The 56,169-nt window shown below is 62.1% G+C and carries 53 protein-coding genes, 1 tRNA gene and 2 pseudogenes (2 of these 56 cut by a window edge); 23 read left to right on the top strand and 33 right to left on the bottom strand.

Annotation, left to right across the window (positions count from 1 at the left end):
• The 3 genes in view from kce to AC0L3I_RS22435 are tightly spaced (at most 2 nt apart) and all read right to left on the bottom strand, a layout consistent with a single transcriptional unit that may run on beyond the window.
• Positions 1-705 carry the 5' portion of a 3,5-dioxohexanoate:acetyl-CoA acetone transferase gene (gene kce, locus AC0L3I_RS22445; protein ID WP_473528251.1) on the bottom strand. Its footprint begins 225 nt before the window's first position, so the window shows 705 of its 930 coding nt (coding positions 1-705); its start codon is at positions 703-705; its stop codon lies beyond the left edge, outside the window.
• 2 nt (positions 706-707) lie between these two features.
• Entirely contained in the window at positions 708-2,087 is a 1,380-nt protein-coding gene (locus AC0L3I_RS22440) for an aminotransferase family protein (RefSeq protein WP_473528250.1), read from the bottom strand.
• A gap of 1 nt (position 2,088) precedes the next feature.
• Entirely contained in the window at positions 2,089-3,729 is a 1,641-nt protein-coding gene (locus tag AC0L3I_RS22435) for a N,N-dimethylformamidase beta subunit family domain-containing protein (protein ID WP_473528249.1), read from the bottom strand.
• A gap of 157 nt (positions 3,730-3,886) precedes the next feature.
• On the opposite strand from AC0L3I_RS22435, the gene AC0L3I_RS22430 reads away from it, so the two are divergent.
• From AC0L3I_RS22430 to AC0L3I_RS22400, 7 genes and pseudogenes are all read left to right on the top strand, one after another.
• A complete protein-coding gene (locus AC0L3I_RS22430; protein WP_095490758.1) occupies positions 3,887-4,135 on the top strand; it encodes a ParB N-terminal domain-containing protein in 249 nt (82 codons plus the stop codon).
• 137 nt (positions 4,136-4,272) lie between these two features.
• Positions 4,273-4,758 (top strand): SRPBCC family protein, encoded by a 486-nt coding sequence (locus AC0L3I_RS22425; protein ID WP_473528248.1) that lies wholly within the window; start codon positions 4,273-4,275, stop codon positions 4,756-4,758.
• 29 nt (positions 4,759-4,787) lie between these two features.
• Positions 4,788-5,741, top strand: coding sequence for an alpha/beta fold hydrolase (locus AC0L3I_RS22420; protein WP_473528247.1), 954 nt, complete (start codon positions 4,788-4,790; stop codon positions 5,739-5,741).
• Between the two features lie 246 nt (positions 5,742-5,987).
• A pseudogene (locus AC0L3I_RS22415) lies at positions 5,988-6,370 on the top strand (GFA family protein).
• A gap of 167 nt (positions 6,371-6,537) precedes the next feature.
• Complete coding sequence (locus tag AC0L3I_RS22410) at positions 6,538-6,768, top strand: hypothetical protein (protein WP_473487944.1); 231 nt, start codon at positions 6,538-6,540, stop codon at positions 6,766-6,768.
• A gap of 220 nt (positions 6,769-6,988) precedes the next feature.
• On the top strand, positions 6,989-8,002 hold the full coding sequence (locus tag AC0L3I_RS22405) for a glycoside hydrolase family 25 protein (RefSeq protein WP_473487945.1): 1,014 nt from the start codon (positions 6,989-6,991) through the stop codon (positions 8,000-8,002).
• 204 nt (positions 8,003-8,206) lie between these two features.
• Positions 8,207-10,405 carry an esterase-like activity of phytase family protein gene (locus AC0L3I_RS22400; RefSeq protein ID WP_473528246.1) on the top strand — a complete coding sequence of 733 codons (2,199 nt, stop codon included), beginning with the start codon at positions 8,207-8,209 and terminating at the stop codon, positions 10,403-10,405.
• 322 nt (positions 10,406-10,727) lie between these two features.
• Here AC0L3I_RS22400 and AC0L3I_RS22395 read toward each other — a convergent pair whose 3' ends face one another.
• The 14 genes from AC0L3I_RS22395 to AC0L3I_RS22330 all read right to left on the bottom strand — a co-directional run bounded on the left by AC0L3I_RS22395 (position 10,728) and on the right by AC0L3I_RS22330 (position 25,598).
• A complete protein-coding gene (locus AC0L3I_RS22395) occupies positions 10,728-10,937 on the bottom strand; it encodes a type II toxin-antitoxin system HicB family antitoxin (protein ID WP_473487947.1) in 210 nt (69 codons plus the stop codon).
• Positions 10,938-10,941: 4 nt separating this feature from the next.
• The gene (locus AC0L3I_RS22390; RefSeq protein ID WP_245265364.1) at positions 10,942-11,019 is read right to left on the bottom strand and encodes a type II toxin-antitoxin system HicA family toxin; all 78 of its coding nucleotides are present in this window, start codon (positions 11,017-11,019) and stop codon (positions 10,942-10,944) included.
• Positions 11,020-11,149: 130 nt separating this feature from the next.
• Positions 11,150-14,917 carry a vitamin B12-dependent ribonucleotide reductase gene (locus tag AC0L3I_RS22385; protein ID WP_473528245.1) on the bottom strand — a complete coding sequence of 1,256 codons (3,768 nt, stop codon included), beginning with the start codon at positions 14,915-14,917 and terminating at the stop codon, positions 11,150-11,152.
• 707 nt (positions 14,918-15,624) lie between these two features.
• Positions 15,625-16,113, bottom strand: a complete 489-nt coding sequence (locus AC0L3I_RS22380) for an NUDIX hydrolase (protein WP_473528244.1) — start codon at positions 16,111-16,113, stop codon at positions 15,625-15,627.
• Between the two features lie 196 nt (positions 16,114-16,309).
• Complete coding sequence (gpt, locus tag AC0L3I_RS22375) at positions 16,310-16,810, bottom strand: xanthine phosphoribosyltransferase (protein ID WP_023798205.1); 501 nt, start codon at positions 16,808-16,810, stop codon at positions 16,310-16,312.
• 133 nt (positions 16,811-16,943) lie between these two features.
• Positions 16,944-17,777: a universal stress protein gene (locus AC0L3I_RS22370; RefSeq protein WP_473487950.1), complete on the bottom strand. Its 834-nt coding sequence runs from the start codon at positions 17,775-17,777 to the stop codon at positions 16,944-16,946.
• Positions 17,778-17,979: 202 nt separating this feature from the next.
• Positions 17,980-18,723 carry a competence/damage-inducible protein A gene (locus AC0L3I_RS22365; RefSeq protein ID WP_473487951.1) on the bottom strand — a complete coding sequence of 248 codons (744 nt, stop codon included), beginning with the start codon at positions 18,721-18,723 and terminating at the stop codon, positions 17,980-17,982.
• 403 nt (positions 18,724-19,126) lie between these two features.
• On the bottom strand, positions 19,127-20,020 hold the full coding sequence (locus tag AC0L3I_RS22360) for a carbohydrate ABC transporter permease (RefSeq protein ID WP_473528243.1): 894 nt from the start codon (positions 20,018-20,020) through the stop codon (positions 19,127-19,129).
• A 1-nt stretch (position 20,021) separates the two neighbouring features.
• The gene (locus tag AC0L3I_RS22355; RefSeq protein WP_374120408.1) at positions 20,022-20,873 is read right to left on the bottom strand and encodes a carbohydrate ABC transporter permease; all 852 of its coding nucleotides are present in this window, start codon (positions 20,871-20,873) and stop codon (positions 20,022-20,024) included.
• 205 nt (positions 20,874-21,078) lie between these two features.
• Positions 21,079-22,404 (bottom strand): ABC transporter substrate-binding protein, encoded by a 1,326-nt coding sequence (locus tag AC0L3I_RS22350; RefSeq protein WP_123149946.1) that lies wholly within the window; start codon positions 22,402-22,404, stop codon positions 21,079-21,081.
• A 36-nt stretch (positions 22,405-22,440) separates the two neighbouring features.
• The gene (locus tag AC0L3I_RS22345; RefSeq protein ID WP_192360645.1) at positions 22,441-23,529 is read right to left on the bottom strand and encodes an ABC transporter ATP-binding protein; all 1,089 of its coding nucleotides are present in this window, start codon (positions 23,527-23,529) and stop codon (positions 22,441-22,443) included.
• 290 nt (positions 23,530-23,819) lie between these two features.
• Positions 23,820-24,059, bottom strand: coding sequence for a DUF2188 domain-containing protein (locus tag AC0L3I_RS22340; RefSeq protein ID WP_077371423.1), 240 nt, complete (start codon positions 24,057-24,059; stop codon positions 23,820-23,822).
• A 31-nt stretch (positions 24,060-24,090) separates the two neighbouring features.
• Complete coding sequence (locus AC0L3I_RS22335; protein WP_473528274.1) at positions 24,091-24,399, bottom strand: DUF982 domain-containing protein; 309 nt, start codon at positions 24,397-24,399, stop codon at positions 24,091-24,093.
• Positions 24,400-24,494: 95 nt separating this feature from the next.
• Positions 24,495-25,598 (bottom strand): NADH:flavin oxidoreductase/NADH oxidase, encoded by a 1,104-nt coding sequence (locus AC0L3I_RS22330; protein ID WP_473528242.1) that lies wholly within the window; start codon positions 25,596-25,598, stop codon positions 24,495-24,497.
• A 305-nt stretch (positions 25,599-25,903) separates the two neighbouring features.
• Here AC0L3I_RS22330 and AC0L3I_RS22325 point away from each other — a divergent pair, with 305 nt between their 5' ends.
• The 3 genes from AC0L3I_RS22325 to AC0L3I_RS22315 all read left to right on the top strand — a co-directional run bounded on the left by AC0L3I_RS22325 (position 25,904) and on the right by AC0L3I_RS22315 (position 27,563).
• Positions 25,904-26,482: an NUDIX domain-containing protein gene (locus AC0L3I_RS22325; RefSeq protein WP_473487953.1), complete on the top strand. Its 579-nt coding sequence runs from the start codon at positions 25,904-25,906 to the stop codon at positions 26,480-26,482.
• A gap of 558 nt (positions 26,483-27,040) precedes the next feature.
• On the top strand, positions 27,041-27,250 hold the full coding sequence (locus tag AC0L3I_RS22320) for a hypothetical protein (RefSeq protein ID WP_473487954.1): 210 nt from the start codon (positions 27,041-27,043) through the stop codon (positions 27,248-27,250).
• 22 nt (positions 27,251-27,272) lie between these two features.
• A complete protein-coding gene (locus AC0L3I_RS22315; RefSeq protein WP_473487955.1) occupies positions 27,273-27,563 on the top strand; it encodes a hypothetical protein in 291 nt (96 codons plus the stop codon).
• 989 nt (positions 27,564-28,552) lie between these two features.
• On the opposite strand, the gene AC0L3I_RS22310 is transcribed toward AC0L3I_RS22315, so the two are convergent.
• The 4 genes and pseudogenes from AC0L3I_RS22310 to AC0L3I_RS22295 all read right to left on the bottom strand — a co-directional run bounded on the left by AC0L3I_RS22310 (position 28,553) and on the right by AC0L3I_RS22295 (position 30,575).
• Positions 28,553-28,753, bottom strand: a complete 201-nt coding sequence (locus tag AC0L3I_RS22310; protein ID WP_473487956.1) for a DUF2905 domain-containing protein — start codon at positions 28,751-28,753, stop codon at positions 28,553-28,555.
• Between the two features lie 248 nt (positions 28,754-29,001).
• Positions 29,002-29,424 (bottom strand): CBS domain-containing protein, encoded by a 423-nt coding sequence (locus AC0L3I_RS22305; RefSeq protein WP_135934866.1) that lies wholly within the window; start codon positions 29,422-29,424, stop codon positions 29,002-29,004.
• 569 nt (positions 29,425-29,993) lie between these two features.
• Positions 29,994-30,079: transfer RNA gene (locus AC0L3I_RS22300), tRNA-Leu, on the bottom strand.
• Positions 30,080-30,321: 242 nt separating this feature from the next.
• Positions 30,322-30,575: pseudogene (locus AC0L3I_RS22295) on the bottom strand (GIY-YIG nuclease family protein).
• Positions 30,576-31,160: 585 nt separating this feature from the next.
• Here AC0L3I_RS22295 and AC0L3I_RS22290 point away from each other — a divergent pair.
• The 3 genes from AC0L3I_RS22290 to ade all read left to right on the top strand — a co-directional run bounded on the left by AC0L3I_RS22290 (position 31,161) and on the right by ade (position 34,217).
• Positions 31,161-31,424, top strand: a complete 264-nt coding sequence (locus AC0L3I_RS22290; protein ID WP_473487957.1) for a hypothetical protein — start codon at positions 31,161-31,163, stop codon at positions 31,422-31,424.
• Between the two features lie 142 nt (positions 31,425-31,566).
• Complete coding sequence (locus tag AC0L3I_RS22285) at positions 31,567-32,019, top strand: cupin domain-containing protein (protein ID WP_473528241.1); 453 nt, start codon at positions 31,567-31,569, stop codon at positions 32,017-32,019.
• 386 nt (positions 32,020-32,405) lie between these two features.
• A complete protein-coding gene (ade, locus tag AC0L3I_RS22280) occupies positions 32,406-34,217 on the top strand; it encodes an adenine deaminase (protein ID WP_473487959.1) in 1,812 nt (603 codons plus the stop codon).
• 27 nt (positions 34,218-34,244) lie between these two features.
• Here the strand turns inward: ade and AC0L3I_RS22275 are convergent, their stop codons facing one another.
• Positions 34,245-35,411, bottom strand: coding sequence for an alpha/beta hydrolase (locus tag AC0L3I_RS22275; RefSeq protein ID WP_473528240.1), 1,167 nt, complete (start codon positions 35,409-35,411; stop codon positions 34,245-34,247).
• Between the two features lie 146 nt (positions 35,412-35,557).
• Complete coding sequence (locus tag AC0L3I_RS22270) at positions 35,558-36,625, bottom strand: alpha/beta hydrolase (RefSeq protein WP_473487960.1); 1,068 nt, start codon at positions 36,623-36,625, stop codon at positions 35,558-35,560.
• A 514-nt stretch (positions 36,626-37,139) separates the two neighbouring features.
• Between AC0L3I_RS22270 and ilvA the strand changes: the two genes are divergently transcribed.
• A complete protein-coding gene (gene ilvA, locus AC0L3I_RS22265) occupies positions 37,140-38,396 on the top strand; it encodes a threonine ammonia-lyase IlvA (RefSeq protein ID WP_473528239.1) in 1,257 nt (418 codons plus the stop codon).
• Positions 38,397-38,406: 10 nt separating this feature from the next.
• Positions 38,407-38,961: a DUF1697 domain-containing protein gene (locus AC0L3I_RS22260; protein ID WP_473528238.1), complete on the top strand. Its 555-nt coding sequence runs from the start codon at positions 38,407-38,409 to the stop codon at positions 38,959-38,961.
• A gap of 11 nt (positions 38,962-38,972) precedes the next feature.
• Here the strand turns inward: AC0L3I_RS22260 and AC0L3I_RS22255 are convergent, their stop codons facing one another.
• A complete protein-coding gene (locus AC0L3I_RS22255) occupies positions 38,973-39,266 on the bottom strand; it encodes a DUF2218 domain-containing protein (RefSeq protein WP_473528237.1) in 294 nt (97 codons plus the stop codon).
• 27 nt (positions 39,267-39,293) lie between these two features.
• Positions 39,294-39,734: a lactoylglutathione lyase gene (gene gloA / locus AC0L3I_RS22250; protein WP_473528236.1), complete on the bottom strand. Its 441-nt coding sequence runs from the start codon at positions 39,732-39,734 to the stop codon at positions 39,294-39,296.
• Between the two features lie 239 nt (positions 39,735-39,973).
• Between gloA and AC0L3I_RS22245 the strand changes: the two genes are divergently transcribed.
• From AC0L3I_RS22245 to AC0L3I_RS22235, 3 genes are all read left to right on the top strand, one after another.
• Positions 39,974-40,546, top strand: coding sequence for a cold shock domain-containing protein (locus tag AC0L3I_RS22245; RefSeq protein WP_206072734.1), 573 nt, complete (start codon positions 39,974-39,976; stop codon positions 40,544-40,546).
• Positions 40,547-40,657: 111 nt separating this feature from the next.
• Entirely contained in the window at positions 40,658-41,170 is a 513-nt protein-coding gene (locus tag AC0L3I_RS22240; protein WP_473528235.1) for a DUF192 domain-containing protein, read from the top strand.
• A 20-nt stretch (positions 41,171-41,190) separates the two neighbouring features.
• A complete protein-coding gene (locus AC0L3I_RS22235) occupies positions 41,191-41,958 on the top strand; it encodes an alpha/beta fold hydrolase (RefSeq protein WP_473528234.1) in 768 nt (255 codons plus the stop codon).
• Between the two features lie 171 nt (positions 41,959-42,129).
• Here the strand turns inward: AC0L3I_RS22235 and AC0L3I_RS22230 are convergent, their stop codons facing one another.
• On the bottom strand, positions 42,130-42,729 hold the full coding sequence (locus tag AC0L3I_RS22230) for an HD domain-containing protein (RefSeq protein ID WP_473528233.1): 600 nt from the start codon (positions 42,727-42,729) through the stop codon (positions 42,130-42,132).
• A 248-nt stretch (positions 42,730-42,977) separates the two neighbouring features.
• On the opposite strand from AC0L3I_RS22230, the gene cysE reads away from it, so the two are divergent.
• Entirely contained in the window at positions 42,978-43,826 is an 849-nt protein-coding gene (gene cysE, locus AC0L3I_RS22225; RefSeq protein WP_455848054.1) for a serine O-acetyltransferase, read from the top strand.
• A gap of 151 nt (positions 43,827-43,977) precedes the next feature.
• Positions 43,978-44,181 carry a DUF3126 family protein gene (locus tag AC0L3I_RS22220; protein WP_013531334.1) on the top strand — a complete coding sequence of 68 codons (204 nt, stop codon included), beginning with the start codon at positions 43,978-43,980 and terminating at the stop codon, positions 44,179-44,181.
• 114 nt (positions 44,182-44,295) lie between these two features.
• Here the strand turns inward: AC0L3I_RS22220 and AC0L3I_RS22215 are convergent, their stop codons facing one another.
• Positions 44,296-45,027 carry a hypothetical protein gene (locus AC0L3I_RS22215; protein WP_473528232.1) on the bottom strand — a complete coding sequence of 244 codons (732 nt, stop codon included), beginning with the start codon at positions 45,025-45,027 and terminating at the stop codon, positions 44,296-44,298.
• 161 nt (positions 45,028-45,188) lie between these two features.
• Between AC0L3I_RS22215 and AC0L3I_RS22210 the strand changes: the two genes are divergently transcribed.
• Both AC0L3I_RS22210 and AC0L3I_RS22205 read left to right on the top strand, forming a co-directional pair.
• Positions 45,189-45,533 (top strand): DUF6949 family protein, encoded by a 345-nt coding sequence (locus AC0L3I_RS22210; RefSeq protein WP_473528231.1) that lies wholly within the window; start codon positions 45,189-45,191, stop codon positions 45,531-45,533.
• Between the two features lie 19 nt (positions 45,534-45,552).
• A complete protein-coding gene (locus tag AC0L3I_RS22205; protein WP_473528230.1) occupies positions 45,553-46,080 on the top strand; it encodes a gamma carbonic anhydrase family protein in 528 nt (175 codons plus the stop codon).
• A 54-nt stretch (positions 46,081-46,134) separates the two neighbouring features.
• Here the strand turns inward: AC0L3I_RS22205 and AC0L3I_RS22200 are convergent, their stop codons facing one another.
• Both AC0L3I_RS22200 and AC0L3I_RS22195 read right to left on the bottom strand, forming a co-directional pair.
• A complete protein-coding gene (locus AC0L3I_RS22200; protein ID WP_473528229.1) occupies positions 46,135-46,695 on the bottom strand; it encodes an ankyrin repeat domain-containing protein in 561 nt (186 codons plus the stop codon).
• Between the two features lie 121 nt (positions 46,696-46,816).
• Positions 46,817-47,059 (bottom strand): YjiS-like domain-containing protein, encoded by a 243-nt coding sequence (locus tag AC0L3I_RS22195; RefSeq protein ID WP_473528228.1) that lies wholly within the window; start codon positions 47,057-47,059, stop codon positions 46,817-46,819.
• A 12-nt stretch (positions 47,060-47,071) separates the two neighbouring features.
• Here AC0L3I_RS22195 and AC0L3I_RS22190 point away from each other — a divergent pair, with 12 nt between their 5' ends.
• Positions 47,072-48,769, top strand: a complete 1,698-nt coding sequence (locus tag AC0L3I_RS22190) for a BTAD domain-containing putative transcriptional regulator (protein ID WP_473528273.1) — start codon at positions 47,072-47,074, stop codon at positions 48,767-48,769.
• Between the two features lie 137 nt (positions 48,770-48,906).
• Here AC0L3I_RS22190 and AC0L3I_RS22185 read toward each other — a convergent pair whose 3' ends face one another.
• The 4 genes from AC0L3I_RS22185 to AC0L3I_RS22170 all read right to left on the bottom strand — a co-directional run.
• A complete protein-coding gene (locus tag AC0L3I_RS22185) occupies positions 48,907-53,598 on the bottom strand; it encodes an alpha/beta fold hydrolase (protein WP_473528227.1) in 4,692 nt (1,563 codons plus the stop codon).
• Between the two features lie 397 nt (positions 53,599-53,995).
• Positions 53,996-54,442 carry a MaoC family dehydratase gene (locus AC0L3I_RS22180; protein ID WP_135937614.1) on the bottom strand — a complete coding sequence of 149 codons (447 nt, stop codon included), beginning with the start codon at positions 54,440-54,442 and terminating at the stop codon, positions 53,996-53,998.
• 23 nt (positions 54,443-54,465) lie between these two features.
• A complete protein-coding gene (locus tag AC0L3I_RS22175) occupies positions 54,466-55,677 on the bottom strand; it encodes an NAD(P)/FAD-dependent oxidoreductase (protein WP_473528226.1) in 1,212 nt (403 codons plus the stop codon).
• 10 nt (positions 55,678-55,687) lie between these two features.
• Positions 55,688-56,169 carry the 3' portion of a flavin-containing monooxygenase gene (locus AC0L3I_RS22170; protein WP_473528225.1) on the bottom strand. 751 nt of this gene lie beyond the right edge of the window, so only the last 482 of its 1,233 coding nucleotides appear in the window; its start codon lies off the right edge, out of view; its stop codon occupies positions 55,688-55,690.

Below are 56,169 nucleotides of genomic sequence, written 5' to 3'. Positions count from 1 at the left end.
GGCGGCCAGCACCGAAAACTGGTAACTGTCGCCGAACAGTTTGTCGGCGATGCGCTTCATATGGACCAGATTGTCGGGATCGGCGCCGATACCGCCGAGAATGCCGAACACGAACTGGATGAACATCGGTCCCGACACCAGCCCCCGGTCGCGAAAATGCGCCAGTGAGTAGAGGTGGCCGACATCGTAGCATTCAAATTCGAAGCGTGTGCCGCAGCCCTTTCCAAGTCTTTCGAGCACGGTCTCCATATCGGCAAATGTGTTTTTGAAGATCGTGTCGCGTGTCGCTTCCAGCAGTTTCGGCTCCCACTCGTACTGCCATTGCCTTGGCCGGTCGAGCATCGGGAACAGCGCGAAATTCATCGAGCCCATATTGAGCGAGCACATTTCGGGCTCGGCCCTGAGCGGTGCGGCCAGCCGCTGGTCGAGCGTCATCAGCGATGAGCCGCCGGTGGTGATGTTGATCACCGCGTCAGTCGCCTGCTTGATGCGCGGCAGGAACTGCATGAACACATCAGGATCGGCGGTCGGCCGCCCATCCCCGGGATCACGGGCGTGAAGATGCAGGATCGAGGCGCCGGCTTCGGCGGCCGCGATCGCTTCTTCGGCGATCTGGTCCGGCGTCACTGGCAGGTGCGGCGACATCGACGGCGTGTGCACCGACCCGGTGACGGCGCAGGTGATGATGACTTTTCGTGGCGCCATTTTCAGCTTTCGACCGGCAGGTCGAGCTCGCCGGCCAGCACCTGCAGCGAGTCGCCGATGATGGCGACGATCTCGCCGATCTGCTCGGCAGTGACAATCATCGGCGGCGCCACCATGAAATTGTCGCCGTCGACGCCGCCCTTGACCTTTCGCCCATAGATGATCAGGCCACGTTCATAGGCGAGGTCGAGCAGACGCTGGGTGGCCTTCTTCGCCGGTGCGATCGGCTTCAGCGTATCGGGTTCGGCGACCATCTCGGCACCTAGCAGCAGGCCCTTGCCGCGCACGTCGGCGATAAACGGAAACCGCTTGGCCAATCCCTTCAACTCGGCCATCAAAATATCGCCCATGTCAGCCGCGTTGGCGATCAGGTCCAGACGATCCATCTCGCCGAGCACGGCGAGCCCGGCGGCGCAGGCGAGCGGATTGCCGGCGTAGGTATGGCCATGCTGGAAGCCGCCGGAGGCGAGCAGCGGCTGCACCAGCCGCATCGGTGCGGCCAACGCGCCAAGCGGCGCATAGCCTGAGCCTAGCCCCTTCGACAGCGCGACGATGTCAGGCTTGCAGTTCCAGTGGTCGCCGCCGAGGAACTTTCCGGTGCGGCCCGCACCGCTCATCACTTCGTCATGGATGAGCAGGATGCCGTAGCGATCGCAGATTTCGCGGATGCGCGGGTAGTAGCTGTCCGGCGCCACCAGCGCCGCTGTGGCAGCACCGCCGACCGGCTCCATGATGAAGGCGAGGACGCTTTCCGGTCCCTCGGCGAGGATTTTCTCCTCCAGCATGTCGGCGTAGCGAATGCCGCGCTGTTCCATCGAGAGATTGTCACGGTCGCGCCAGGCGGCCGGCGCCGGCACGGTCGGCATGACCTGCATCATAGGCGCAAAAGTTTCGGCCAGCGCATCGTCGCCGGTGACGGACAGCGAACCAAGCGTGCCGCCATGATAGGAGGGAAAGCGGGTGATCACCTTCCAGCGCCTGGGCTGGCATGTCGCCACTGCCCACTGCCGGGCAAGCTTAATGCAGGATTCCGTCGCTTCCGAGCCGCCCGAGACGAAAAAGATGCGGTCCATGCCTTCGGGGAGTTTGGCGGCTAATGCCCGCGCCAGTTCCTCGGCCGGCTCGTTCTCGAAATGCAGCCGGTAGGCGAAGGTGGCGCGGTCCATCTGCCGCTTCATCGCATCGAGCACGTTGCGGTTGGAATGACCGATATTGGCGACCATCGGTCCGCTCGATCCGTCGATGAAGCGACGGCCATCCTGTGTCCAGATGTAGATACCTTCGGCGCGATCGACCAGCGGCCTGCGCAAACTGGACAGATAGAACAGATGCGACGGCGGGCGCGTCTCGGTGTCCGGGGCAGGGGTCTGGGACTTCAGCATGTCAGGATTTTCCGAGATAGCGGTCGAGTACATTCTTGGTGACGCGCTCGACCATCGCGTCCTGCCTTAGCAGGCCGGCGACCCATTCGCAGCTTCCGGCGTGGAACACCTCGCCCTTGCCGCGCGGGAAATTGACGATCATGCCGTTGCCGCGCTTGACCTTTTCGAGATTGGCTTCGCTCGCCTCGCCGAACAGCGTTTCGGCGGTGAAGCGTCCGTCCTCGTCGCCGAGAAACTGGTCTTCGAACGCGATGTCGGCGCTCTCCTCGACTTGGGCAGCCATGCCGACCGCGAGAATTTGCAGCCCGTCCGGTGCGCCGCTGTCGGGGGTGGGGTAAGGCAGGCCGCCACGGATTTCGTGATCGAGCCCATCGACCTCATAGCCATAGACATGGCTGTCGGCGCCGAGCAGGTCGCCGTAGTAGATGCCTGTGCCGGCAAACGCCCAATGCTCCGGCCGGTAGACCGGATAGCCGCGCACGCCGCGCGGCGCGCAACCGCCCCAGCCGGCGTAAAGGCCCCTGGTCGCATTGAGCCCGAAGGTCATGGCACCCGGCCGGCCGATTTCCGGCGCTTCCCAGGAATTCGTGGCGCGGCTCACGTCGCCGCCCCGATAGGCCGGATCCTCGTCGCGGGCGCGGTATTTGTAGCAGATCTGGCGGCGGCCCTCGTCCTCCAGCCTGGTCTGCCACATGAAATTGCCGGCAAAGCGCGCCGCATGGCCGCCGCGTTCGACATGGGCATCGACAGCGTCGCGCATCTCCCAGGTCCAATATTCGTCATGGCCGACGAACACGACGCAGTCATAGCCGTCGAGGATTTCGGGCGAGAAATGCAATTCGTGCTGGCTGGCAAGGTCGACGGCATAGCCGGCGCGTTCGGCAAAACGAAAGAAGTGGCTGTCATAGCTTGCCCAGCCGGACGAGGCGTATTTCTTCGAATGGCCGGTGGCGAAAGCCCATTCCATATGCGGATAGCGCGGCGCGGTCTTCGGCGGCACGGCGACCTCGAGCGGCACGCGCGGCGCCTCTTTCGGCAGAACAACAAAGCCGCGGCACCATGGCCGCTGCGTCGACACCATTGGGGCATACTGATCGCGGTTCGGGCCGGTGATGCCTTCGTAATGATTGGAGCCGCCCCAAGTGTTGTAGGCAAGCCAGGTGCCGGTGGCGGCAACCTGCAGCACACGACCGCGTTTCTTGCCGGGCTGCGGGGTAACCATAAAAAGATGGTAGCAGCGGATCGGCTTGCCGTCGCGGCCATCCGCCGTCAGCGTGGCGCGGTAGGCTCCGGACGGCCAGTCGTCGCCGACGCGGAATTCAAACGATGCGTCCCAGCCGCAGCCCACGACCGAACATTGGTCGGGTGTATCCTGCCAGCGCGCCGCGATCCCGGCCGTCTCGAACATTTTCGTTTCGGTGCCGCCGTCGCGGACGATCGCCACGCTGAAGCTGGAGGCTGTCGAACTGACATGCAGCGCCACTGTCTCGCCCCGGCTGTATGAAAAACGGTCGCTGTAGCACCAGATCTCGCCGCGTTCGCCATCCATGCCCGGCCACTCCCAGTAGTGGCCGCGCACGGCTTGCCGGCGCTGGTGGGGCGTCAGTCCGAAATCGGGGAATTCGGTAGGAAGCTTGGTCATGAACGCCTGTGAAGGGTCGAACGCGTCATTTCGACCATCTGCCGGGCAAGCGTCAATTGGAAACGATCGGGCCAGCGATAGCTGACAGCCGGCCTTGGCCTTGCCTGCCAAACAGATTATCTCACAAAGGGCGGCCTTTTCCGCCACGGGAGCCGACATGCTGAGAGTGCAAAAGGTTAAGGTGGACGACATCTATGTGCCGACCGCGCGCAGGAAGACACTGCATCCCGAGACCGTCCGGCATCTGGCCGAGGACATTCTGGAAAACGGCATGAAGACGCCGATCCAGGTGCGCCACGACGGCAAGCGCCATATCCTGGTCGAAGGCCTGCACCGGCTGGAAGCGGCGAAGTGGCTCGGCGAGACCGAGATCGACGCCTATCTGGTGCAAGCCAAGCGCCACTAAGCTCTCATTCGGCGTCCGCCGGAATCGGCCAGGCGAAGTTTTTCGCGAGACCCTGTCGGGCTGCGCGTTGCCCACTCGTCCTTGAGACGGAAACGGGCATTCAAGCCAACTCTTTAGCAGCAAGTGAGGAGACCACCATGACGACCAAGCTCGATATCGCCCCCAGCTCCGACCGTGAACTGGTTCTTGCCCGCATCATCGATGCGCCGCGCGAGAACGTCTATCGCTGCTGGACCGAGCCGAAACTCGTAACGCAATGGTTCGCGCCAAAGCCGTGGACGACGCCGCGCGCCGAGATGGACGTTCGCACCGGCGGCTCCAGCCTGATCGTCATGGCCGGTCCCGACGGCAACGAGTTCGCGAACCCCGGCGTCTTCCTCGAAGTCGTGCCAGGCAAGAAGCTCGTCTTCACCGATGCCTATACCAAGGCGTGGGAGCCTTCCGAAAAGCCATTTATGACCGGCGTGGTGACACTCGAGGACGAGGGCACGGGCAAGACCCGCTACATCGTACGGGTCGGCCATTGGAGCGTCGCCGACCGCGAACAGCACGAAAAAATGGGCTTTCACGAGGGCTGGAGCCAATGTGCCGACCAGCTCGAAGAAGTCGCTAAGCGGCTTTGATCCACCGGCAAGAAGGGGAGGAGGCCGACATGTCCAGATCGATATTTTTCGCCATTTTCGTCTCGGCCGCAGCGTTCTTCGCTGCGCCGAGCTCCACCAAAGCCGAGGAGGCAAAGCCCGCCATGACCGAAACGAAAGCAATGCCGAAGCCGGCGAAATCCGGCCTGCTGCCGATCAACGGCCTGAACTACTATTATGCCGTCTACGGCAAGGGCGAGCCGCTGCTTCTGCTGCATGGTGGTCTGGGCACGACCGACATGTTCGCGCCGATCCTGCCGAAGTTTGCCGAAAACCGTACCGTCATCGGCGTCGACCTGCACGGCCACGGCCGCACCGCGCTCGGCGACCGGCCGCTCAGCCTGGAGGCTATGGGCGACGACATGGCGGCTATCGTCAAGGCGCTCGGCTACGAGCAGGTCGATGTCATGGGTTATTCGCTGGGCGGCGGCGTCGCCTTCCGCATGGCCGTCCAGCATCCCGAAACCGTGCGCCGGCTGGTCCTGGTGTCGGCGGGCTGTGCCTCGGACGGCTTCTATGCCGAGATGCGAACCCAGCAGGCGCAGGTCGGCGCGGCGATGGCCGACATGATGAAGGACACGCCGATGTACAAATCCTATGTGGCGGTGGCGCCGCATCCGCAGGATTTTCCGAAGCTGCTCGACCAGCTGGGCGCCTATATGCGCAAGGACTACGACTACTCCGCCGATGTGCCGAAGCTGAAGATGCCGGTCATGCTGGCGTTCGGCGATAGCGATATGTACCGGCCAGAGCACGAGATCAAGTTCTATCAGATGCTCGGCGGCGGACTGAAGGACGCCGGCTGGATGCGCGAGAACCTGTCGCAGAACCGCCTGGCCATCCTGCCGAACCGCACCCATTACGACGTGTTCTTCGCGCCGGAACTGGTGGCCGCCGCGCTGCCCTTCCTCAATGGCGAGACCAAGGTGAAGACCTGGGACGAGATCGTCAGCGAAACGAACTAACCGCCTGAAAACTGCCTGCCGGCCGTCTCCGGAGATGGCCGGCGACGCTTGTTTCACGTCACGCCTGACCAGAACAGCAGAGCGGCTGCTGAAACCGCACCGCAAGTCCCGCCGGCCGCATCACGCCAACAGATGGCGCCATCAAAGCTTTTCAATTGACGCTGCTATACCGGCAGCTACCTTGCCGCCAATCTTCAGAATGAGGGATGCAGATAATGAGGGGTGCAGATAATGAGGGGTGCAGATATGGCCGGGTATCAGGGTGGCTGCCTGTGCGGGGCGGTGCGCTATCGCACTGATGCTGCACCGATCAACGAGCGCGTCTGCCATTGCCGGCTTTGCCAGAAGGCGTTGGGCGCGGCCTTCAACGCCCGCGTGCTGTTCCGCATCGACGACGTGACGACAGAAGGACCGGTGGCGCTGGTGAATTCCTCGCCCGATCTCAAGCGCGGCTTTTGCCCGGGCTGCGGCACGACGTTGTTTTCCCGGCGCGACTCCGCCGGCATCATCGGCGTCACCTCCGGCTCGCTTGACGACCACAGATGCATATGTGGACCGCCTCGAAGCAGCCCTGGGTACAGCTCGACGACGGACTGCCGCAATATGAAGGCGCCCCACCCCCGAACTGAAGCACAGGCGAACTGAAGCACAGGCGAACCGAAGCACAGGCGAACTGAAGCACAGGGAGTGCCCAATTTTTTTCATCCGGGACACGAGATAGCCGGCAAAGCGTCATTGGCGAGCCATCATTGCCGCCTATCTATTACGTGCGGGTCGGCAGTCGAGGAGGCGACGGATGAAGGACAGAATCAACACCCTGGATGAGCTTTTGAGCGATCCGATGGTCAAGCTCGTGATGGAGCGCGACCGCGTGCAGCCGGCCGAGCTTCGCTCGCTGCTTGAAGAAAAGGTTCGCCGGGATGATGCGCCGGTCAATCCCGTCACCGATCGCCCCGACACCGACCGCTTCGTACCGCCCGCTCACATGGTAGCCGAGAGCTGCCATAAGCTATGGCTGTGCGGCTAGGCAGCGGGCCTGCAGGCATCGGCGATCCTTCGCGCCCTCTCTGTCCTGCCGGCGTTCCAAGCAATCACCGCTGCGGCGATGAAGCCATGTATTCTGCTTGCCCTCTCGTCCTAACAATTTGATTCAAACTTTGTTGGTAATTTCTCGTTAGTAATCTGGACTGGTTTGTCCGGCGGCGTTGTCTTGCCCTCGGTCTGTTGTGTTCTGCGTACAGGTCCAGATGCGGTTTTCAGGCGTCGTCATCTTTGTGCTCGCGTCTCTGTGCCTTGCCGGCTGCACATCCACGTCCGGCGTCGACGCGTTGCAAGTGCCGTCCAGCGAGACGACCAGTTCGGTTGTGCGGCCGCCCGCGCCGGTAGCGTCGGTCGGTGCGGCCGATGCGGCACCCGACTTCGCGCAGGAAGAGGCGGGGCAGACTGTGGCTATGGCCACTCCAGAGCCTGTGGAAAGCATCGAACCACCCGCCGAGCCGATTGCCCTGGTGGCGCCGACGCGGCTGGCACAGGCAGCACCGATGCTCGCCGAGCCGGTCCAGCGCTATCGTTTTCGTGACGCCAAGCCGATCAATTTCGGCAGGGCCTCGCCCAGACACCTCGCCGTTCACGGCGTCGACGTCTCGCGCTGGCAGGGCAACGTGAACTGGGGCAAGCTGCGCGCGCAGGGCGCGAACTTCGCCTACATCAAGGCGACCGACGGCGGCGATCATCTCGACCCGATGTTCAGGAAGAACTGGCGCAATGCCGACGCCGCCGGCCTCAAGCGCGGCGCCTATCACTTCTTCTACTGGTGCCGCACGGCAGGCGAGCAGGCCGACTGGTTCATCCGCAACGTGCCGAGGGTCGAGGGCGCCTTGCCGCCGGTGATCGATGTCGAGTGGAACGGCGAATCCAGCTGCAAGCGGCGGCCGTCGCGGCAGAAGGTGCTGGAGAAGATGCAGGTCTTCATGGACAAGCTCGAGCGCCACTACGGCCAGCGGCCGATCATCTACACCGCGCCCGATTTCTACCGCGACAATCTGCGTGGCGCATTTCTGGACTATCCATTCTGGCTGCGCGCGGTGGCACAGCACCCGGCAAAGGTCTATCCCGGCCGCAAATGGGTGTTCTGGCAGTATTCCGGCTCCGGCCTGTCGCACGGGGTGAGGGGCCGCATCGACCTCAACGTGTTCCACGGCGACGAGGAAGCCTGGCGGAACTGGGTTGGTGGGCGGCAGATGGTGGCCGAGGCGGAGTAGGGCGTCCTTCCGGGGCTGGAGCTTCTTGCTGTTCGCGCCTGTGGGGGCTGATCGCGGCGCAGAAAGCCGCCATTTGCAGGCCAGCATGAGGTGAATATCGACGGACCCTGACCGCCTGTCGCGGAAGTGTCATCGATCCGTCATCGCTTTGAAATGTGGTTCCCGCAAATCAGGTGGCTTCCATTCGAACAGGAGACGCCACCCGTGCCCCGCCATTCCGCGCTTTTCGTCCTGACGGCAGCGCTTGCTGCCTCCGTTTCGCTGCCGGCCCATGCCGACATGATGTTCAACCGGGTCGCGAGCTTCGCGGTCGCCGGAAACCTCCCGGCGGACGTCGAGAAGACCACGCCGACTTCGTCCGAGATCATCACGGCGAGCGAAGACGGCATGACGCTGGTTTATTCCGATAGCCCGCTCGGTGCGGTCGGCTTCATCGACATCGCCGATCCCAAGGCGCCCAAGGCCGGCGGCATCGCCAAGATCGACGGCGAGCCGACCTCGGTTGTGGTCATCGGCGGCAAGGTGCTGGCCGGCGTCAACACGTCTCAGAGCAAAGCCAAGCCTTCGGGCAACCTCACCGTCATCGATCTTGCCTCCAAGGCGATCGAAGGCACCTGCGACCTCGGCGGCCAGCCGGACTCACTGGCGTTCAGCAAGGACGGCAAGTTTCTGGCCATCGCCATCGAGAACGAGCGCGACGAGGATCTGAACGACGGAGAGATTCCGCAGATGCCGGCGGGCGACCTCAAGATCTTCACGCTTGCCGAAGGCCACCCTGATTGCGCGACAATGAAGACCGTCAACCTGGCGGGCATTGTCGAAGTCGCGGCGGAAGATCCGGAGCCGGAATTCGTCGCCTTCAACGAGGCCGGCGAGATAGTGGTCACGCTGCAGGAAAACAACCACATCGCCATCGTCAACGCCGAAACCGGTGCGATCGTCACGCACTTCTCCGCAGGCTCCGTCACGCTGGACAAGATCGACACCAAGAAGAACGGCGCCTTGTCCTTCGATGGCAAAATGGAAAACGTCGCGCGCGAACCCGACGCCGTGAAATGGCTCGACAATGACCGTCTCGTCGTCGCCAACGAAGGCGACTACAAGGGCGGCTCGCGCGGCTTCACGATCTTCAGCAAGAAGGGCGAGGTTCTCTACGAATCCGGTCCGTCCTTCGAGTACGAGGTCGCCAATGCCGGCCATTATCCCGACGACCGCAACAAGAAGGGCGTCGAGCCGGAAGGTCTCGAGACCGGCACGTTCGGCGAGGACAGACTGATTTTCGTCGCTTCGGAGCGTGGCTCCGTTGTCGGCGTCTACAAGGACACGGGTGCGGAGCCTCGGTTTGTGCAGATCTTGCCGTCCGGCATCGGCCCGGAAGGCCTGGTGGCGATTCCGTCGCGCAATCTCCTGGTCACCGCCAACGAGGCCGACCTGGTCGAGGACGGGCTCGCCCGCTCGCACGTGATGGTCTACGAGTGCTCCGAGGGTCCCGCCACTTACCCGATGATCACGGCAAAGCTCACGGCAGACGGCACGCCGCTGGGCTGGGGTGCGCTTTCGGCGCTCGCGGCAGGCGACACCGCCGGCAAGCTCTTCGCAGCCTCGGACTCGTTCTACGCCAACGCGCCGTCGATCTTCGAGGTCGATGCCACGCAGACGCCGGCGCTGATCACCGGCAAGACCATCGTCACGCGTGGCGGCCATCCTGCACAGAAGCTCGATATCGAAGGCATTGTCGCCGACGGTGAAGGCGGCTTCTGGCTGGCCAATGAAGGCGATCCGGCAAAGCTCGTCCCGCACGCCATCCTGCGCGTCGACGGCAAGGGCGAGATCAAGCAGGAAATCGGCTTCCCGACAGAATTGCTCGCTCATCAGAGCCGCTTCGGCCTCGAAGGCATCACCACCATTGGCGAGGGCGACGACCTGACGCTGGTGATGGCGGTGCAGCGCGAATGGGCCGACGATCCGAAGGGCCAGGTCAAGCTTTTGGCCTACAAGCCGCAGGCCAAGGAATGGTCGGCAGTGCGCTATCCGCTCGAAGCGACCGAAGCTGGCTGGATGGGGCTGTCGGAGATCACCGCGCATGACGGCAAGCTCTACATCCTCGAACGCGACAACCAGATTGGCGACCTGGCCAAGGTGAAGCGCATCTATTCGGTGGCGCTCGACGCCTTCAAACCGGCCAAGCTCGGTGGCGAACTGCCGTTGGTCGAAAAGACGCTGGTGCGCGACATCGTCGGCGACCTGAAATCAGCCACCAACGGCTATGTCATCGACAAGGTCGAAGGTTTCACCATCGACAAGAACGGCGATATCTTCGTCGCCACCGACAATGACGGCGTCGACGATTCTTCCGGCGAAACGCTGTTTTTACGCTTGGGCAACATCAGCGCCGTGAACTGAGGGTGTTATATGGAGCGTCCCCCTCATCCGTCCGCTTCACGGCCACCTTCTCCCCGCTGGGGAGAAGAGGCTGGCATCAACGCTGGCGAACTCCTCTCCCCTTGGGGAGAGGTCGGATTGCCCCGAATTGCCCTTCGCAATTTGGTTGGCAATCCGGGTGAGGGGGCACTTCCGCGAAGCCGGGCGTGGCACGGTCGCTTAGCCAGCGCGCGACGTCTTCCCTGACGGGACATAGACAGGTCTTCGCTGCGGCTGGTTTCGTCGGTGGCATCCGCGGCCGTTTCCACAAGACCCAAGCCGCAGCACATCGGTTGCGGCGTAGCTAGGGCACCTCTACATATTCCGCCAGGCTGACCCCTTTGGGCACATCCAGCCCATCGGCATGCAAGCCTTCGATATGAAAGCGTATTGCGTCGCGAATTTCGGTTTCCACGTCAGGAACCGACGCGCCGGTCGCGATGCAGCCGGGCAGGTCCGGCACGTACGCGGAAAAATTGTTTCCGGCTTTTTCGATCACCACCGCGTAGCGCATGTCATCACTCCTTTAAACCGGACTGCTTGAGGATGCTATTCAGTGTTCCCGGTGCAACCTCTTCAGACGGCTTGCCGGCCACCGTGACGCGGCCGGCTTTGATTTCATGCTTAATATTGGCGATGACTGCCTTTGGTTGCAACCAGATACCAGCTGTCGGTTTCCAGCAGGCGAATGACTTCGCGGACCGTAAGCCGAGGTGGCATCGGTCCTCAGCTGCACCCGCTCGTCGAGCCGCAGGTGTCGCACTTCTCGCACGTGCCGTTCCGCACCATCGTAAAATTGTGGCATTCCGAGCATTCGTTGCCGGTGTAGCCCTGCATCAAGGATTGCTGACGCCTTGTAGCGGCAAGCGCTTTCGCCTCGGCCGCCTCCTGCGCGGCGGCATCGGTGAACAGGCCCGAAGCCTCTTCGGCTTCCTCGTAGACGATATCCTCGACCAGTTCCCTGGCCCGCTCCTCATAGTCACGCTTATAGGCGATCGCTTCGTCGCTGGCCGGCTTCAGCGCCAGCACATTGGAGCCTGAGAACGCCGTCGGCGCCGAGCGAGTGGGGGCGGGAGAGGGACTTGAACCGCCAAACCCCTTAGGGTCGGCGCTCATTCCCGACACCAGTTTGACCGGCGAGACGCCGCGCGTCAGCCCCTTCGAGAACGGCGTCGCCTTGCCTTCGTTGATGCCGCGGCCAAGTGCGGTCTTGTCGAAATCCGACTGGTCGACATGAGCGAGGTCGTGGCGTTCGAGATAGGAAACCGCAAGTTCGCGGAACACATAGTCGAGGATCGACGTGGCGTTCTTGATGGCGTCGTTGCCCTGCACCATGCCGGCAGGTTCGAACTTGGTGAAGGTGAAGGCTTCGACATATTCCTCGAGCGGAACGCCATACTGCAGGCCGAGCGAGATGGCGATGGCGAAGTTGTTCATCATCGCCCGGAAGGCGGCACCTTCCTTGTGCATGTCGATGAAGATTTCGCCAAGACGACCGTCATCGAATTCGCCGGTGCGCAGATAGACCTTGTGGCCGCCGACGACCGCTTTCTGGGTATAGCCCTTGCGGCGGTTCGGCAGCTTTTCGCGGTCGCGATAGAGGCGTTCGACGACGCGTTCGACGATCTTTTCAGTCACCTGCACGGCGCGCTGTGAAGCCGGCGCCGCGATCAGCTGTTCGACGGCATCGTCCTCGTCGTCCTCGACGTCGGCGAGCAGCGAGGCGTTGAGCGGCTGCGAGAGTTTCGAGCCGTCGCGATAGAGCGCGTTGGCTTTCAGCGCCAGCTTCCACGACAGCATGTAGGCGCCCTTGGCGTCTTCCACCGTCGCATCGTTCGGCATGTTGATGGTCTTGGAAATGGCGCCGGAGATGAAGGGCTGGGCCGCCGCCATCATCTGGATGTGGCTATTGATCGACAGCGAACGCTTACCGATCTTGCCGCACGGGCTGGCGCAATCGAACACCGGCAGATGTTCAGCCTTCAGGAACGGCGCGCCTTCCAGCGTCATCGCACCGCAGACATGGATGTTGGCGGCCTCGATGTCCTTCTTCGAGAAGCCCAGCGCCGGCAGCATCTCGAACGAGAAATCGTTGAGCTGCTCGTCGGTGAAGCCAAACGTCTCCTTCACCCAGTCGGCACCAAGCGTCCACTGGTTGAAGACGAACTTGATGTCGAAGGCCGATTTCAACGCTGCGTTGAGTGCCGCGATCTTGTCGTCGGTAAAACCCTTTGCCCTAAGCGAGCCGGGGTTGATGGCTGGCGCCTGGTTCAGATTGCCGTGGCCGACCGCATAGGCCTCGATCTCGGCGATCTGGCTTTCCGAATAGCCGAGCGTGCGCAGCGCTTCCGGGACAGCGCGATTGATGATCTTGAAGTAGCCGCCGCCGGCCAGCTTCTTGAATTTCACCAGCGCGAAGTCGGGCTCGATGCCGGTGGTGTCGCAATCCATGACCAGGCCGATCGTGCCGGTCGGCGCGATCACGGTCGCCTGCGCATTGCGGTAGCCATGCTCTTCGCCGAGCTCGATGGCGCGATCCCAGGCAGCCTTGGCATGGGCGGCAAGCTCCGGCTGCTTCAGGTCGGAGGCGACCAGCGGCACCGGGTTGACGGCGAGTTTCTCGTAGCCGTCCTTGTCGCCATAGGCAGCGCGGCGATGGTTGCGCATGACGCGCAGCATGTTCTGCGCATTGCGGTCGTAATCGGGGAAGGCGCCGAGCTCGGCGGCCATTTCGGCCGAGGTGGCATAGGCCGTGCCGGTCATAACAGCGGTGAGTGCTGCGCAGATGGCGCGGCCCTCGTCGGAATCATAGGGAATGCCTGATGTCATCAGCAGGCCGCCAATATTGGCGTAGCCGAGGCCGAGCGTGCGGTATTCGTAGGAGAGCTTGGCGATCTCCTTCGACGGGAACTGCGCCATCATGACGGAAATTTCCAGCACCATGGTCCACAGCCGAACCGTGTGCTCGTAGGCGGCGATATCGATGCTGCCGTCCGCGTTGCGATAGGGCAGCAGATTGATCGACGCCAGATTGCAGGCGGTGTCGTCGAGGAACATGTATTCCGAGCACGGGTTAGACGCCCGGATCGCGCCGGCCGCGGCGCAGGTGTGCCAGTCGTTCATCGTCGTGTTGAAGTGCAGGCCCGGATCGGCCGACGCCCAGGCGGCATAGCCGATCTTTTCCCACAAATCCCGGGCCTTCAGCGTCTTCAGCACCTTGCCGTCCTTGCGGGCGGTGAGGTGCCAGTCGGCATCCTCTTCGACGGCGCGCAGGAAATCGTCTTTCAGCGAGACCGAATTGTTGGAGTTCTGGCCCGAAACGGTGAGGTAGGCGTCCGAATCCCAGTCGGTGTCGTAGGTCTTGAACGACATCGAGGTGTAGCCCTGCTTGGCGAACTGGATGACGCGGTAGATGTAGTTCTCCGGCACGCCGTCCTTCTTGGCTGCCTTGATCTCGCGCTTCAGCGCGGTGTTGATCGCCGGGTCGAAGCAATCGTCGTCCTGGCCTTCGCAGTTGATGCAGGCCTTCATGATCGCTTCGAGGTGCTTCTTCACGATCTTCGAGCCGGTGACCAGCGAGGCGACCTTCTGCTCCTCATTGACCTTCCAGTCGATGAATTCCTCGATATCGGGATGGTCGGCGTCGACGATGACCATCTTTGCGGCGCGGCGCGTCGTGCCGCCCGACTTGATGGCGCCCGCCGCGCGGTCGCCGATCTTGAGGAAGCTCATCAGGCCGGACGAGCGGCCGCCGCCGGACAGTTTTTCGCCTTCGCCGCGCAGGAACGAGAAATTGGAGCCGGTGCCGGAGCCGTATTTGAACAGGCGCGCTTCACGCACCCACAGGTCCATGATGCCGCCTTCGTTGACGAGATCGTCCTGCACGCCCTGGATGAAGCAGGCATGCGGCTGCGGATGCTCGTAGGAAGATTTCGACTTGGTCAGCTTGCCGGTGAACGGGTCGACATAGAAATGGCCCTGGCTCGGGCCGTCGATGCCATAGGCCCAGTGCAGGCCGGTGTTGAACCATTGCGGCGAGTTCGGCGCGACGCGCTGGGTGGCCAGCATATAGGCGAGCTCGTCGCGGAAGGCGCGCGCGTCTTCCTCCGACTTGAAGTAGCCGCCCTTCCAGCCCCAATAGGTCCAAGTGCCGGCGAGGCGGTCGAAGACCTGGCGGGCGTCGATCTCGGAGCCGTAGCGCTCAGCCTCGGGCAGTTTTGCCAGTTCGGCCTCGTCGGCGACGGAGCGCCACAAGAAGGAGGGGACGTCATTCTCCTCGACCCTCTTCAGCCGCGCCGGCACACCGGCCTTGCGGAAGTATTTCTGCGCCAGGATGTCGGCGGCAACCTGGCTGAACTGCGCCGGCACATCGATGTTGTCCAAGCGGAACACCACCGAGCCATCCGGATTCTTGATCTCCGAAAGCGCCTTGCGGAATTCGATCTCCGCATAAGCCGACTGCCCTTGCTTGGTGAAACGACGCTCGATGCGCATTGGTCCTATCCCTTTGTGTGTCTACATATAGCGCATTTCCCGGGGGATTTCTGCCCCATTGCGAAACGCGCATGTCCGCCGTCTGCCGGCGTTCGAAAACGGCCGGCTCCTTTTCACAGGCTCCGCCCGCCCTGCTGGTCGAACTCCTTGCGAAGTAGCCGTCCAACGCGCTGGCGAACCCTGCGGGTCCCTCAAAACTGAAGTTTTTTCGATTCCCTCAATCGAGGGAAGCTCACACTATCTAGCGCCGAACCTACCTGCAAACACTAAATATAGTGTTAACAGACAATTTATTCCAGTCCGACACTTTTCCCTTTCGTCCCCAAAGACCCCACAATCCCAACGCTTCCGCCGGCCTCGTAAACAGGCGGAAATGCGGCCAAAACGCACATAATCCGGGAAAAAGACCGGGCTCAGAACTTTCCGGTCGCACTCTCAACAGGAGCGCATCGCCTATAAAAGGCGACTCGTTTTGCGCCGTCAAGGATTCGTTTGTGCCGCTTTTGTGACCCCAACATCTTGTGTGTCACATATGTGGATAACGGGGATAGAAAGTGGCCCAGGGAATTTCGATTTGCCCACGCGCGGGCAATCGGCCGCGACAACGCATGCCAAAGCTGGAGTGGCCAAATCGATTCTCTTCGCCAAACAACATCGCCGGTGATGCGCGGCAGGTGCGCGGCTTTGGCCGGTGCGCCTATGCTTGCTCAGGAGAACTGGTGCGGGTCGGCACAGAAATAGGCGATGATCTGGCCAAGGTCCGGCTCGTTGACCATGCGCACGGCCTCGGCGGGGCTGACCCATTTACGGGTGCGCGACCGCTTTTCCTTCCATCGGTCGGCGATCTTGTCGACCTGCAGCGGAAATACCAGGACTTCGCAAGGCACTTCCTCGCCGGAAGCCAATCCCTTGGCATAGAAGTAGCGGCCGGCTTCGTGGTGGGAGACCGTGCCGCGCAGTCCGGCTTCCTCGCCGGCCTCGCGCGCCGCCGCTTCGCAAAGCAGTTCCTTGGCCTCAGGCCAGCCCTTGGGAAGCACCCAGCGGCCGGTATCGCGGCTGGTGATCAGCATGATCTCGACGCCATGCCCGGTATCGCGCCAGGGCAATGCTGCAACCTGCAGGCGGCACGGCGCTGTGCCGAAGAGCCGCTGGACCCTTTCGGCCAAATGGTTGTGCGTTACTGGCCTCGTCAACATCGGAGAAGCTTGCCCCAGCCTCCAGAATCACTTGCCGTCTCGTGAATCTTACGGCTAATCATAAGCAATAAAAGTAAAAAACCTCATACGAACGGGTTAACCACGCCACCAGGCGTCGATTCAGGAAATATCGTGCGCTGCGGCGCTCTTTCAAGAAGTGCTCGCCGGTGCTCTCCGAAGGAACGGCTTGCGCGAATCAGCCGGCGTGGTCGTCAGCGATCGGCTTCTGGTAGGTGAAGCCCATATCCCACGGAAAATAGATCCAGGTGTCCTGGCTGACTTCAGTGACGAAGGTGTCGACCAGCGGCCTGCCTTTCGGCTTGGCGTAGACGGTGGCGAAATGCGCCTTGGGCATCATGGCGCGCACGATGCCCGCGGTCTTGCCGGTGTCGGTGAGGTCGTCGATGATCAGCACGCCGGCGCCGTCATCGGCGAGCAGTGCCGGCGTGACCTCCTTCAGCACCTGCAGCTGCCCCTGGCTGGCGTAGTCGTGATAGGAGGCGACGCAAACCGTCTCAATAACCCGGATGCCGAGTTCACGCGAGATGATAGCGGCCGGAACCAGGCCGCCGCGCGTGATGCAGACGATCGCTTTCCATTGGCCTTTGTTGGCGCCGGCAAGCCGCCAGGCGAGTGCACGCGCGTCGCGGTGGAACTGATCCCAGGAAACGGGAAAGGCCTTTTCGGGAAGGGACATTTTTCTGCGCACTCCGCAGCGCGCGAAAAACCGCGCGCAGACACTTGAAGGAATGCGTGCGGAATTAACTGGAAAGCCTTGGCCTTGGCAAGGGCGGCGGCAGGCGATCCCTGTGGACCTGGTCCTTGTGGACTTACCGTGACAGGAAAGCTGCCACGGGCAGGGTGCGCAGCACCGTGCGGGTGACCCCGCCGAACAGCAGCTGGCGCAGCCAGGAATGGCTGTAGGCGCCAAGTACGAGCAGGTCGGCGCCGGTTTCGGCGACCCTGGTCTGGATCACCTCGTCGACCGAGTGGCCGCCCGATTGCAGCACCGAGACGCTGACGGTGGCGCCGTGCCTGGACAGGGCGGCGGCGATTTCGGCGCCGGCCGCCTCAGGGGCCTCGTCGAGCGTATCCGGCGGGTCGATGACGACAATATCGGTCTTCTCGGCCTCGGTGATGAAGGGCAGGGCGTCGAAGGCGGCGCGCGCGGCTTCCTTGCTGCCGTTCCAGGCAAGCAGCACGTGCTTGAAGCTGGTGATGAGTGGGCCTGAGTGCGGCACGACCAGCACCGGCCGGCCGGCGTCATAGACCAGCGTGTCGACATCGGCGCTCGGATCGCCGCCCGACTCGCGCTGCGCGGCGATGATCAGGTCCGCAGTGCGGACGGTTGGGATGCCGGTCAGCGCGCTGTCTCCGGAAAAGCTCTCGAGGCTGCGCCACTCGAAGGACAGGCCGGAATCCTCGATGTGCCTGAGGAAAACCGCCCGCAATTTTTCTGCGCGCTCCTTATTCATGTCGGCCGAAACCTGCAGGAATTCGGTGTCGGGAAAGCCGGTCGCCGAGGTGTAGGGGACGGGAAGCGCTTCGGCATGAATGCCGATGAGATGGCTCTCGAACCTGTCGGCAAGCGGAATGGCGCATTCGAGCACGCGCTCCGCGTCCTGTTCGTTCTGCAGTATGGCGACGATGGTCTTGAATCGCATGGTAACCCCTCATTTTACGGCGATCGAAACTCGCCCGCATGAAACGTTACAGCACCACGCTTGGTTCCGGCTAATGCATGTCGCCCAAAGGCATGCCCTCGGGCTTGAACCGAGGGTGCGCAGCGGTTGGGATAACGACATGCATAAAAACAAGAACCTAAAGCGCGTCGAATGAATCCTTTCAGACGCGATGCGCTTTAGATCAGCTGGCCGCGCTGGTGAGGCCTGCGACCATCGCCTCGACATCGGCGCGGGCGGCGTCCAGCGCGTCCTGGCTGCGGGCACGAACGACCAGCTCGGTCCAGAACTTGCCGTCGCCATATTTCGGGTAGGAGCCGATAATCGTATCCGGATGCGCCCTCTGGATGTCACCCAGCGGTCCGCCGACCAGGCCTTCGCCGAACGGACAGTGCACCGTGGCCGACAGCATTTTGGTGCCGGCCTTCAGCGTCGGCACCACATTGTCGAGCATGGCCTGGAAAATCGCCGGCACGCCGGCCATGACATGGACGTTGCCGATGCGGAAGCCGGGCGCGATGGACACAGGATTGTCGATATGGTCGGCACCGCGCGGCATCCGCGCCATGCGCTTGCGCGCCTCGGTATATTCGATGCCGCGCGCGGCGTAGCTCGCTTCCAGCATGGCATGGGCCTTGGCGTCGTATTCGCAAGGCACGCCGAAGGCCTTGGCAATGGCATCCGCGGTGATGTCGTCATGCGTCGGACCGATGCCGCCGGTCGTGAAGACGTAGGTATAGCGGGCACGCAGGGCATTTACTGCGGCGACGATCTCGTCTTCCTCGTCGGGAACAATGCGCACCTCCTTCAGGTCGATGCCGATCACCGTCATGATATCGGCGAGGTGGCCGATATTCTTGTCCTTGGTGCGGCCGGACAGAATCTCGTCGCCGATGACCAGCATGGCGGCGGTGACGATTTCAGGCATGGGAGGCTCCGGCAAAAAGTCAGTTGAGATAACGCGGCGGATGGTTGGCGGCAATGCCCGTATTGATAACGCTGCTGCAGCAGAGCAATCGCATCAGGTCGGCTTCGCCCCTCATTGCCCTGCCGGGCATTTCTCCCCGTATAGTGACGGGGAGAAAGACGCCTTCGCAAAGGATTTCGCCAATCTCCAGGGTTGCAGTAGGGGGTGCCGAGATTGCGGCCAGCACCTTCTCCCCGTCACTATACGGGGAGAAGGTGCCGGCAGGCGGATGAGGGGCGGCGCCGACTTCGACAATTGGCCGAGCACCTGCTTTTGTCTGAAGAGATTGCGCTGGCTGCCGCAGCCTAGCAGGAACGCGTCAATGCCTTCAGGCGCATCGCCGACCGCGAGACTGTCACAGGCGCTATTCCTTCACCGCACCGGTCATCGAGGAAACGTAGTGCTCGACAAAGAACGAATAAAGCACGACCACCGGCAGCGAGCCGATCAGGGCTCCGGCCATCAGCGCTCCCCATTCATAGACGTCGGAGCGGACAAGCTCCGTGAGCACCCCGACCGGCACAGTCTTGTTTTCGGACGACTGGATGAACGTCAGGGCATAGATGAATTCGTTCCATGACAGGGTGAATGCGAATATGCCGGCGGAAATCAGGCCGGGCACCGACAGCGGCAGCACGATCTTGGTGAGGATCTGCCACCGGCTCGCCCCGTCAATGAGCGCGCATTCTTCCAGTTCGAACGGGATGGAGCGGAAGTAACCCATCAGCAGCCACGTGCAGAAGGGTACCAGGAAAGTCGGGTAAGTAAGAATGAGCGCGAAGGGTGTGTCGTAGAGCCCAAGGTTGAACACCATCACCGACAGCGGGATGAACAGGATCGACGGCGGCACGAGATAGGCGAGGAAGATCGCGAGCCCGACCTGCCGCGCCCCCGAAAACCTCAGCCGTTCGATCGCATAGGCCGCGAACACCGCAGCCAGCAGCGACAGGAAAGTGGCGGCAGTTGAGATGATGATCGTGTTGAGCAGCCAGCCCGGATAGGACGTGTCGAACAAGAGATAGCGGATGTGCTCGAATGTCGGATGCACGACCCATAACGGATTGAAATTGGCGTAGTCGGTCATCTCGAGATTGGGCTTAATCGCCGTGATCGTCATCCAGTAGAACGGGAACAACAGCACGATGACGAACACCAGTAACGGCAGATAGACCGTCACCAAGCGCCGCGGCAGGCTCTGAAGGTAGCCCATGCCGCCTTCGTCGAGTTCCGGACGTTTCGTTTTTTTTATCGTGGCCATGTCAGTCTCCGCCGCCTTGCTGCCATTTGCGGCGTTGCAGGCCGAAATAGCTGAACAGGATCGCCGCAAGCAGGAACGGGATCATGGCGACCGCGATGGCGGCGCCCTCGCCAAGCTGGCCTCCCGAAATGCCGCGCTGAAACGACAATGTCGCCATCAAATGGGTGGCATTGACCGGTCCGCCGCGGGTCAGCACATAGATCAGCTGGAAATCGGTGAAGGTGAACAGCACCGAGAACGTCATGGTGATGGCGATGATCGGCGTCAGCAGCGGCAGCGTCACAAAACGGAACAGTTGCCAGCGGCTGGCGCCGTCGAGCGTGGCGGCCTCATAAAGCGACTGCGGAATCGTCTGCAAGCCGGCCAGCAGCGTGATCGCCACGAACGGGATGCCGCGCCAGATATTGGCGGCGATGACCGAAGCGCGCGCGTTCACCGGATCGCCGAGGAAATTGATCCGATGGTCGATCAGGCCCATTTCCATAAGCGCCCAGGACAGGATGGAGAACTGCGAATCGTATATCCACCAGAAGGCGATGGCCGACAGCACCGTCGGCACCACCCACGGCAGAAGGACGATCGCGCGGAAGAACGATTTGAAGGGAAGGTTCTGATTGAGGATAAGCGCCAGCCAGAGGCCGAGCGCGAACTTCAGGATCGAGGCGCTTATCGTGTAGAGCAAGGTGTTGAAGACGGAGAGCCAGAAGACCGCGTCATCCGACAAATATTGGTAGTTTTCGATGCCTATGAAGATACCGGGGCGGCCGATTCGGGCATCCGTGAAGCCGAGCCAGATGCCGAGCCCCAGCGGATAGGTGAGGAAGACCAGCAGCAGCGCTGCCGCCGGCAGCATGAAGCCGAAGCCAAGCGCGTTCCGGCTGTCGGCCAGGAGCGACAGGCTCCGCGACAGGATCGACGGACGCGGCTGAACGGCAGCGGACGACACGGCCATAGGACGGCTCCTCATAAGTCTGCTGGCATGGTGGCCTGAGTGGCCGCCACACGATTTCAGGAACCAGACCGGGCAGCGCGGTCGCGGCTGCCCGGCTCGGCTGTGATCAAACGCGATAGTACCGGTTGGCGCGTTTCTCCGCCTCTTCCATCGCCTCCTGCGCCGTCGCCTGGCCGGTCACCGCCTTGGCGAACATGTCGACCAGGACATAGTCGGCCATGGTCGCCGCCGAAGCGTAGCCGAGCGGCCCGGCATAACCGTTGGGACGCAGCGTCGCCGAGGCTTTGGCGTAAGCGGCGTTGTTCGGGTCGGCCGTCCACACAGGATTGTTCTCGAAGGCTTTGAGTGTCTGGCAGCAATAGCCGGCCGAGGAGGTGATCCACTCTGCCATTTGCTGTTCCTCGAACATGAACTGCAGATAGGCCTTGGCCGCGTTGGGGTAGGGCGTGTAGTCGAAGATCACGGCCGTGGTCACCTGGAACAGCTCGACGGATTTTCCGACAGGACCGATCGGCAGGCTGGTCGTGCGCATGTCCTTGGCGATTTCAGCCAGTTTCGGATCATTGTCCTTGTTGGTCTTGGCCGTGTTATACACGGAAATGCCGTTGGCGATGACGCTGAGTTCGCCGGCCAGGAAGGCGCGGTTGTTGTTCACGTCGAGCCAGCTTTCGGTGCCGGGGATAAAGGTCTTGTAGAGTTCCTGCGCGTATTCGATCGCCTTGAGCGTCTCGGGGCTGTTGATCGTCACCTTTCCGCTCTCGTCGACCATCTGGCCGCCATGGCTCCACAGCAGCCAGTGAGCATAGTTGTTGCCGTCGCCGACGCCATGGCCGTGCGTGAAACCGGCCGGATGGCCCTTCGCCTGCAACGCCTTGCAAAGCTCGAGGAAGCTCGCCGTGTCCTTCGGAAACTCCGAGAAGCCAGCCTCCTTCACCCAGCTTTCCCGATAGACGATGGCATTGCCGATGGTGGCCAGGGGCAGGCCGAGGAATTTCCCCTCCCGCGTCGCATATTGCTTTGGTCCGTCGTGCCAGCCGCCGTATTTCGTGCCGAGATACTCACCCAGTTCCGTCACGTCGTGCAGCTTGTCGGGGTACTGATGCGGGTCGTCGAACCAGACCAACATGAGATCTGGGCCGGAGCCGACATTGGCGGCGACCGCCGCCTTGGGGCGGATGTCCTCCCAGCTTTCCTTGTCGACGCGGACCTCGACGCCTGTCGCCTCGGTGAACCGCTTGGTGTTGGCCAGCCATTGATCCTCATCGCCCTGTACGAAGGGCGACCAGCGCAGCATCCGCAGCTTTGCGCCGTCCTCGGGCTTGTATGTCAACCCCTCCTGGGCAAAGGCGGAAGAGCCGACGAACCGGCTTCCCAAGGCTCCCGCCGCCACGCCGGCGGTCGTGCGGATCACGTCACGTCTGGTGAATTTCATGCTCGTCTCCTCCTGTTTATGTCCTTGCCGTGGTTCTTACTGCCGGGTGCGCATGTCGAAGCGCTGCCCGGTTTCGCCATGAAAAAGATGGATGAGGCCGGGCTCGGCCGTAAGCCGTACGGTCTCGCCCGGCGTGAAGGAATGGCGCTCGCGGAAATTGGCGACGATCTCTTCGCCGCCGGCCGTCCGGCCGATGAGCTGCACTTCCGATCCGGTCGGCTCGACCACCGCGACGGTGACCGGAATACCCTGGTCATCGGACAGCTGCAGATGCTCGGGCCGTATCCCCAGCACCACCTGTTCGCCGCTGCCGATCGAAGGTACTGCGGCCAGCGGCAGGGAAATTCCGCCGGAGCCGCGAAAAGACGGTGAGCCGCCATCAGTTGCGATTTCGCCCCTCAGCATGTTCATGGCGGGCGAGCCGATAAAGCTGGCGACGAAGAGATTGTTCGGCCGGTCGTAGAGTTCCAATGGCGGCCCGATCTGCTCGACGATGCCGTCATGCATGACCACGATCTTGTCGGCCATGGTCATCGCCTCGATCTGGTCGTGGGTGACATAGACCGTCGTGGTCTTCAGCCGCTGGTGCAGTTCCTTGATCTCGGCGCGCATCTGCACCCTGAGCTTGGCGTCGAGATTGGACAGCGGCTCGTCGAACAGGAAGACCGCCGGATCACGCACGATCGCCCGGCCCATGGCGACGCGCTGGCGCTGGCCGCCGGAAAGCTGCCGGGGATAGCGCTCCAGCAATGGCACCAGCCCCAGGATTTCGGCGGCGCGCTTAACGCTGGCAGCGCTTTCGGCTTTCGAAACACCCTTGAGCATCAGCGAGAACGCCATGTTCTCGGCGACGGTCATGTGCGGGTAGAGCGCGTAGTTCTGGAAGACCATGGCGACGTCGCGTTCTTTTGGCGCAACATTGTTGACGACACGCTCGCCAATCGCGATCTGGCCGCGCGAAATCTTTTCCAGGCCGGCGATCATCCTGAGAAGGGTCGATTTTCCGCAGCCCGACGGACCTACCAGCGTGACGAATTCGCCGTCATCTATGTCGACGCTGACGCCGTGCAGAATCTCGACGGTTCCGAATGATTTGTAGACATCGCCAATTGCGACAGACGCCATCGATTTCCTCCCGAATGCTTCCTGCGACGTCTTCGAAGGAAACCGCTTTCCTAACTGGCCGCGGCAGCTCCCAAGTTCCTCCCTGGTCACGCGCGATGATGAAACGGTAGCGCTACCAAGGCTGCCTGTAAAGCGGCTGCGCCGCGAGCACTCTTCTTTGTTGCTCTTGATCGTGAGCGTTCCCAGCGGAACTGAAATTCGCCACGTCCGGGATCATAGCAAGAGCATGACTTGTCAAGCCCCAGCTCTTAAAACCAGAGATGCGAGAAGCCATCAGCAACGACACCAGCCTAGTCGGAAACTTCGGTTTGCGGGCGGTCCCGGCCGTCGGCGAGCTCGTCGTGCCATTTGCCGTCGGCATCCTCGTACTGGATACCGTCCGTGGTGCCGGCGACCTGCTGTTCGGCCGAGGCGATCTCGGCTGCCCGCAGCGCGTCCTCGTGGGTGGGGAACGTCTCCGAAAATGTCTCGCCGACCTTGTAGGCCCAGCCCCCGTCATGCTCGACGATCTTGTAGGTCAGCTTCGCCATGAAATCCTCCAGTGGAAAAAGCTCCGTCTGCTCAATGCAGTTTGCCTTGGGGCAGTTTGCCTTGGGGCAATCTCTCGTCGGGCAATCTCTCGTCGGGAACCAGCACGTCCGATTCCTTCGCGGCCTCGACCAATGCCCGGCGCGCATCCGCTGTCGAACGATAACCTTCCAGCACTTTTAGGCAAGTGTCGAGAGCATCGCGATGCCGAGGACCACGATTGAGTGGCCAGACCGTCATCAGGCACTCCGCTGCTTCCTGGGTGCTGCGGATCTCACGGTATTTGCCGACATGGCCAAGTTCGACCACGACCGGCTTTTCAAAAGGCTTGTTGTCCATCATTGCCGCCAACGCGGAGCGGCCGATTTGGTTGCACGCCCCTCCGCGTAAAGGTCCCAAGCGTCGCAGTCGTGGGGCCGCAGCCATGAACGGGGCGGTCACCCCGCCGCCTTCATCCAGTGCTGCATCGTCGTCACCGAGCGGGCAAGCTGCGGCGCCGGGTGGATCGTCTCGCCGAAGGTGGCCGCGGCGCGCCACGCCCAGCGCGGATCGGCGAGGAAGGCGCGGGCCAGAGCCACCATGTCGGCACGGCCCTCGGCAACGATCGTCTCGGCCTGCTTCGGGTCGTCGATCAGGCCGACGGCCCGCGTCGGGATGCCGGCGCCGTTGCGCACGGCGTCCGCCAGATGCACTTGGTAGCCCCGGCCTGTCGGCAGCTTCTGCAGGGGCGAATTGCCGCCGCTCGAGCAGCAGAGATAGGCGACGCCCGCCGCCTTCAGCGCCTTGGCCACTTCGATCGCGTCCTCGACATCGAAGCCGCCATCGACCCATTCCTTGACCGACAGGCGCGCCCCAAGCATCAGCTTGGGCACTGCCTTCCTCACCGCCTTGGCGATCTCGATGACAAAACGCATGCGGTTTTCCAGCGAGCCGCCCCAGCGGTCGGTGCGCTGGTTGGAAAGCGGCGACAGGAACTGGAAGATCAGATAGCCGTGTGCCGCGTGCAATTCGATGAAATCGAAGCCGGCCCGCTCGGCCCGCCTTGCCGCCTCGGCGAAGCGTTCGATGATCTGCAGGATCTCCTCATCCTCCAGCGCCCGCGGCACCTGCCAGCCGGTGTCGTAGGCGATGGCCGAGGCAGACACGATCGGCCACGGGTCCTGATCGGCCTTCAGCGGCCCGCCGCCTTCCCAAGGTTTCTGGTTGGAGGCCTTGCGGCCGGCATGGGCAAGCTGCGTGCCGAACCTGGTGCCGGGCGCGGCGACGCGCTTGGCGGCATCCAGCGCACGCCGGGCGGCGGCCTCGTTGTCGTCGGAATAAAGGCCAAGGCAGCCATGCGAGATGCGGCCGCGCCGCTCGACGTCGGTCATCTCGACGGTGACCATGCTGGCGCCGGACATCGCCAGGTTCATCCAGTGGTACAGGTGCCAGTCGCTGGCTGAACCGTCATCGGCGGAATACTGGCACATCGGCGCCACCGCGATGCGGTTGGGAAAGGTGAGGCCGTCAAGCGTGATCGGCTGGAAAAGGGATGTGGTCATAAAAAACTCCGGGGGAGGGGCTGTCGCTATTTAGGCAATGGATTGCGCCTGCGCCATACACGAGGCGGTGAAGTGCTCTGGACCAGTTGCTCAGCAAATGATGCCGCCCAATCCGGAGCAGGCGCCGTCGGCGAAGCTGCCGATCTCCCACTCGAGGGGGAGATCGAACGGCACGCCGGCCTTCGCCAATCTCAAGTCCTGCAACCTGAAGCGGTTGCCCCGGTCACCTCCCGGCTGCCGTTGCTATCGGGATTGCGCGAAGTCCGATTCGCGACTACCCCTCGCGCGGCAGCACGGAGTTCATCATGGAAGACCGCATTCGCATCCGTTCGGAAGAAGTCCTTTCCGACGACTGGGCCGTCCTGAAAAAGACCGTCCTCGATTATCGCCGGCGTGACGGGCAATGGGAGACGCAGATCCGCCAGACCTACGATCGCGGCGACGGCGCGGTGATCCTGCCTTACGACCCCGAGCGCTCGACGGTTCTGCTCGTGCGGCAGTTCCGCTACCCAGCTTACGTCACCGGCCACCGCGAGCCGCTGATCGAGGCATGCGCCGGCCTGCTCGATGAACACGACCCCGAAACCTGCATCCGCAAGGAGGCGGAAGAGGAACTCGGCTACCACCTGAAGGACGTCGAACGGCTGTATTCGCCTTATATGAGCCCTGGCAGCGTGACCGAGCGGCTCTGGTTCTTCGTCGCGCGCTATTCGCCGACCGACCGCATCTCCGACGGCGGCGGCGCGCCGGACGAAGGCGAAGACATCGAGGTCCTGGAAATGCCGCTGGACGAAGCACTGGCCGGCATTTACGACGGCCGCATCATCGACGCCAAGACGATCATCCTGATCCAGCATCTGAAGCTGAACCCGATCCGGGTGTGAGGGCTTTAATTCCTTTCAGTAACGGGCTGAGATGCAACTGGAGGGGAGCAGATCCATGATTGTCAAAAACTTGTCGAAGTTGTTCGGCGCGACCTCGATGGCTGTCTTTCTCCTGGCATCGACTACCCCATCACACGCTGAATCCTAGACGGATCCGAGCTCGTCGGGATCGAGCACTGGGGTTACAGAACGGCTCAATGGTGTATGAGGAAGGCGCCGGCGGATTGGGAACCTATGCCAGCGGGCCACAGGCAAGCCGCAGAGCGCGCCTGGCAGGAATGGCGAGCAAAGCAGCAGCCGGCAGAGTCGCGCGCTGGCGAACGCTCCTACCTAAGCTGCTAGGCCAAGGTCTTAGATGCTGAGGCAATGGTCTGATCGGCCCTGTTTGGTCCATCCGAAGCCGCGTGAGAGGACGATTAGAACTCCAGATCGCTACTGGCAATGACGAGCGTGGGAGCAAGCGCGCCGGCACCACAACCACGCCCTCGAATACCCCTCCGACGCGGGACGAGGCACGGAATTTGCGACTGCATCATCATATCAGGAAGAGGAGTCAAAATGATGCGTCAAGATGGAACAACAGCGCGAAAAGCAGCAACACGGTGCGTGCCAGAATGGCGCCTCAACAAGAGAACGTTTGAGGTTCCGTACCTCATGAAGCTCGGCAACATTGGCCGCCAGGAAGCGCTGGCTTTGATCGCCAAGCATAATGGGGACAGGGACGAAATCACTGCCGAGCTGTTTTCGCAGAGAGGTCGATCACAATAGCTTACACAATAGGGTTGGACCCATGACCCACCGGGCGTTCGCCGAGAGACTCGAGGATGCTGCCGCGCATATTTCGGAGGTCTCGCGCGCGGACCTGCAAGTCATGTTGATGAACGCAGCCTTGCGGCTGAGGAACACCTCGGGCTTCGCCTTGGAAGCCGAGGTTGACGAGGCGATCGACTTGTTGGCAGCGCAGTTGAAGCTGTCGCGGCCTGAAGTGTTGCAAACGATCGTGCGAGATTGGTTGGTCATTGCCGGCCGGCTGGGTGCCGATACCTTTGATGAGGAGAGCGAGACTGAGGGAATGGCCTAGGCTCGGAACGCGTCGCTGACTCTATCGCCACTCTTCGAGCCCCGGCAACTTCGCGCGCTTCGATCAGCCGGCGGGACCGGCAAAACGCGCCGCGGTCACAGGCGGGCGCCAGGACGCCAAGCGCTTCGCCGGTGTAGGGAGAAATCTGCCAGCCGAAACACACGCTCAGCGCGCGCTCACGCGCCGCGCGGAGGCCGGCCCCGGGCCGCGCATATAGTAGAGCTCTGGCCGGTAACGCGGTGCAACGAATTCGCGAAAGGCTGATGCCAACCGCGTGATCAAAGCCCAATGTTCCATGACCCAAACTTTCCCTTTCAGGAATGCTATGCGCGACCACATCCAGGGGCTCGCGTCCATCGAGGCGCTCCCTATGACCTTGTGTCGGCCGGCGGACATGATGGCAAAGTCCGCGACGCCGACGCCGATACGGTCTCGGGTGATGGACCGCTTGAACAAAACACCGAGTCGGATTGGGCCGCAGTCAGAAATCCCCATGAGGTCTCGGACGACAAGAGAGCCAGCCCTAGGGCCGCGGCCAAGAACACTGCGGGAAGGCCGAACAGAAGCTTGCGCGACATCATTGTCCCAACCTCACACGCCGGTGTTGATATGGAACAGGTCTTTGCGCCCGGCATGCCTGACGCTACGGGAGCAAGAACCGTGCCACGCTTGCCCCGCGCACGATTTCCCGCCGGACTAATCTTAGCCGATGCCGCCTAAGCCGGGGCACGTAGGCGTCCTGTAATGGGTCAATACGCCTTGGCACCGCGATTGCATGGTCAGCTACGCCGGGTGTTGGGACCGGCATTGGGGCGATGGGGGCCTCGCCGCTTCGCGAATGGAGCGGCGAGGTTTTTCATTCAGCCATCAGCCTCTAAGGCGGCTCGACAGCCGATCCGGAGTGACGAGAGGCCGCCAAGATAATCCTGCACATCGATCCTAAGAAAAGACCCCGAGCGGGGGCGGGCTGTCTTCCCCGAGTTCTCCCGCTACCGGTTGACCAGCCACAGAATAATCGAGAGCACGATGCTGATCAGGATCCCGGTGGCGATCGGAAAATAGAACGTGAAGTTCTCACGCTCGATCACGATGTCACCAGGCAGTCGGCCAAGGCCGATCCGTAACAACCACGGCCACAATAGGCCCACCGCAACTATGATGAGACCAACGACAATCAGGGTTCGCGACATGGGGCTGCGTCATGCCAGAAACAATTAGCGCGGGGACAGAGCACTAGCAGAATCCCGTTATGTTCACTGAAACAAAAGCCAAGGATCGGGCCGTTTGCAATCTGACGTCCCACACTCTGGCGACTCCAGTAGACCCTCCCGCTGCCGGCGGGCTTTTTGTTCCGCCTGAGGGACATTTCTGCCGCCGCGCTGTGGCCAGCGCGGCGGCAGAGTGAAGGTCTTCGAAAAGAGCACGGGCGAGCCGCCCTTCAGTGGTGATGGGCGGAAACCTTCTTGACGTATTCGGACACCAGTTCCGTCGGTGCCGACTGACTGACGTCGCCGACGCTAAGGATGCCGACCATCCGCATATTCTTGTTGATCACCGGCAACCTGCGGATTTTCAGTTCTTCCATGTGCCGTACGGCCTTGGCCAGATCGTCGTCTTCGCGGCAGCAGTGAATGCCGGCCGTCATGACATCGCGTGCCGTTGCGGTGCGGCTGTCGAAACCATCCTCCGCCAGTCCTTTGCAGACAATATCGCGGTCGGTCACCATTCCGATCAGTCGGTCGTTCTCTCCGATGGGAATCGACCCGATATCCTGGGCTCGCATCATTTTCGCCAGTTCGGTTACAGCGATTTCGGGGCTGACCCAGTCGACACCCTTATGCATTGCGTCTTTGACTTTCATGGCGGACCTCCCTTGCTGGGGTTGGAGAATATCCCTCTGTCCCATGTTACCGCGGACGGGGCTTGGCTGCCAGAGTTCGTTCCTCCTGCCGACAGAATAGCGAGTACGAACGAATGTTCCGCTTGGCATTTCAGCAAGAGCTAACGGAACGGAAACGGCTCTCCGCTATTAAATCAAATTCGAGTTTTGCGTGGGGCGTTCCGATGAGTAAGCGCGCCGGGGACCGGCTGGAGTTTATCGAGCCGTTACTGCCGACCCTGGTGGAGAAGCCGCCCGAGGGAGGCGACTGGATCCACGAGGTCAAATGAGGCCTTCCTCTCGATCGCTGCCGATGTAAGGCGCCTTGCCGCGGCGGAGGCGACGTCATGAGCGAGCAACGCCGATGTCGGACGCGCCTGTGATGTATGCGCGATAATCCGCGTCTGCGAACTGGCGGTCGAACAAGCCCGCTGCCTCACGGCGGCGGGGCTTTTTCATTGCCTTCCGGCTACCCCTACGGCTATCCAGAGTCGACTTTTCCAGGGTATCCGCGAGATCCTAAAAAACCAGATTATCATTTGATTTCAATATGGTGCGGACGACGGGAGTCGAACCCGTACGATCAGAGATCGAGGGATTTTAAGTCCCTTGCGTCTACCAATTCCGCCACGTCCGCAGGCCAGTCCTTTTCAGACGCCAGCCAAAGGCCGTCAAGCCATCTTCTGCCATCGAAAAATCTGATCCTGGAAGCACGCCTTTGTCGCTGCGCTGCAAACACCCCTCCACTTCGTCATCCCAGGGCGGAGCAAGGAGCGAAGCGACGGGGCGCAGACCCTGGGATCCTCGCCGTTACCCGCCGGCAGTGCTCCGGCGGACCAGAACCGAACGCTACCACCCGGTTCCGCGAAAAAGCTCGAATCACTCCCGATTGGTCGTCTCGATCAGGTCGATGTTCCATTGGCGCGGCCAGCGCTTGAGCGACTTCTCGCGCTGGATGGCGTGGCGAATGCCGAAATGTTCTTCGTACCAGACCAGACCGCTGCACGCCGTAGCGGCTGGTGAAGCGGGAGCCTTCGCCGGATTTGTGCTCCGGCATGCGGCCGAGATCATGGCGAGCCGATGTAGATCGTGCCGCGCTTCCGGCTCGCGGTCATGGTGGCATAGCCGGTCATGGTGGAAAGGTAGCTGGCGCCGTTGCGGATACAAGCGTCGTTCTGAGCCGTTGCATTCTTCGGCTGAGGTAACGGAATGGATCCCAGGGTCTGCGCCGCGTCGCTTCGCTCCTTGCTCCGCCCTGGGATGACGAAGTCGCAGGGGCCGGCTAATCGCAGACCTTGGAGATTGGTGGTTGCAGGCGGGTCGTCAGCGACGGTCAGTCGAAGAACCAAATCCTCTGTGCAGAGGAACTGGTACAAAACCGCCTTGGCGGCAGGTCCGTGGCGCAAATCAGCGCCGTGCCGAAATCCACAGCCTAGCTGCACCGCGACCCGGCCAGCGGCAACCCGTCCAGCGCGGGGCCAATCACCCGCTGAGATTCAAACAAGATCGCTGGAACCATTTCGGCGCGGCTGAGTTTCGGACTGAAGCTACTGGAACCCCTGACATGGCAGAGTTTGACACAGGACAAGGGAAGTCTGTTTCCAACGCCGTACGGCAATTGCTCCGTTCCGAAGATAATCGCCGGCATTTGCACGACGTGCTAAATCTTGCCGTCGACCCACGACTGCCCAGCACCCTTGCCTCATTGCTTGAGGTGCTTGATCAGGCTAGGCGGGAACCATTTCGGCAATCCCGAAACGAGCGATGACCGGGTAAAACGCGCTAATCTTCTCCTCCACCCCATGGCTCAACGCTACGATATTGAGAAGACACCTGAAGGCACCTGGGACATCATCGATATGTTCACGGGGCTGCCGGTTGTCGAGGTGGGCGTCCCCTTGATCGACATGGCGATCGAAGAGGCCGACGATCTGGTCGAGCTTCTCAACAGCCGCGACAGGGAACAGCGGGACGATACTTAACGGCCGCTTCCCAGGCCACCGCGAAAGCGCGTCCCCCGTTCGGAGGATGCGTTCGGGCTTGCTGACTTGGTAGGCTCCAATTGGTAAGTGGTTCAGCGTCTATTTTGACGCTGTCCCCTACGAACCAAATGGAGAGATTGTCATGCTCAAGCTCGCCTCTGCTCTGGCGCTGCTGCTTTTTGGGACAGCGCCTCTGTTTGCCGACGACATGCCGATGAACGCGGACAGCATCAAATGGGGGCCTGCTCCTGCTGTCCTTCCGGCTGGCGCGGAACTGGCCGTTATGGCTGGAGATCCCTCAAAGGACGGCGCTTATGTGCTGCGGTTGAAGACGCCTGCCGGCTACAAAATTGCCGCACACAATCACCCCACCTCGGAATATGTAACGGTGCTTTCCGGTAACTTCCATATTGGAATGGGCGATAAGCTCGACGAGACGAAAGGCACCGAACTGACTGCCGGCGGCTTCGGGATTGCGCCGGCCGGAATGAATCACTTCGCGTGGACGACAAGCGATACGATTATCCAGGTTCATGGCGACGGGCCGTTCGCGATCACCTACGTCAATCCGGCGGACGATCCGAGCAAAAAGTGACAATTTCTGGGAGTGCAAAGACCCTCTGAACGGCCGGATCAGGCAATTCGAGTTTCTGATCGAAGGTTTCCCCGAACGTCGATTCAGAAAGATCCGCTAACGAGGGGCAACCTGGTCTGCCCAAACTGATTCGTATTCCGGTTGGGGGAGCTTGCCGTGCATGGCGCCTGAAACAGAAACCCGCCATGGCGGCGGGTCGTTGGCGCAAATCAGCACCGTGCCGAAATCAACAGCATAAATGCCGTCACGAAGCAACGAATCGCGGGCTCGCGACGAGACCCGAAAATCGCGGTCGATGTTAAGGCCGGGGAGCGCCCAAGCATCCGCTGATCTTGCTGGTCAAAACGCCATCGGCTTGGCACAGTCGGGAAAACAGGAGTCTCTTCATGGCGAAGACCGCGCGTGCGACGAAACCAAAACCTTGGGCCGAGGCGGCGACGCATCTGGTCGACGTCGCGATGGGCAGGAGGCCCGCCGATCTCGTCATCCGCAACGGGCGCTGGGTCAACGTTCACTCCGGCGAGATCATCGCCGGCACCGACATTGCCGTTGCCGGCGGCCGCTTCGCCTATTGCGGGCCGAATGCCGGTCACGCCATAGGGCAGGGCACCAAAGTGGTCGATGCCGGTGGGCGCTATCTGGTGCCAGGCCTTTGCGACGCGCACATGCATGTCGAGAGCGGCATGGTGACGGTGACGGAGTTCTGTCGCGCGGTCATCCCGCACGGCACCACCTCGATGTTCATCGACCCGCACGAGATCGCCAACGTGCTCGGCCTGCCGGGTGTGCGGCTGATGCATGACGAGGCCGTCGCCATGCCGATCAACGTGCTTGTGCAGATACCGTCCTGCGTGCCTTCGGCGCCGGGGCTGGAGCATGCCGGCGCCGAGCTGACGGTCGCCGATGTCACCGAGGCGATGGCGTGGCAAAACATCATCGGGCTTGGCGAGGTTATGAACTTTCCCGGTGTCGCGGCCAACGATCCGGTGATGGCGGGCGAGATCGCCGCGACGGTAAGGGCGGGCAAGACAGTCGGCGGCCATTACGCCTCGCGCGATCTCGGCCTGCCGTTCCACGGCTACGTCGCCGGCGGCCCCGAGGACGACCACGAGGGCACGCGCGCTGAGGACGCCATCGCCCGCGTCCGCCAGGGCATGAAGGCGATGCTCAGGCTGGGCTCGGCCTGGTACGATGTCGCCTCGCAGATCAAGGCGGTGACAGAGAGCGGGCTCGACCCGCGCAACTTCATCCTGTGCACCGACGACAGCCATTCCGGCACGCTCGTCCATGAGGGCCATATGGACCGGGTGGTCCGCCACGCCATCAGCCAGGGACTGAAGCCGGTGACAGCGATCCAGATGGCGACGCTCAACACCGCCCAGCATTTCAGGCTGGAGCGCGAGCTGGGTTCGATCGCGCCGGGGCGGCTCGCCGATCTGCTGATCGTCTCCGATCTGGCCGCAATGACCATCGACGAGGTCTATGGCCGCGGCGTCAGGCTGGCCAAGGGCGGCAAGCTCGACATCGACATTCCGGCCTATGACTATCCTAAGACGGCAAAGAACACCGTCAAGCTCGGCAAGAAGCTCAAACCAGGGGATTTCGACATCATGGCGCCCATCGGCGCCAACGAGGTGCGGGTGCGGGTCATCGGCGTGATCGAGAACCAAGCGCCGACGCGGGCGCTCGAGGCCGATCTTCCGGTCGAGGACGGGCTGGTCGCCATGGACCGCCGCAACGACGTCTGCCAGATCGCGCTGGTCGAGCGCCACCGCGGCACGGGCGGCGTCACCAATGCCTTCGTCTCCGGCTTCGGCTATATGACCGACTGCGCCATGGCCTCCAGCGTGGCGCATGATGCGCACCACATCATCGTCGTCGGCACCTCCAAGCAGGACATGGCATTGGCGGTCAACCGGCTGGGCGAGGTCGGTGGTGGCGTCGTGCTGTTTTCCAAGGGCAGGGAACTGGCGCTGGTCGAAATGCCGATCGCCGGGCTGATGTCGGACGAGCGCGCCGAAATCGTCGCGGCCAAGGCCGACAAGCTGACCGAGGCGATGCGCCAGATGGGCTGTTCGCTGAACAACGCCTACATGCAGCACTCGCTGCTGGCGCTGGTCGTCATCCCGGAACTGAGGATTTCCGATGTCGGCCTGATCGACGTGACGACGTTCCAGAAGGTCGACCTGTTCGTCTGACAACGACCAAGGGCGAGCCCACGTCACTCAACCGCCGGTGGCGATGGTCAGCACCCTGAACGGCGTGGTGATGACGATCTCGGCGACGGAGCCGACGGCCTTGCCGATGCCCTGGCCGAGATTGTCGATCGGCTGCGCCGGATTGGCTTCCTCCGATGCCAGGCCGGCTGGCGCGCGCAGCCGGTCGCCGAGCAACTGCACCAGGAAAGGGTTGTCGGCGAATTTGGCGTGGTTCAGGCGGTCGCCGCCTTTGGTCTTGCTCAGGTCGACCACCGAAACGCCATAGCTGGCGAGGTCGGCCGCGTCGCCATAGTCGCCGACGCGCGGCTTGTCGCCGGAGATCAGGGAGGACAGCCTGAGGGCGCGATCGTCGCCCGAAAGCAGGATGGCGAAAGGCTTGTCGGGCTTGCCGTAGCGGATCATCTGCTTCTTGAACACATCGACGTCGATGTCGGGCGAGGCCAGGATGACATAGCCGAGCTTGTCGCTGAGATCGCGGTCGCCGGTGATGGCAAGCTGGCGCAGCGCTTCCATCGTCACCCAGGTACCCATCGAATGGGCGATGATGTCGATGCTCTTGGCCTTCGTCTTGGCCAGCATGCGCAGCGTCTCTTCGAGATCGTCGCGCGCGGCGTTGGCGCTTTCCTTGTCGTAGATATAACCCGTGGTCTTGCCGCTCGACGCCCATGAGAACAGCACCGGCGTGCCGGAGTATTTCGTGTCGTGCGCGATCTGCGTCAGCCGGTAGATGCCGTCGTTGAAACCGTTGTTGAAGCCGTGCACGAAAACCAGGGCGCGGTCGCCGCGCATCGCGATGTCGGCGCCGACCGCCTTGGCGAATTGCGGGGCGCCTTCGTAGAATTCGACCTCAGTTGCCGTGAAATCCTTCGCCGGATTGCTGTTGGCGGTGCCCCTGACCCGCTCGATGGCGCCGACCCGATGGATCTTCGGAACGGTGACCTCGACGCTGGCAAAACTGGTGGTCGGTGAACGATCACCATCAAACACCTGCCGCGGATCTTTCGTCGCCTTTTTTCGGGTGGTGGCGACGAAGATCTCATGTCTGGCGGCGATGTCGGAGGCAGGCACCGTGACGGTCGTCGTGTTGAGAAGGTCATGTGTCTTGCGACCGGCGCAGCCGGTAACGGCGAGCGCAAACGCTACGGCGAGAACAACCTTCGAACGCACGGTCACGCAGGCTCCCGCAGGAGGGACGTCAAGCTGGTGACGTCGCTCGCCATTTCGATAAAGCCGGGGGCCGGCCGGTCCAGTTGAAAGTGATACGGCGCTGCCGCAACCGTCACCATGCGGGACGAAAGTAACAGGGCGTCGAACGCACCTCACTGCCCGAGCAGGCTGATGCGGTCGGTCACGTCGCGGTCGCTGGCAAATCCGTCATCCTCGCGCAGCCGCTGGCCGATCATCTTCACCAGTTCGGGGTTGTCGGCAAATTTGGTGTGGTTGAAGCGATCCGATCCCTTGACGCTGGAGAGATCGACGACGCTCACCCCGTAGTCGGCGAGGTCGGCCGCGTCCTTGTAGTCGCCGACGCGCGGCCGCGAGCCGGCGATCAGGCCGGAGAGCCGCAGCGCCCGGTCGTCGTCGGACAAAAGCAGGATGAATGGCTTGTTCGGCTTGCCGTAGCGGCGCATCTGGCTCTTGAACACGTCGACATCGATGTCGGGCGAGGCCAGCACGACGTCACCGAGCTTGCCGCTGAGATCGCGGTCGCCATTGATGGCGAGCTGGCGCAGCGCTTCCATGGTAACCCAGGTCCCCAGCGAATGGGCGACGATGTCGATGCGCCGCGCGCCGGTCTGCGAAAGCATTCTCAGCGTCACTTCCAGTTGATCGCGGGCAGCACTGGCGCTTTCCCTGTCGTAGACATAGTCCCGGGTCTTGGCGCCCGACGCCCAGGAAAACAGCACCGGCGTGCCCGGGTAACCGGAATCATGGGCGATCTGGGTGACGCGGTAGACGGCGGCGTCGAAGCCGGTGTTGTAGCCATGGACGAAGACCATGACGCGGCCGCCGCGCGCGGCGATGTCGGCACTGAGCGCGCTGGAGAATTTCGGCGCGGTGTCGTAGCCGACGACGTCGGAGGCCATGAAGTATTTGGCCGGGTCGTTCGACTTGCCGCGCGAGCGCCGCTCGATCTGACCGGTTTCATGGGTCCCCGGCACAGTGACGTTGGCGCGGGCATAGTTCAACGTGGCCGAGCGCTCACGGTCGAAAACCTTGCTGGGATCGTCGGAGCGCTTGCGCGTCGTGGCGATGAAGATGCTGTGGTTGCCGGCGATGTCCGTCACCGGCGCGGACACCATGGCGCTGCCGAGCAGTTCCTCGGTCTGCCGGCCGCCACAGCCGGCAACGAGCAAGGCAAGGACAAGGATGCAAATCTTCTTCAACTCTAGAATTCCACTCCGGCCGAAAGGCTTAATCCAACCTCCGCGAACCCTCCCGGACAGCCGAAGTGCGGCAGAAGTAAGTCATATCCACCCGAAATGCGCTCAGCGCCGCGCGACAGCCATCGCACTGTTGCGCGAAAGCCAAAATGGCGGCAGGCGCCACTATTCAGGGTTGCGCTGCCCCTCATTGCCCTGCCCGTCCTCCGCAGCAGCTGCGCTGCAGCTGCGGAGGGTGGACCGGGCATTTCTCCCCGTATAGTGACGGGAAGAAAGACGCCTTCGCCAAAGATTTCGCCAACCTCAAGCGTTGCAGGAAGGGTGCCCAGGTTGCGGCCAGCTCCTTCTCCCCGTCCCTATACGGGGAGAAGATGCCGGCAGGCAGATGAGGGGCAGCGCCGACATCGACGATTGGCTTTTCCAGCATGAGTTTATCTTAAGCGATTGCCCTGATCAAACACGTACGGCGTGTGCTAGCTTCGCGAACATCACAGACGATCCCGGGGTAATTTTTCCGATGACCAGTTTCTCCTCCCGCGTCGCTGCCGCCGCTGCTGCGATCCGCCGGATATTCCCGGAGACGCCACTGCAGGAAAACGACTATCTGTCGAAGAAGACCGGCGCGCGCGTGCTGCTGAAACGCGAGGACCTGTCGCCGGTGCGCTCCTACAAGATCAGGGGCGCCTTCAATTTTTTCCGCAAGGCGCTCGATGCTGGCAACGATGCCGAGCTGTTCGTCTGCGCTTCCGCCGGCAACCATGCGCAGGGCTTTGCCTTCGTCTGCCGTCATTTCGGCAGACGAGGCATCGTGTTCATGCCGGTGACGACGCCGCAGCAGAAGATCGACAAGACGCGGCTGTTCGGTGGCGAATTCGTCGAGATCAGGCTGGTCGGCGACTTTTTCGACGACTGCTACCGCGCCGCCTTCGAATTCACCGAGAGTGCCGGCGCGCACATGGTGCCGCCGTTCGACCACAAGGACATCATCGAGGGGCAGGCGACCGTCGCCTACGAGATGTCAGGCCAGATGCCGGGCGCGCGGATGCCCGACATCATCATGCTGCCGGTCGGCGGCGGCGGCCTGGCGGCCGGTGTGACGCATTATTTCGCCGACCAGCGCCGCGACGCGCGTTTCGTCTTCTGCGAGCCGGCCGGCGCTCCAAGCCTGAGCGAGAGCCTCGCCACAGGCAAGCGCATCAAGCTCGCCAGGGTCGACAATTTCGTCGATGGCGCGGCGGTGGCCGAAATCGGCCGCGAGCCGTTGCGGCATCTCAGGGCGTTTGCTGCTGACGCAGTGCGGCTGATCCCGGAAAACCGGCTCTGCGCGACCATGATCGAGATGCTGAATGTCGAAGGCGTGGTGCTGGAGCCAGCCGGCGCACTAGCGATCGACGCGCTCAAGGATTTTTCGAAGAAGGAAATCAGGGGCAAGACCATCGTCGCGGTGGTTTCGGGCGGCAATTTCGATTTCGAGCGGCTGCCGGACGTGAAGGAAAGGGCGCTGCGTTTCGAGGGGCTGAAGAAGTACTTCATCATCCGCTTTCCGCAGCGGCCGGGCGCGCTGCGCGACTTCCTCGAATTGCTGGGGCCCGACGACGACATCGCCCGCTTCGAATATCTGAAGAAATCAGCGCGCAATTTCGGTTCGGTGCTGATCGGCATCGAAACCAAGGACCGCCGCAATTTCGAGTTGCTCAACGCGAATTTCGAGGCCGAGGGCGTCCAGTATCAGGATATCACCGACAACGAGACTCTGGCCGGGTTCATCATTTGAGCGCCCGAGTATGAGTGCCCAAGCGAAGATATTCGTTGCGTTGTTTTCCGGCATCAATGTCGGCGGCAACCGCATCGTCAAGATGGCCGAACTCCGGTCGTTCTTCGAGGAGCTCGGCTTTGGCGACGTCGCCACCTATGTGCAGAGCGGCAACGTTGTGTTCCGTTCGGCAAAGGGCGATGCCGCCACTCTGACCAAACAGCTGGAAGCGGCCTTCGAGAAGAAATGGGGATTTCACTCGCGCATCATGGTGCGCGATCTCGGCTGGTTCGAGCGGCTGGTGGCGGAAAATCCCTATCCGGAAGTTGCCGGGGAACCGACGAAGCTTCACGCCTATGTGCTGGAGCGCTCCCCGAACACCGATGAGGTCGCACGGCTGGCCGAAAAATGCACCGGTCCCGAACGGTTCGAGATCAGGGGCGATGTGCTTTACCTTCACGCCCCGGAAGGCCTCGGCAAATCGGTGTTTGCCAACCTCATCCCGCGCACGCTGAAAGTGCCCGGCACCGCTCGCAACTGGCGTACGGTGCTGATGCTGCTGGAGATGGCCGGCCGAGGCGGCTGAAACATAGCCGCCTAGGCTGCCGAAGCCTTTTTCCAGTCGAAGGTAAGCTCTTCGCGGAAAGCGAAGCGTTTGATGTGGTCGGCGACGACCGTTTCCAGGCGCTCCAGCGAGCCGGGTTCGTCAGTGGTTACCGCGATATGCAGCGCTGCCGGATCGGCATCGAGGACCGTGCGGCCCAGTGAGAGGTCGATGGTGCCGTGGTTCGGATCGAACTCGACGGGAAACTTGTGCGCCCAGTGCTTGCAGAGCTGCTGCAGATAGCGGCTCGCATGTTCAGTGGCGACATCGGCATGGCTGATCGGCATGAATGGATTTCTCCCTAATGTGGCTGGCTACCAGCTTCCGGTGTTCGGCATCGAAGCCCAAGGCTCGGCCTTGGCCTTGGCCGGGCCTTTCTGCAGAAGCTCGATCGAGATGCCGTCCGGCGATTTGACGAAGGCCATGTTGCCGTCGCGCGGCGGCCGGTTGATGGTGACGCCCTTGTCCATCAGCCGCTGGCAGGTGGCGTAGATGTCGTCGACCTCATAGGCGAGGTGGCCGAAATTGCGGCCGCCCTTGTAGTCCTCCGGATCCCAATTGTAGGTGAGCTCGATCAGCGGCGCCTTGTGGGCGATGCCGCTCTGCTCGTCCTCAGGCGCGGCGAGGAAGATCAGCGTGTAGCGCCCCTGTTCGTTTTCGTGGCGGCGCACTTCCTTGAGGCCGAGCTTGTTGCAGTAGAAATCGAGCGATGCATCGATGTCGGCGACGCGGACCATGGTGTGGAGGTAGCGCATGTGATCTTCCTCGAAATGTTGCGTTGCGGCGGAACATAGGGGCCACCCGGCCAAAGGGCAATTCCCGATAGCCGGTCGCGCCGGCAAACAACAAATCCGGTATTCCTGCAATGAACCGTGAAAAAAGGCACGGAAGGTCTTGCACACAGCGGAAGCGGCAGTGTTAATCTAACGTCAAGAATCAGTTGCGGTATTCTTGGAAAAAGGGGGGCGTTGTTATGGGGGAAAAGGCCTCTTTCATGGGGCGGGACGGAACCGGTAACGCCTTGCGAAGGGACGAGAGCGGCGATGCGGCCGATCTCGTCGAAGTTGCGGGCGCCATCAAATGGTTCGACGTGGCCAAGGGCTATGGTTTCATTCTTCCCGATGACGGCGTTTCCGGCGATATTCTCCTCCATGTGACGTGTCTTCGGAAGGACGGTTTCCAGACCGCCCTGGAAGGCGCTCGCGTCGTCTGCCTCGTCAAGCATGGCGAGCGTGGATTGCAGGCGTTCCGTGTGCTCTCCATGGATCTCACCACGGCGACCCATCCGGCGGAAATGCAGGATCAGCGCACGCATGTCTCGGTGACGCCGGAAAGCGGTCTCGAGCGGGCGCTGGTGAAATGGTTCAACCGCACCAAGGGGTTCGGTTTCCTGACGCGGGGCGAGGGCACCGAGGACATCTTCGTCCATATGGAAACGCTGCGCCGCTACGGCATTACCGAGCTCAGGCCGGGGCAGGTCGTGCTGGTCCGCTTCGGGCGCGGCGACAAAGGCCTTATGGCTGCCGAAATTCACCCGGATATGGGTACCTTGCCCGTCTCGCACTAAGGTCCCATTCCGATCGAATCGGGACGCTACTTGGTGCTTTCTGCTTGACCATGATCTTTTCCGAACCGTAGGTTCGGGATCATGGTTTAGGGCGATGGCCGAGGATTCTGAATGACTTACAGGAACTGGCTGACAACGGGCGTAGTCTGCGCCGCGATCTCCTTTGTCGTCGCCACAGGCGCTTTCTTCCATTCGCAGCAACCGGCTTCGGCAGACAGCCGAGCGATGATCCTTGCCGTCGACCCGCAGCCGCTGGTCGCGGTGACGAAAGCCGGCGAACGCTCATTCTCCGTCGAGATCGCCGACACCTCCGCCGAGCGCGAGGCCGGCCTGATGTTTCGCGAGGAGATGGCCGACGATCATGGCATGCTGTTCGTGTTCGAGGAGGCTCGGGATGTCAGCTTCTGGATGAAGAACACGCCGATGCCGCTCGACCTGATCTTTGTCGGTCCGGACGGCAGGATCCGGTCGATCAAGCAAGGCGAGCCGCAATCCGAGGCGATGATTTCGCCCGGCGAGCCGGTTCGTTTCGTGCTCGAGCTCAAGGCGGGCACCGCCGCCAGGGGCGGCATCAAGGACGGCGATTTGCTGCGCCACCCGGCAATCAGCACTGCGCAAAACTGAACGCGCAGGATCCGTCGCAGATGCAGTTTTTCTCACATGACGGCTTTGACCTCGCCTTCCTCGACCGCCAGCCGGCAACGGGGCAGGGCGATCCGGTGCTCATGATCCACGGCTTTGCCTCGACCCATTATGTCAACTGGGTGTCGCCCGGCTGGTTCAAGGCGCTGAACGATGCCGGCTACCGCGCCATCGCCTTCGACAATCGCGGCCATGGCGCCTCGTCGAAGAGCTATGAAGAGGCCGATTATACGCCCGCAAAAATGGCTTCCGACGGGGCAGCGTTGCTGACCCATCTCGGCATCGAACGTGCCCATGTCATGGGCTATTCGATGGGCGCGCGGATATCTGCCTTCCTGGCGCTTTCCGATCCGGACAAGGTGGCGACACTGGTCTTCGGCGGTCTCGGCGTCGGCATGGTCGACGGCGTCGGCGACTGGGATCCGATCGCCGCTGCCCTTCTGGCCGACGATCCCGATACCACCAGCCATTCGCGCGGCCGCTCCTTTCGCGCCTTCGCCGACCAGACCCGCAGCGACCGCCGCGCGCTGGCCGCCTGCATTGCCACCTCGCGGGAATTGCTGGCCGAGGCCGACATTGCGCGCATTGCCCAGCCGACGTTGATTGCCGTCGGCACCAAGGACGATATCGGCGGTTCGCCCGACGAACTGGCCGCCTTGATGTCGAACGCCAGGGCTTTTCACATCGAGGGCCGCGACCACATGCTGGCCGTCGGCGACAAGACATTCAAGCAGCGGGTGCTGGAGTTCTATGCTGAAAATCCGCTGTGAGTAGTAGGTGCGCCTCTTCCTTCTCCCCTTGTGGGAGAAGGTGTCGCCGAAGGCGACGGATGAGGGGTGTTCCAGCTTGAAACCGACCGCACTCCGGCCAGCACCCCTCAACCGTCTTGGCGCTGCGCGCCAATCCACCTTCTCCCACAAGGGGAGAAGGAAGAAGCCAAGTCATGCCTCAAGCGCTTCGATCGAACGCGCCATGTTTTGCCGAGCCTGAGCCTCGAACCGCTGCCGGAACTCCTCGGTGTGAAAGATATGCGGGCGGGCGAGGAAACTCTTCAGAACAGCACTGCGACCGGCACGCCAGATCGGCTCTTCCACCCAGCCATATTCGCGGCGAACCGCCTGTTCATAGGCGTCGAACGCATCCGGCGCCGCACCCAGGATCGCCAGGTCCATGTCGAGAAACAGCGCTGCGTCGCCGACGGCATTCTCGTCGTCAAAGTGCGGCAATTCATGCGTCGCGGTGGCGATGATCATCGCCGTGATGTGGCCGAGGCGCTGCGCATCCGTACGGCCGGCGAGCCCTTTCTCGGCAAGGACGGCACTCCTCGCCTCGTTGTCCTTGGCCCGGCTGTCATAGATGGCATCGTGAAACCAGATCGCCGCCTCGACCGCTTCAGGATCATGCAGCAATGCCTTGTAATCATTGGCCAGCGCCAGCATCGCCTCAATATGGGCAAGGCTGTGATAGTGGCGGTTTTCGGCCTGATAGAGCGCGGAAAGCTCGTGCTTCAGCGGCTCGTTGATCAAGGGTTCGTTTTCCATGGCTGCTTGAATTTCCGTGAACCAAATCCATTTGACAAAGCACTAAGGAAAATTGAGTTCAACCGTGCTATGATCTGGCTTATAGAGCATGTCGCGCAAAAAGTGCGCAGCGGTTTTGGGACAACGACATGCTCAAGACAGGCACTTAATGCGCATCGCTCTGAAACACTTTGATCGCGATTCGCATTATGCGGCCGGAGAATAGGCAAGCCGCCAAGCCAGAGACATTGGACGGCCGGAGACCATTGATGAACAGCGTTACGATTGCCCGCCCGACCATGGTGAAGCCGATCGACCCGATCTGGCGCTCGATCCGCGACGAAGCGATGGAGGCGGTCAACCGCGATCCGCTGCTGGCGGCGTTCCTCTATTCGACCATCCTTAACCAGGAAAGCCTGGAGGAAGCGGTCATCCATCGGCTGGCTGAGCGGCTCGCCCATCAGGATATCGGTTCCGATCTCATCCGCCAGACGTTCAAGGCGATGGCAGCCGACGACATGGACTGGTCGTCGACGGTGCGTGTCGACATCCAGGCCTATTACGACCGCGATCCGGCCTGCGACCGCTTCATCATGCCGGTGCTCTATTTCAAGGGTTTTCATGCCATCCAGACGCACCGGCTGGCGCATTGGCTATGGAACCAGGGTCGCCAGGATTTCGCGCTCTACCTGCAGAGCCGGTCGTCCTCGGTGTTCCAGACCGACATCAACCCGGCCGCCCGCATCGGCAAAGGCATCTTCCTCGACCACGCCACCGGCCTCGTCGTCGGCCAGACGGCGGTGATCGAGGACGACGTGTCGATCCTGCACGGGGTGACGCTGGGCGGCACCGGCAAGGCCGGCGGCGACCGCCATCCAAAGATCCGCTATGGCGTGCTGATCGGCGCCGGCGCCAAGATCCTCGGCAACATCGAAGTCGGCCATTGCTCGAAGATCGCGGCAGGCTCGGTAGTGCTGTCGCCGGTGCCGCACAACAAGACGGTTGCCGGCGTGCCGGCCCGCGTCGTCGGTGAGACCGGCTGCGACCAGCCTTCGCGGCAGATGGACCAGCTTTTGCCGTCGCAGTCGATGGACCACGTCGTCAGCTTCGATATCTGATCTCAAGTCCGCGGGGCGGGCAATCGAACTCCGTTTGCCGGCTCCGCCGCCTGTCGGTTCTCGCATATCCGGTCGGCTTGCCTTTACATCGCCATTGTCGACGTGCCAGAAGCGCGCTCAAACGAGCAAGACCGACGATCGGAGAAGACTTTTGAAGCCGGACGAAATCAGAAAGCTGGACGCCTATTTCAAGCGCGTCTTCCAGAACCCCAAGCTTGAAGTGAAGGCGCGGCCGCGCAAGGACGATTCGGCCGAGGTCTATGTCGGCGACGAATTCCTCGGCATCGTCTTCAAGGACGAGGACGACGGCGACTATAATTTCTCGATGGCGATCCTCGACATCGATCTGGCCTGAGCCGGGGATTCGCGGTTACCGGCAGGCGCCCGTCATCCCTGGGCGGAGAAGCGGGCTCCGCCGTTTGCGATTTGGCCCCAAAGCGCGTCGCATAATCCCTTCAGACACAATGCGTTAGCGCCCTGTCTTAAGCATACGCGCAGCCTCGGCGGCGATGGCTGGGTCGAGCGCCTGCCAGTCGCCCAGAAATTCCATGGGAAAGCGGTAGGTGAGGGTGAGATTGTCGCCGACCAGAATGTCGCGTTCGCAGGGCGCCAGCGATTGCGCGGCACTCGGGCCGCTCAGGCAGCGGGCCACGAACGGGTCCTTGCCCCGGCGATTGGCAACCGCCAGCACCTCATTGAAATAGCCTGATTTTTCACTGAAGCCGTAGAGCGTCGTGCCGCCCGGGCCGGGCGTGCCGGGCTGGACGATCAGTGCGCTGTAGATCGGCGCGAAGCGGCCGCTCATGTCACGCGACATGACCTGTCGTTCGAACGACAGAAAGATAATCCTCTTGCTCGATCCGGTGTGGTTGAAATCGTCGCGGGCGGCCTCGCTGTAGCCGTCCATCTCGGGATAGCGCAGATAGAGGTCGAGCCGCGAGGCGGTGCCGTCGCGCCGGGCCTGGTCGAAGCGGATGACATTGGCCGGCACGGCGATGACGTTGTTGCCGATCACCACCTCGTGGATTGTCATGTCGTCGGTGTATCCGGCCATGGCGATCGAGCGGCCAAGCCATTTGCCGCCAAGGCTGATCGCCACCGAAAGCATTGCCAGCCCCGCGAACACGTAGAACACCCGCTTCATCAGCTTGGAATCGACGACGGTGAGTTGCGGACCGTTGGCGGTGGCTGTCTGCTTCATCCCGATCCCCAATTTCGGCCGCCTGTCCCATGATGTCCCTGGGCGTCCCCTGGGGACGTCCCTCTTGGGTGTCCTTAGGCGGCACATGTGGCGCGGCACGGCTCTTGCAACGGCGCCTGTCGAACACGACTGTGCGATTTCATGGTAAATGGAAGGTAAAGATGGGTCCGGTCGAACACACACTCTTTGCTTTTATGGTTGGGCTGACGGCGTGCGGCCTGGCCGGATCGGCTATGGAGTTGATATCAGGCCGCCGGCTTGCCTTCATCGAGCCCTATGTGTCGCCTGCGCATGTCCTGCGCTCGCTCTTCGCGACGGCCTGCGCCGGGCCCCTGATGTTCGCCAACGAAGCCCTCCACGCCTGGCGGCAAGGCCGCATTTCCGCCCCGGCGCTGATCTCTTGCGGTTGCACCGCTACGGTCTGGGCGTTGGCATTGGGCGTCGTGCTGATCGACATTGCATCCCGAGCGAGCATTCTCCTAGGTTTGGCTGATTTTTCAGCGTGAGACGATTCGGAGGCGAAAAATGCCGCTCTATGCGATCGACGGAAAGGCGCCCGGTTTCGATGACGCGGACAGCAACTGGATCGCGCCCGATGCGACATTGATCGGCGATGTCAGGGTCGGCCGCAATGCAGGCTTCTGGTTCGGCGTCGTCATCCGCGGCGACAACGAGCCGATCGTTATCGGCGCTGATACCAATGTGCAGGAGCACACGGTCATGCATACCGACGTCGGTTTTCCCCTGACCATCGGGCAAAGCTGCACGATCGGCCACCGGGCCTTGCTGCATGGCTGCACGATCGGCGATAACAGCCTGATCGGCATGGGCGCCATCGTGCTGAACGGCGCGAAAATCGGCAAGAACTCGCTGGTCGGCGCCGGCGCGCTGGTCACCGAAGGCAAGGAATTCCCCGACAATTCGCTGATCATTGGCTCGCCCGCGCGTGTGATGCGAGTGCTGGACGATGCCGCGGTCGCAAGGTTGCGCGATTCGGCCGCGCACTACGTCGCCAACGGCAAACGCTTCAAAGCGGGACTGACGAAGACCTGAGGCCAGCCTTGGTCAAATCTTCGGCTATATGGTTCACCGGCATCGCCGCCCCACTCACCGTCCATTGGAGCCGCGCCTGGTCATCGCATTGCGCAGCAACGAAGCGCCGGCTTCAAAGCCGGCATTGTCGGCGTCCTCGAGGGCTGTCGTATAGTCGTCGATGCGGGTTTCGAGCGACGGGTCGGCGCCCGCCGACAACAGCAGGCGGATGGCATCGACGCTTCGGATGGCGACCGCATAGTGAAGCGGCGTCCAGTCGTTTACGCCCCGCATGTTGAGGTCTGCGCCACCATCGATCAGGATTCGGACGATTTCCAGTCTGTCAGCTCGGTCGGTGGACAGTGCCGCAATGATTGCCGGAAAACCGCCGTGGTGGTGATAGTTCGGGTCCGAGCCCGCATCCAGTAAGATCGATATGAAAGCGGTGGGACTCCAATAGATCGCATACTCCAGTGGATGCCCAAGGCCGAGTTCAAAGGGCATCTGCTCGTCGAACCAGCCGGGTGAGCCGCTGAGAGCCACACCGAGGGCCTCGAAGTCGCCCGCCTTGAACGCGTCGTCGATGGCCTTGAACAGGCGGTGGCGCTCGCATCGATCTTCCGGGATTTCCAACATCGCAGCGATCCGGAGGTTGAATCGGCCGCCATATTGCTCCCATCCGCCGCTGCCTGAAAGCCTCATGGGCGGATTGCGATTGGAGAGCAGATCGATAGCTTTGCGCAGCCGTACGCCGAACTTATCGCATCGACATCAAGTTCGTGATCAGACCTGCCTTGATGTCGAGTGCGGGTCGATGGGCCTCCGGATGACCGATGTCGTCCAGCTGATCGGGCGTCAAGTCGGCAAGGGCCCTGCGTCTTGCGACGGTCCGTCGCCATCCCCTGAAGGCGGCGATTATTAGTGCTATGCTTTTCCTGCTAGATCCGAACAGGCGTTTTTTCGACGCGCTGCGGCCGGTGCCAGTTTCCGTATGAGCCATTTCTAGTCTCCCATTTCGAGATTTGCGGGTGGCCGAGCGACCGATCTCGCCTTCGCCGCGGACCTCTACCGCGGCGGGGTGCTTGCAGGAGAAGCCATTCCTGAGGAACTGGATGAGTGGTTTGGACCCTATCTGAACAGGTATCAGCGCAAGGCGCTGCAGTTGGTGGATCGGCTGAGCCTCGCGCTGCCGATACCCGGCTCGGCGGAAGAGACTGCCTGCGAAGGACTGGCGGAGAGATTGCTCGCTTCAGATCCTACCGCGGAGGCCGCCCATCGGGCGCTGATCCGGATCCACGCTCATCGCGGCCACGAAAACGCGGCCTTGCGCCAGTTCGAGCTCTGTCGGATTGTTCTGAAAAAGCAGCTGGACGCGGAGCCGGAGGCGCAGACAAGCTCACTGGCGGCTTCCCTGCAGTCCCGCGATCGAACTGGACATCAGCGGCCGGGGCCAAGCTCTGGCGTCGCGGCGCCGGCGCAGGTGCTGCCAGTCCCAACGAGACATGACGACCAGCCATCAATTGCGGTGCTGCCGTTCCAGAATTTAAGCGGTGATGTCGAGCAGGAATATTTTGCCGACGGTATGGTGGAAGACATCGTCACCGCCCTGGCTCACTTCCGCCACCTGTTCGTGGTCGCCCGGAATTCGAGCTTCACCTACAAGGGACGGTCCATAGACATAAAGCAGGTCGGGCGTGAACTGGGCGTGCGCTATGTGGTCGAGGGAAGTGTCCGCCGGGCGGGTGATCGCCTGCGCATCGCCGGACAACTCCTCGACGCTTCGAGCGGCCTCCACCTGTGGGCTGACCGTTTTGAAGGTACTCTAGCCGAGGTTTTTGATTTTCAGGACCAGATCGCCTCGAGCATAGTCGGCGCGATCACCCCAAAGGTCGAGGAGGCGGAAATTGAGCGCGCCAAGCGCAAGCCGACTGAGGACCTCGACGCCTACGACTATTATCTGCGCGGGTTGGCGTCCCACGACCGAGCGGTCAACACCAAGGAAACCATGGATGACGCTCTGCGGTTCTTCATGAAGGCGATCGGCTGTGACCCGGTGTTCGCTGCCGCCTATGCCCGGGCGGCGCGCTGCTATGCGGCGCGAAAGAGCAACCGCTGGATGATCGATCGCTTAGAAGAGACTGCCGAGGCGACCCGACTGGCAAAGAGAGCGATCGAACTTGGATGGGACGATGCAATTGCCCTTTCGTACGGCGGATACGTGCTCGGCTATGTAGGCGGCGATGTGGAGGAAAGCGCGGCTTGCATCGAACGTGCGCTTGGCCTGAACCCGAACTTGGCTGCGGCGTGGGGTTACAGCGCCTGGGTTCAAGCGTGCTTAGGTGAGCCGGAGAAAGCCGTCGAGCGCGCCGCGCAGGCAATGCGCCTCAGTCCGTTCGATCCTCGCTTTTTTGTTTGGGAATTTTGCACCGCGCTCGCTCACTTTTGTGCCGGGCGCTACAACGATGCTTCTGAGTGGGCGAAAAGGTCTTTGCGCTCGCAACCAAACTACGCGAGTGCGACGCGTGTGGCGACGGCAAGTTACGTCTTGGCCGGTCGGATTTCGGAAGCCGAGAAGATGATGGCTCGCCTGCGCGAACTCGATCCTACGTTGCGGCTTTCGAATCTCGCCGAGGTACTGCCGCCGTTTTATCGACCGGACGATCGCAGCAGATATATCGAGGGCCTTCGCCAGGCGGGCCTGCCGGACTAACGCGGTATCACCGTGAAGCGAGGCATGTCGGCTTCACCGACGCATACTGGATTTCGAAAACCTAGCGTAGCCGGATGCTTATTCAGCCGCAGTGGCGGCGGCGCGGTTGCTGGGCACGCGTCACGTAGCCACGTTGGCTAGAAGAACTCACGCGCCGCCCGCGCATCCTGGCTGTCGTCGAGCTTACCGACAAGCTCGCCGTGAGGCGCGATAAATTCACGCGCTTTCTCGACATCTCCAAGGCTTCGAAGACAGCGAGCGAGTTCCACAGCGATACGCAGTTGGCCAATCGCGGAACGATGCAAGGTAGCGACGTTCGCAGCCTTGTGGAGCATCTTCTCGATCTCGTCAGGTCCGCCACCGCTCTTTTCGCGGATACAGGCTTCGATCCTAAGTACTTCGGCGAGCTGGAAATAGGTTCCGTTGTAGCGGCCGAGCTCGAGGGCAGCTTCAACCGACTTGCGAGCGCTGTCCAGCCTGCCGCTGTCGCCCAGCGCTTCGGCGTAAAGGCCTATCAGATAGGGCAGCCCCATTTCAGCGCCGGTCCGGCGAATGGCAGATATAGCTTCCTCCATGCCGCGCAGGCCGGCCCCCCGTTCCCCAAGCCGGAATTGCCCCCATCCAACCTGGAACGCGGCTTGGCCGACAAGGAGCGGCAACTGGAACTTCTCTGCTATCTGCAACTCGCTTTCCGCCGCCCGAAGCGCGGCCTCAGGCTCCCCCGCGAACATATGGAGGTAGCTGGTCCCCCAATACGCAAGCGCCATGCTCAGCGGATGCTCGAAACGTCCGGCGAGCGCGGTTGCGTCTTCGCACCGTAGCCTTGCCTTATCCGGCTCGCCGGCCAGCCAGGCCGACAATCCCGAGAAGCAGCGGCAGCAGACGCCCGGGTCATGACCGGAGTACTTGTACGTCAGATAATGATCGCGGTCGGGGTCGTAGAGGCCGATGGCGCGTTCCGCATGGTTCTGGGCCGCCGCGGTCTCCCCAAGGAAGAAATTGTTTGTCCAGAACATGTGCTCGGTCTCGATCGCGAGACCGGGATCGCTGTCGTCCTTAGCCATGCCAGCCCATCGGCAGGCCAGTTCCTGCGCCGCTGCCGGCTTACCGCTAAGCATGTAGTATTGGGCTCTCCCGCGCAGCGCCGTGAACAGACGCGCCTGGTCGCCGATCTTACCGCAAAGTTCCTCGGCGCGCTCGAACGCGGCGAGCACTTCGGTCGCACCCCAGCCACGAGCCGCCATGAGGGCCACGCCCCTCGCGAGCTGGAACTCGATCTCTTGCTCATCGGCGTCGGCGACATCGTTGCTCCTCAGCAGCCTGACCCCAAGGTCCAGCTGCTCAAGTGCACTGACGTGCGCCGACCGCCTGATCGCCTTGCGAGCCGAGATCAGAAGATAGCCGACGGCTTCGACCCAGAGGTGAGCCTGTTGCGCGTGTCTGGCCAGGCGTTCGCTGTGCTCCTCAAGCCGGTCCGCATAATGGGCCTTCAATTCGGCAAGCGCAGTCCTGTGGAGCTCAATGAGCGCCGACGATACGATACGTCCTGACACGGCAGTTCGGATGAGGACGTGCTTGAAGCGGACGAAAGCCTCGGGAAAAACCTGAAGCTCCACTAGGAGATCGGCCTTCTTCAAATTCTGGAGGGCGGCATCGAAGCGCAGGCTCGACAGCGTCGCCATCCTTCGTAGCAAGGGCACCGGAATCTCTCCGCCGAAGATCGAGGCGACCTCGGCTACCCGCTTCGAATCCTTGTCGAGACGTTCGAAGCGAGCGTCGACGATCGTCTGGATACTCACCGAAACGATGATCTCGTCGACCTCGCCAGAAGGCCGGTAGTGGCCCGGCTGCCCTTCCAGCTTGCCGGTCTCGGCGAGAGCGCGGACGGTCTCTTCCAGGAACAATGCATTGCCTTTGCACGCATCCCCGACTGCACCGCGGAGCTGCGCCAGCTCAGGGTCCCTGCCAACCAGGTAGTCAAGAAATGCTGCTGCTTCGGCCGTATTGAACGCCGGCAGGCGGATTTCGGAAGGTCCTGCAGCGGCGAAGGCACCGCGATCGTATTCGGGTCGACAGGTCAGGATAAGCAGGCAGCGGACAGTGGGCAGTGCCTGCGCCAGCCGCACCAGGACCCCCTCACTCTCGGGGTCTATCCAATGAAGGTCCTCGACCAGGAGAACGACGGGCTTCCTGCGGCCAAGGAAGAGCAGAAGCCCAACCGCTGCTTCCTGCATGCGCCGGGATCGCTCCTGGCCAGAGATGATAGCCCAGTTCGGATCCTGAATGGGCAGTTCCATGACTGCCATGATCGGATCGAGGAGCCGCTCATCGAAGCCTTGCGCGCTTTGCGCGGCCAGTACCTTTTCGATTGCTATTGGCGGCGCTTCGGTGTCGCCCACGCCGAACAGGGTTTGCAGCAGCTTCCGAATTACGACGAAGCCGCTGCGCAGGTCCGTTTCGAGCGCGCCGACCTCCAGATTCTCAGCGTCATCGTGAGGGATGGCCCCAACGAATTCATGCGTGACACGCGACTTGCCGTGACCGGGATCGCCGACCACGAAAACCGTCTGACCTTCGCCGTCGAATACGTCATGCCAGGCCTTGTTCAGAATCTGCAGCTGCATCTCGCGGCCGACGAACGGCGACAGCTGCGTTTCGGCGCGCAATTGCCAGCGCGAGCGGCCCCGTCTGATCTCGATCACTTCAAAGAGCCGCTGGTTCTTCGGGTATTCCGACAGAAGTGGCGCTGCCAGCGCTTCCATACTGACGAAGCCGCCGGCCGATGCCCGGGTCCTGGCGGTTGCCACCACGAGATCGCGCCCCAACGCCTGGCTCAGCGTATGGGCCACGGACACCGGCCCGCCGCGCACCTCCAAAGCCCGGTCACGTGCCGGGCTGACGATGACGATGCCTGTGTCCAGGGCAGCACGAACGCCGGTCATCCAATCGCCATGGCGCAGCGCGAGTTCGCGCAGCGCGAGTGCGGTCCGGCAGGCAAGTGCAGCATGTCCTTCGAGCGGCTCAGGCGCGCCAAACGACGCGACCAGCTCGTTCTCGGAAATCGTCAGAACCGTTCCTCCGTTGTCGCGCACGAGTGCGGTGGCCTGCATGAGGAAGGGATCGACCCGCTCCAGCGCGACATCGGGAGGCAGGTTCTCCATCACCGGTTCGGCGTATTGGAAATCGGCGCACAGGATCGTTGCCTGTCGCCGGGTCCTCGGGTCGACCGCAACGACCGTTTGCGCCTGAAGCGCCTCGTTGGCAAATGCCGACGCCTCGAGAATGAAGTTGCGGAACGCGGGTTCCTCGGCAAGAAGGATGTGATTGGCGCTTTCCAGTTCGACGAAGCGGGCACCAGTTATCGATCTGGCGAGCTCCAAACCTTCCGAGAAAGGCGCGACCCGGTCGCCGTTGGCATGCAGGACGAGCGCTGGCACATGCAGCCTTTCAAGCGATCGCGATATGTCAATGTCGGCAAAGACATAGCTCAACCGCATCGCGTTTTCCGGCGTGAGTGTCCGGCGCTGCAGCTCAATGAACCAATCCATCTGCACGCGATTGGCGCCCGGTATAAACAGGTTGGTGAACATTTGGCGGAACAATGGGTCGTCCTGACCCCAGCCCCGGCGCATCAACGCCGAGATTGCTTCGCGTCTGACGATCTCCGCCGCATTTCCGCGCGCTCGCCATCCACGAACATATCCCCCCAAAATCAAGAGACCCGCGACCTTCTCGGGATGGCGAATGGCGTATTCGACCGAGAGAGCACAGCCTTGCGATATTCCAAGGAGGACGAAACGGTCGAGGCCCACGGCCTCTACGACGCATTCGAGATCGTCGACGAATGCATCGAAAGACACATCCTCACAGACTGTGTCGGAAAGGCCGTTCAGGCGCCCGTCGTAGCGTACAAGCGTGAAGCCGCTGGACAGGCCGTCGATCCAATGTCCCCAAACCGGGCTTTCCCAATCGAAGTCGAGATGGGACATCCAGTGCGAGGCACGCACGATCGCTGGCCCGGAGCCGCTGATGACATAGGCGATCCGGGTGCCATCGCGGGCATTGACGTAGCGTATCTGCTGCTTACCTGACGAAACCTTCGTCGAAGGCGACGGGACGGGTTCGGGCATGGGCCCCGTCAGCGGAGGTTCGGGGGCCGGCCGGCTAACAGGTCCAGCCGTCGTGCCACTTCGGATCGGGGCAGCGGCGACGGTCAGTCGAGCCTGATCGTTAATGCGGGCGATCTCGTCTGCTAGATCATTGTCCGGAAGAAGTGACTGCAGCGTGTGCAGATGGGGAAGCGCCCGCTCAGGCTCGTCGCCCAGGCGATCGATCAGGGCGCGTAACGCCTTCAGGTGCAGAATCTCGGTCTCGTTCGAACAATAGACGCGCCAAGCCTCGAACGCCTGGCAGCGCGGCAGATAGAGGTCCGACAAGAACGGGCCGGCGAAAGCCGCAGCGATCGCTTCCAGACGCTCTGTAGGCAGCGAACCAACCGCATCGGCCGACAGGCCCCTGATCAGATCGTAGTCGAGCCAGATCGATCCCGGCTTCAGTTGGACCACGTTGCGATCGGCCGCAAGCCGGGTCTCGCCGTCGGCGTTTAAGATCTGGCGCAGCTTCGAAAGGCTCCAACGCAGCGCGCCCCGAGGATCATCAGGGACGTCCCAGAACATCTCACAAAGCCACTCGCGGCGCTGCTGCTTTTGCTGCACGGCCAGATAGGCGAGTAACGCCCGCGTCTTGCGCGATTGCGTTAGGGCCACAGGCTCGCCGTCACGGCGAACCGTGAGGTCGCCAAAGACCCTTACTTCGAAGGCCGAGCTCAATCCGGTTGTCCTAACCGTATGGTCGGCCTTACATTAGCGACGAAGCATTTGGCTTCGCAACACCCAAACCGATGGCGGACGTGTCTTCACGCCCGCCATCGCATTTGACCCGTGCTCCGTCACCGGACCTCAGCCCTGCGAGCGATCTCGCAAAGGCGTCTGAAGTTAACCACCCGGTCGAGGTGCTCCCGGACTGCCTCGAGCGGCGGACCTTTGCGGATGTCTTTCCACAGAGTGGATGTCGGAGTCGCATAGATACCGAATGAGATGTTCATAAAGTTGGCTCCTTGGTTTGCAGCGGACCATTCCGCTTAGTTCCTCGAACATGCGTTCTGCCCGTTGGAGACAGCGTGTGGGAGAGCATGGAAATGCGGAGCCGCCCGGCAGCCTATGGCGCCTAATCGAGCGGCACAGTGTAGGTTGTAGCCGTGCCGGACAGGCAAATCTCGCCTGCCGAGTTTGCGACGGTGGTTGACAGCGTGCAGATCGGCTTGTCTTCCCGCACGCTAAGCACCTCCGCGCGTGCGACGATCTCCTCGCCGATACCGACGGCCTTGAGGAACTTCCACTCGACGCCAAGAAAGACGCTGCCGGGTCCCGGTAAGTCCTCGGCCACCAGAGCATTGAGAAGGCCGGAAGTGACACCGCCCTGAACTATGAGACGGCCGAATACGGTGCGGGCGGATAGGACATCATCGTAGTGGAGTGGGTTTCTGTCGCCGGTCATGTCGCTGAACGCAATGATGTCGCTAGCCCGAGTGATGCGCCTTCGCTCTGCACTGGCCCCGACTTCCGGTTGTCCGAACCGGACTCCGGACCATCCGGATCGTATGGTCGTTTGCATAGCCTTGCTCCTTGTTTTGTGTTTCAGATTGCCTCTAGCTGCGACGTCACTAGCCCTTGCGGGAGAGGCGGAACCTCGCGATCGCGCGCCGCCCGGGCCAAGAGCACAGCGACTTCGGATTTCATCGCCTCGCTGAAGCGCTTGTGGCGTTCAGGTAGCTCTTCGAGGGACCAGTCGAAGGCACTGATGGCGTCCGTGGTCTCAAGGATGGGCAGCGCGAGGCTGTCGCGTACTTCCTGGAACTCCCGCAATGCGGACTCGCGACAGGAAAGTATTGCCGTCGCGGCCCCTTCGGCATCACGCAGGGCGTCGGAAATACCATGCGAGGTCAGCGGATCGCGGAAGAAGCCGGCATCTCCGACCAGCATCCAGCCAGGGCCGTATGCCTGCCGCAATCGGCCGGGCGTGCCGCGGAAGGCCTTCAAACGTTCGCCACCATTGCCGAAGACCCGCGATCCCAATCTGGGTGCCAGCGCTGCCAGGGCAAGCTGTGCGGCGGAAAGATCGAAACGGAACTCCGCGTCAAACCGCTCGGTCGGAACGGATGCGACGATACAGGCTAGCCCGTCATTCGTCGGTATCACGCCGCCGGATAAGTTCCGGCCGAAATACCAGTGGTATCCCGAGAACGCCGGCGCGGGGGCGTAGCCGAAGACATGTGCCACCGAGCACCGCCCCTGCACCAGCCTCCTTGCCTCGACCTTGCGAGCGATAAACGAGCCGAGCCCGTCTGCGCCAACCACGATATCGGCGCTTATCTCGCGAGTTTGGCCGCCGGCATCTCTCAATGTGACGCCGCGAACACGGCGATGTGCGTCGAACATGAGATCATGGACCGGGGTGTCGTGCATAATCGTGGCTCCAGCGGCTCGTGCTGCATCGACCAACATGCGATCAAGCACCGTGCGGCGTGGAGCGATCAGGCCCGGAATATCTGGCTCGGGCCGAATGGGCACCGTGACCTCCTGCTCGCCATAGTGAAAAGTGGTAGACCTGATCACCGGCGCACCGCTTTGGATCAACGGTTGGAGCAGGCCCCAACGCGAAAGCTGCATGACGGCTGGTCGCATCAGCGCGTGTGTAGACAGCGTGTCAGATCCATAGGACTGGCGGTCGACTGCCAGCACCCGCAATCCTGCCCGGGAGAGCAGCATTGCCGTCGAGGCTCCGGCGCAGCGCGCGCCGACGATGATGGCGTCGTAGTGAGAATGTGCGGGGACGACATTGGAAAGCATCGGAATGTCCTTATGCTGCCTTGAGGCCGCTCTGACCGAGATGGTGTGAGACATGGTCGGCGATCGCTTGCGCGTCCGGCCCAACGCCTCCAATGAAATTGGAATCGCGCTTGCGCAGAAAGCGAAAGCCAAGCGCATAGAGGCCGGCGACGGTCGTTATCCCGCCCTTGTGGGCCAGTTCGCCATCGGCGGTGATGACGGGCAGTTTCAGCCATGAAAACGAGCGGCTGTAGCCGGTCGCCCATATGATGGTGCCGATGTCGTCGTTCGCGAACGACAGGCGCTTGAGGCAATTCGTCGGCACCTCGATCGGGGCGGGGGCGCCGGCCATGGATTTGTGACCCGCGAACTGGTCGACATGGCGAAGGAGCCGGTCCTGCTTGGCGTCCGCCGCCGTGATGCTATCTTTGAGATCATCGGCAAAGCCAATTGTCCCGTTCGAGATGCCTTTCAACCGCCCGGTGAGTTCGACTCCGATGCCCTGAAGGGTCG

This window comes from Mesorhizobium sp. WSM4840 (assembly GCF_055811755.1).
This window is presented reverse-complemented; position numbering and strand designations above follow the sequence as displayed.

Excerpts from the sequence above, each read along its gene's own strand:
- AC0L3I_RS22440 (WP_473528250.1), bottom strand. The coding sequence starts at position 2,087 with ATGCTGAAGTCCCAGACCCCTGCCCCGGACACCGAGACGCGCCCGCCG.
- AC0L3I_RS22435 (WP_473528249.1), bottom strand. The coding sequence starts at position 3,729 with ATGACCAAGCTTCCTACCGAATTCCCCGATTTCGGACTGACGCCCCAC.
- AC0L3I_RS22430 (WP_095490758.1), top strand. The coding sequence starts at position 3,887 with ATGCTGAGAGTGCAAAAGGTTAAGGTGGACGACATCTATGTGCCGACC.
- AC0L3I_RS22425 (WP_473528248.1), top strand. The coding sequence starts at position 4,273 with ATGACGACCAAGCTCGATATCGCCCCCAGCTCCGACCGTGAACTGGTT.
- AC0L3I_RS22420 (WP_473528247.1), top strand. The coding sequence starts at position 4,788 with ATGTCCAGATCGATATTTTTCGCCATTTTCGTCTCGGCCGCAGCGTTC.
- AC0L3I_RS22410 (WP_473487944.1), top strand. The coding sequence starts at position 6,538 with ATGAAGGACAGAATCAACACCCTGGATGAGCTTTTGAGCGATCCGATG.
- AC0L3I_RS22405 (WP_473487945.1), top strand. The coding sequence starts at position 6,989 with ATGCGGTTTTCAGGCGTCGTCATCTTTGTGCTCGCGTCTCTGTGCCTT.
- AC0L3I_RS22395 (WP_473487947.1), bottom strand. The coding sequence starts at position 10,937 with ATGCGCTACGCGGTGGTGATCGAAAAAGCCGGAAACAATTTTTCCGCG.
- AC0L3I_RS22385 (WP_473528245.1), bottom strand. The coding sequence starts at position 14,917 with ATGCGCATCGAGCGTCGTTTCACCAAGCAAGGGCAGTCGGCTTATGCG.
- AC0L3I_RS22380 (WP_473528244.1), bottom strand. The coding sequence starts at position 16,113 with ATGTTGACGAGGCCAGTAACGCACAACCATTTGGCCGAAAGGGTCCAG.
- gpt (WP_023798205.1), bottom strand. The coding sequence starts at position 16,810 with ATGTCCCTTCCCGAAAAGGCCTTTCCCGTTTCCTGGGATCAGTTCCAC.
- AC0L3I_RS22370 (WP_473487950.1), bottom strand. The coding sequence starts at position 17,777 with ATGCGATTCAAGACCATCGTCGCCATACTGCAGAACGAACAGGACGCG.
- AC0L3I_RS22365 (WP_473487951.1), bottom strand. The coding sequence starts at position 18,723 with ATGCCTGAAATCGTCACCGCCGCCATGCTGGTCATCGGCGACGAGATT.
- AC0L3I_RS22360 (WP_473528243.1), bottom strand. The coding sequence starts at position 20,020 with ATGGCCACGATAAAAAAAACGAAACGTCCGGAACTCGACGAAGGCGGC.
- AC0L3I_RS22355 (WP_374120408.1), bottom strand. The coding sequence starts at position 20,873 with ATGCTGCCGGCGGCAGCGCTGCTGCTGGTCTTCCTCACCTATCCGCTG.
- AC0L3I_RS22350 (WP_123149946.1), bottom strand. The coding sequence starts at position 22,404 with ATGAAATTCACCAGACGTGACGTGATCCGCACGACCGCCGGCGTGGCG.
- AC0L3I_RS22345 (WP_192360645.1), bottom strand. The coding sequence starts at position 23,529 with ATGGCGTCTGTCGCAATTGGCGATGTCTACAAATCATTCGGAACCGTC.
- AC0L3I_RS22340 (WP_077371423.1), bottom strand. The coding sequence starts at position 24,059 with ATGGCGAAGCTGACCTACAAGATCGTCGAGCATGACGGGGGCTGGGCC.
- AC0L3I_RS22335 (WP_473528274.1), bottom strand. The coding sequence starts at position 24,399 with ATGATGGACAACAAGCCTTTTGAAAAGCCGGTCGTGGTCGAACTTGGC.
- AC0L3I_RS22330 (WP_473528242.1), bottom strand. The coding sequence starts at position 25,598 with ATGACCACATCCCTTTTCCAGCCGATCACGCTTGACGGCCTCACCTTT.
- AC0L3I_RS22325 (WP_473487953.1), top strand. The coding sequence starts at position 25,904 with ATGGAAGACCGCATTCGCATCCGTTCGGAAGAAGTCCTTTCCGACGAC.
- AC0L3I_RS22320 (WP_473487954.1), top strand. The coding sequence starts at position 27,041 with ATGATGCGTCAAGATGGAACAACAGCGCGAAAAGCAGCAACACGGTGC.
- AC0L3I_RS22315 (WP_473487955.1), top strand. The coding sequence starts at position 27,273 with ATGACCCACCGGGCGTTCGCCGAGAGACTCGAGGATGCTGCCGCGCAT.
- AC0L3I_RS22310 (WP_473487956.1), bottom strand. The coding sequence starts at position 28,753 with ATGTCGCGAACCCTGATTGTCGTTGGTCTCATCATAGTTGCGGTGGGC.
- AC0L3I_RS22305 (WP_135934866.1), bottom strand. The coding sequence starts at position 29,424 with ATGAAAGTCAAAGACGCAATGCATAAGGGTGTCGACTGGGTCAGCCCC.
- AC0L3I_RS22285 (WP_473528241.1), top strand. The coding sequence starts at position 31,567 with ATGCTCAAGCTCGCCTCTGCTCTGGCGCTGCTGCTTTTTGGGACAGCG.
- ade (WP_473487959.1), top strand. The coding sequence starts at position 32,406 with ATGGCGAAGACCGCGCGTGCGACGAAACCAAAACCTTGGGCCGAGGCG.
- ilvA (WP_473528239.1), top strand. The coding sequence starts at position 37,140 with ATGACCAGTTTCTCCTCCCGCGTCGCTGCCGCCGCTGCTGCGATCCGC.
- AC0L3I_RS22260 (WP_473528238.1), top strand. The coding sequence starts at position 38,407 with ATGAGTGCCCAAGCGAAGATATTCGTTGCGTTGTTTTCCGGCATCAAT.
- AC0L3I_RS22255 (WP_473528237.1), bottom strand. The coding sequence starts at position 39,266 with ATGCCGATCAGCCATGCCGATGTCGCCACTGAACATGCGAGCCGCTAT.
- gloA (WP_473528236.1), bottom strand. The coding sequence starts at position 39,734 with ATGCGCTACCTCCACACCATGGTCCGCGTCGCCGACATCGATGCATCG.
- AC0L3I_RS22245 (WP_206072734.1), top strand. The coding sequence starts at position 39,974 with ATGGGGCGGGACGGAACCGGTAACGCCTTGCGAAGGGACGAGAGCGGC.
- AC0L3I_RS22240 (WP_473528235.1), top strand. The coding sequence starts at position 40,658 with ATGACTTACAGGAACTGGCTGACAACGGGCGTAGTCTGCGCCGCGATC.
- AC0L3I_RS22235 (WP_473528234.1), top strand. The coding sequence starts at position 41,191 with ATGCAGTTTTTCTCACATGACGGCTTTGACCTCGCCTTCCTCGACCGC.
- AC0L3I_RS22230 (WP_473528233.1), bottom strand. The coding sequence starts at position 42,729 with ATGGAAAACGAACCCTTGATCAACGAGCCGCTGAAGCACGAGCTTTCC.
- cysE (WP_455848054.1), top strand. The coding sequence starts at position 42,978 with ATGAACAGCGTTACGATTGCCCGCCCGACCATGGTGAAGCCGATCGAC.
- AC0L3I_RS22215 (WP_473528232.1), bottom strand. The coding sequence starts at position 45,027 with ATGAAGCAGACAGCCACCGCCAACGGTCCGCAACTCACCGTCGTCGAT.
- AC0L3I_RS22210 (WP_473528231.1), top strand. The coding sequence starts at position 45,189 with ATGGGTCCGGTCGAACACACACTCTTTGCTTTTATGGTTGGGCTGACG.
- AC0L3I_RS22205 (WP_473528230.1), top strand. The coding sequence starts at position 45,553 with ATGCCGCTCTATGCGATCGACGGAAAGGCGCCCGGTTTCGATGACGCG.
- AC0L3I_RS22200 (WP_473528229.1), bottom strand. The coding sequence starts at position 46,695 with ATGTTGGAAATCCCGGAAGATCGATGCGAGCGCCACCGCCTGTTCAAG.
- AC0L3I_RS22195 (WP_473528228.1), bottom strand. The coding sequence starts at position 47,059 with ATGGCTCATACGGAAACTGGCACCGGCCGCAGCGCGTCGAAAAAACGC.
- AC0L3I_RS22180 (WP_135937614.1), bottom strand. The coding sequence starts at position 54,442 with ATGCAAACGACCATACGATCCGGATGGTCCGGAGTCCGGTTCGGACAA.
- AC0L3I_RS22175 (WP_473528226.1), bottom strand. The coding sequence starts at position 55,677 with ATGCTTTCCAATGTCGTCCCCGCACATTCTCACTACGACGCCATCATC.